A 57671-nucleotide genomic window follows, 5' to 3' on the forward strand; every position below is an offset into this window, starting at 1 on the left:
TTGAGGCGTTCTTTGCCTCCTGGGAAGAAGCGAAGCCACCTCACATTCTAGCCACTGTAGCTGGATTACAACAAAAAAGAAAAAGGCCTCGCTTTTTATCAAAGCGAAGCCACTCTTTTCTTACTTACGCTTTTTCTTTTTCTTCTTGAATCCTGGTACATTTTCAAAGAAGCCTTTTTTCTTCTTACCATTACCGTTACCATCTTTTTTCCCTGGCTGACTAGCGGATGTGGATGCTGATGGAGATGCTGATCCTTTTCCTTTTCCTTGTCCACCACGATCAAACTTTCTTCCTGTGCCGCGCTCGCCACCGCGCTCATTAGTGCGCTCGCTACGTCCACCGCGTTTCTTTCTGCCTGTTCTTGGCTGTTCAATCACAACTGGACGATCTTTGAACTTACGACGAGGTGTGCCTTTCATACCAACGATTTCAAAGTCGATTGCGCGCTCGTCTTTATTTACGTTAATAACACGAATTGTAATTTCGTCACCGATGCGGAATACGTTACCTGTACGTTCTCCAATCATCGCAAAATGTTTTTCGTCATAACGATAGTAATCATCTGTTAAATAGCTAACGTGTACAAGACCTTCAATTGTATTTGGAAGCTCTACGAATAAACCGAAGTTTGTTACAGAGCTAATCATACCGTCATACTCTTCGCCAATCTTATCAACCATATACTCTGCTTTTTTCATTTCATCTGTTTCACGCTCTGCTTCAACAGCACGACGTTCCATATTAGAAGAGTGCTCTGCAATCTCAGGTAAGTTTTCACGCCATTTCGCTTGCGTTTCGTTGTCTACTTTACCATTAATGACGTATTCACGAATCAACCTATGAACAATCGTATCTGGATAACGACGAATTGGTGATGTGAAATGCGTGTAGAACTCAGTTGATAAACCGAAATGTCCTAAGCTCTCCGAATCATAACGTGCTTGCTTCATAGAACGAAGCATAACTGTTGAAATGACTACTTCTTCCGGCTGACCTTGAACCATTTCAAGAATTTGTTGCAACGCACGAGGATGTATTTCATTCGCACGTCCTTTTACTGCATATCCGAAGTTTGTTACAAACTCGAAGAAACGCTCAAGCTTATCTTCTTTCGGATCTTCATGGACACGGTACATAAACGGTACGTTCATCCAGTGGAAGTGCTCTGCTACTGTTTCGTTCGCAACAAGCATAAACTCTTCAATTAACTTCTCTGATACAGAACGATCACGCATTACAACATCAGTCGGTTTTCCTTCTTCATCTACTAGTACTTTCGCTTCTTTAAAGTCAAAGTCAATCGCACCGCGGCGCATACGTTTTTCACGTAAAATTTGTGCTAACTGCCCCATTTCTTTAAACATCGGTACTAGCGGCTCGTAGCGTTCAATTAGTGCTTCGTCTTCATCTTCTAAAATGCTTCTTACGTCAGCATACGTCATACGCTCTGTCGTTTTAATTACACTTTGGAAAATCTCATGTTTTACAACATCACCTAGATTGTTGATTTCCATTTCACAAGATAGTGTCAGACGGTCTACTTTCGGATTTAATGAACAAATACCGTTTGATAAACGATGCGGAATCATCGGAATTACACGGTCTACAAGATATACACTCGTTGCTCTCTCCGCTGCTTCAACATCAATTGGAGAACCTTCTTGAACGTAATGACTTACATCCGCAATATGAACGCCAAGCTTATGGTTACCGTTCTCAAGCTTCGTTACTGTAACAGCGTCATCTAAGTCTTTCGCATCCGCACCATCAATTGTAACAATCATTTGATCACGTAAATCACGGCGATCTTTTATATCTTCTTCTGAAATCGTTTCTGGTACACTGTTTGCATGTTCCATCACTTCTTCAGGGAACGCTAAAGGTAAATGGTGTTTATGAATGACAGATAAAATATCTACTCCTGGGTCATTTTTATGACCTAGAATTTGAATAACTTCACCTTCTGCGCTTAAACGGTTCTCTGGGTAGCCCGTAATTTTCACAACTACTTTATGGCCTTCTACAGCACCCATAGATGCACTTTTCAAGATAAAAATGTCACTTGTCCAGCGTTTATTATCAGGTATAACAAATCCAAAGTTCTTTGACTCTGTATATGTACCAACTAGTTCCTTCGTTCCACGCTCTAAAATACGAACAATCGCGCCTTCTTGGCGTGATCCACTTGATTGCGCGCTAACACGTGCTAATACTGTATCACCATGAAGTGCACCATTTAATTCTGTAGGCGGGATGAAAAGATCATCATCTCCTGTTTTCTTCTCTTCTGGAACAACGAACGCAAAACCACGTGCATGCCCAATTAATTTACCGCGTACTAAATTCATTTTTTCTGGAAGACCGTAGCGGTTACTACGTGTGCGGATAACAAGCCCCTTCTCTTCCATCATTACAAGTGCCTTTACGAAATCTTTAAAGCCCTCAGAGCCTTCGATTCCAAATGCCGATTCTAATTCTTGTATCGTTAACGGTTTATACGCTTCTTCCCTCATAAATAATAACAACTTATCAATATGTTCTTGCATGATTTCTTCCAAGCAGAAATACCTCCTTTAAACCCTTATATTATTTAGTGTATCCGAAAGATGGGGGATGTATAAAGTGAAACTTTAATCATCTCCCAATGATTTTTTACAGCTTTCATAAAGTGTAACTTTAATCAGTGGAGTTTTGTCCCTCCCCACTGATTATTAGCCCACACCAATTGGGATAATAAATTCCCTTATGAAAAAAAGAGGCAACTAGATCTTACCAATCTAGTTGCTCCAAGAAGTTATATACATCCTCATGTAGCACATCACGTTCTTTATCAAGTGTAATGACATGCGTAGAGTCTTCATACCATTTAATGTCTTTTAACGTAGATTCTACACCGTTATAAATAATGTTAGCACTATCTGTATTAATCATCTCATCATGACGTGCTTGTACAACGAATGTTGGAGCATAAATCATATCAACATTATTGCGTACATCACGAATCAACTCCTGTAATGCTTTTAATGTATTCATTGGTGTCTGTTTAAATTCAAACATTTCCTGCTCAATTCGTTCTGGTGATTTTTGCTCACGCTTTTTATATTCGCGGGCATATGCCAATATACCTTGGTACATAATTTCTTCACTTTTAATGTACATCGGTGCACACATTGGTACAACACCTAAAATCGGTAATGTATAAGCAAGTTTTAATGAGAATACTCCGCCTAATGATAATCCAACCGCAGCTATTTTCTCGTAACCTTGATCTTTTAAATGCTGGTAGGCATTCATTACATCTTTCCACCAGTCTTCAGGGCCTGTATGAACAAGCTCTTCTGGTGGTACGCCGTGTCCTTTATAAATTGGCGCATGACAAGTATAGCCTTTCTTCTCTAAGAAACGCCCTAGCATGCGTACGTCAGCTGAGTTCCCTGTGAATCCATGTAATAACAAAACAGCGCGGTCTCCACCTTCAAATGTAAATGGTTTTGGAGATGCTAATTTCATCATGTACTTCTCCTCTTTCTCTTCTGTAATCTAGTCGTATTCTTTCTATTCTTAGTGTACCATATTTATAATTCTATAATCTAATTAGAAACTTTTTTCGAATAACAAATTAAAAAAAGAAGAACCATTAGCATAATCGGCTAACGCTTCTTCTTTTTAATTCTATAAATTTAAGTACGTAACACCAATTGTTAGTACGAAGAATAATACAGCTAAGACAACTGTAATACGGTTTAATACCGCTTCAATTCCACGTGCTTTTTGCTTACCAAACAATTGCTCTGCACCACCTGAAATAGCGCCTGAAAGGCCTGAGCTATTACTAGACTGCATAAGTACCATAACAATCATTAAAATCGATACAATAATAAGTAAAACTGATAATAACGTATGCACTTGGCGTACCTCCTACAAAGATTCAGTTAGTTTAAATGTTAGCATAAATCCTATAGAAAAGCGAGAGCTATAGAGTCACTCTCGCTTTTCTTCTATTACATAAACACCATTGCGAATAACGGTCCGAGCAAACATGTCAAAATTGCTGTTAATGTCATTGTTACCGATCCAATAACACCTTCATGCTCATTATTTTTCATCGCTCTCATAACACCCATAATATGAGAAGCACATCCAAAGCCAATCCCTTTACCAACTGAGTTTGTAACGCGGCTCCATTTTAATAAAATTGGTCCCGTAATCGTTCCAGTAATCCCTGCGATAACGACGAAGGCTGCTGTTAAGGACGGGACACCACCAACTTGTTCCGATACACTCATCGCAACTGGCATTGTCACTGATTTTGGTAAAGAAGATAAAATTAAGCTTTTATCTGTTCCCATAAGTGTGGCGATAGCGAAATCACTTGCAATAGCAACTGTTGTACCTACTAATACACCACCAGCAATTGGTACAACATATTTTTGCAGAACATGACGTTGTTTATAAAGCGGGATTGCAAATGCTACAACACCTGGTCCGAGTAGCTTCGCAATCCAGCCACCACCACTTTCCATATAATTTTGATATGGTATATCAAGCACTATAAATAAGAAAGCCATTAATCCTGTTGCAACAAGCATTGGAATGGTAAATGGCGTTGGAAATAATTTGTAGATTTTTTTAGATAATTGATATAATAGCACCGTAAAAAGAACCCAACCAATTCCGATTAATATTTTGCTCATTGTGTCTCTTTTTCCTTTCTATTCGCAAGATATTGTCCTGTATGTCCTGCGACAATAATAATTAAAAACGTACTCGCTACAACTGTAATGAAAAGAGAAATTCCTTTACTCATAAAAAAAGCACCGTAATTCATTAAGCCAAGCGTTGGCGGAATTAATAAAAACGGCATAATAGCAACGAGTGTTTCTGCTCCTAAATCAAACCATTTCACTGGAAGTACTTTTAGGCTAAGTAAAACAAGTAGAAGGAACATCCCAATCAAACTTCCTGGAATCGGAATATTCAACATTTCTTGCACCCAATTTCCAACCATATACAATACATAAAGAGCAGCAATTTGGACAAGAATCTTTGTAAGTTTCATGTTCATCATCCCTCATGTTTATACGATCTTCTGTTAATATCCTTATCATAGTATAAATTGTAAAAACCTGCAATTTATCAAATCAACAACGAAAATCCACTATATTATACGCTTACACCCTTGATATGACTGCGTTTCCACATGTAATTTACGTCAAAAACATTGACCTAATATACAAAGTTTATATTTTCTGAATTTTGATTGTTATTATTTCAATAAAATAAAGTGAAACTTTAATCAGAGGGGGGGTGTCCATCCCCCTCTGATTATTAGCCTTCGCCAATCGGGCTTTTACGGGCAGTTAATGCGGGATAAAACCCTTCACTCCATTTTCATTCTGCCTTCTCTCTAGCACACATATATATAAAGATAGGTGGTGAACATATGTCTAAAAAAGTTCTCATTTTTTGTGATCCTGGAATCGACGATACGATAGCCCTCCTCCTCGCATTCTTTATCGATGAAATTGACATCGTTGGGATTGTCGCTGATTACGGCAATGTTCCAAAAGAAATGGCCGTACAAAATGCTCATTTTCTTAAACAAAAATCAAGAAATAGAGATATAAAAATATTTGGTGGTTCAGAACGTCCTCTCAATGGATGTCCACCCGCTTTTTTTACCGATGTTCACGGTAAAGAAGGATTAGGACCAATCATTCCAAATGAAAAGTTACAAAACGGAGAAATGGAGAATTTCTTTAAAGTTATCCCTCTTATCGAGCAGTATAAAGACGAACTAATCATTGTAAGTTTAGGGCGACTCACTTCCCTAGCTATTTTATTTATTTTATATAAAAACTTAATGCAGCAAATTAAATCTTATTATGTAATGGGTGGTTCCTTTTTGCACCCAGGTAATGTAACTCCCGTATCAGAAGCGAATTTTTATGGTGATCCAATCGCGGCTAACATTGTATTACAATCCGCATCCAACATGTACATATACCCGTTAAATGTAACGCAGTATTCCATCGTTACACCTGACATGGCTGAATATATTGAGGCGAAAGGAAAGGCTTCTCTCGTCAAACCTCTATTCGATCATTACTACTATGGATATTACGAAAAAATTTTACCTCAATTAAAAGGCTGCCCTTTTCATGACACGCTACCGATATTAGCTTTACTTGATAATTCTATGTTTACCTACTACAAATCACCAATTACCGTCATGACCGAATCTTACGCTCAAGGAGCAAGCATCGGTGATTTCCGCTCTTTAGTAGGATCAAGCCCATTCATCAATCGGCCCTCACAGCAAATTGCTATAGATTTTGATTACAATCTCTTTTTTAAATATTTCATGTCATTCATGACAGATGAACAATTTTAACATAAAAAAACAGACCGTGATTTCTCACGGTCTGTCGTTATTTTCTACAATTATCGTTTGATATTGTAGAAAGATTGTAAACCAGCATAAACAGCGATTTCGCCTAGCTCGTCTTCGATACGTAATAATTGGTTGTACTTAGCAATACGGTCAGTACGGCTCATAGAACCAGTTTTGATTTGGCCAGCGTTAGTTGCAACTGCGATGTCAGCGATTGTAGCATCTTCAGTTTCACCAGAACGGTGAGATACAACTGCTGTGTAACCAGCACGTTTAGCCATTTCGATTGCTTCGAAAGTCTCAGTTAAAGTACCGATTTGGTTAACTTTAATTAAGATTGAGTTAGAGATACCTTTTTCGATACCTTCAGCAAGTTTTTGAGTGTTAGTTACGAATAAATCGTCACCAACTAATTGTACTTTATCACCGATACGCTCAGTTAATAATTTGTGACCATCCCAGTCGTTTTCGTCTAAACCATCTTCAATAGAGATGATTGGGAAGTCTTTGCAAAGCTCTTCGTAGAAATCAACCATTTCTGCAGAAGTTAAGCCAGTACGGCCTTCGCCTGCAAGGTCATATTTACCAGTTTCTTTGTTGTAGAACTCAGAAGAAGCAACGTCCATTCCTAAGAATACGTTCTCGCCAGCTTTGTAACCAGCTTTTTCGATAGCTTCGATGATTACTTCTAATGCTTCACGGTTAGAACCAAGGTTTGGAGCGAATCCACCTTCGTCACCTACTGCAGTGTTAAGACCTTTGTCATGTAATACAGCTTTAAGTGCATGGAATACTTCAGCACCCATACGGATTGATTCTTTGAATGTTGGAGCACCAACTGGTAAGATCATGAACTCTTGGAAATCAACGTTGTTATCAGCGTGAGAACCACCGTTGATGATGTTCATCATTGGAGTTGGTAATTGTTTTGCATTGAATCCACCAAGGTAACGGTATAATGGAAGACCTACGAAGTCAGCTGCTGCGTGAGCTACTGCCATAGATACACCAAGGATAGCGTTAGCGCCTAGTTTACCTTTGTTTGGAGTACCATCTAATTCGATCATAGCACGGTCGATACCAGCTTGATCAGTTACGTCGAAACCAACGATTTCTGGAGCGATTGCTTCGTTAACGTTGTTTACTGCGTTCATAACACCTTTACCAAGGTAACGAGATTTGTCACCGTCACGTAATTCTACTGCTTCGTGCTCACCAGTAGATGCACCACTTGGTACGATAGCGCGTCCGAATGCGCCGCTTTCTGTGTAAACTTCTACTTCTACAGTTGGGTTACCACGAGAGTCAAGGACTTCGCGAGCATAAACATCAATAATTGTTGACATAATAAATTCTCTCCTTTTTATATAAGCAAATTATTTAATAATTGTTTTACCTGTCATTTCTTTCGGTTGTTCCACATTTAAAAGTGTAAGCATTGTTGGAGCGATATCTCCTAAAATACCACCTTCACGAAGCTCTACATCATTTTTTGTAACGATGAAAGGAACCGGGTTAGTTGTATGAGCTGTCATAGGACCGCCTTCAGCAGTTAACTCCTGATCGGCATTACCATGGTCAGCAGTAATAAGTGCTACACCATCTTTTGCAAGAATCGCTTCTACAACTTTTCCTAAACATTCGTCAGTTGCTTCTACTGCTTTAATTGTTGGTTCCATCATCCCAGAATGGCCAACCATATCACAGTTTGCAAAGTTAAGAATGATAACATCATGTTTATCATTTTCGATGTCATTTACTAAAGCGTCCGTTACTTCATAAATGCTCATTTCAGGTTTCAAGTCATATGTTGCAACCTTCGGTGAGTTAATTAAAATACGCTCTTCTCCCGGGAATTCAGCCTCACGACCACCGCTAAAGAAGAATGTAACGTGCGGATACTTTTCAGTTTCCGCGATGCGAAGTTGCTTTAATCCCGCTTGCGCAACAACTTCACCTAATGTGTTATCAAGGTTCATTGGCTTGAATGCCACGTAACCATCTACAGTTTCACTAAAATGTGTCATACAAACGAACTCAGGAATGTGAGGTACTTTTTCACCACGATCGAACTCACGGAAGTCTTCGTTTGTAAATACACGAGCAATTTGAATTGCACGGTCTGGACGGAAGTTATAGAAGATAACTGCATCATCATTATTGATTGTTGCAACTGGCGTGTCATCTTCGTTAACAATTACAGACGGCAATACGAATTCATCATGAATACCATTTGCATAAGAGTCTTCTACACACTCTTCTGCTGATTTATAAGTAGGGCCTTCACCATTCACCATAGCACGGTAACATTTTTCTACGCGATCCCAACGCTTGTCACGGTCCATGGAGTAATAACGACCAGAGATAGTCGCGAATTGTCCTACTCCTGTTTCTTTAATTACTTCATTTGTTGCATCGATATAACCTTTTGCTGTTTGTGGTCCAACATCGCGGCCATCTAAGAATGCATGGATATATACTTTCTCCACGCCTTCTTTTGCTGCTAAGCGAAGAAGAGCAAACATATGGTTCATGTGACTATGCACACCACCATCAGAAAGTAAACCGAATAAATGAAGAGCAGTACCTTTTTCTTTCACGCTTTTAATTGCATTTTGGAAAGTTTCGTTCTGATCGAACTCACCTTCACGAATTGCAACGTTTACGCGTGTTAAGCTTTGATATACGATGCGGCCAGCACCGATATTTAAGTGACCAACCTCTGAGTTACCCATTTGACCTGCTGGAAGACCTACTTCCTCACCACAAGCTGTAAGCGTTGTGTGAGGGAATTTGTTCCAGTAACCATCAAAATTAGGTTTCTTAGCTTGTGCTACAGCATTCCCGTAAGTTTCTTCACGTAGTCCGAAACCATCAAGAATGATTAAAGCTGTTGGCTTTCTCATTTTACCGCCCCCAGAAGACCTAAGAACGAAGCAGGCTCTAAGCTAGCACCGCCAACTAAAGCGCCGTCGATGTCAGATTGTGCCATATACTCTTTAATGTTTTCTGGTTTTACGCTACCGCCGTATTGAATACGAACAGCTTCTGCAGCTTCTGGAGAAACTGCTTCTGCAACAACTTTACGGATGTGCGCACATACTTCATTTGCATCTGCAGAAGAAGAAGATTTACCTGTACCGATAGCCCAGATTGGCTCATAAGCGATAACAGTTACTTTAACTTGCTCTTCTGTTAAACCTGCAAGTGCTTTTGTCACTTGACCTGCTACTAGATCAAATGTTTTTCCGCTTTCGCGCTCTTCTAAAGTCTCACCACAACAAACGATTGGTGTTAAACCATGTTCAAATGCTGCAAGAGTCTTTTTGTTTACTGATTCGTCTGTTTCAGCAAACATTTCACGACGCTCAGAGTGGCCAAGTACTACGTAGCCTACTTTTAAGTCGCTAAGTGCTACTGGGCTAATTTCGCCAGTGAACGCACCATTTTTTTCGAAGTGCATGTTTTGTGCACCTACTTGTAAGTCAGTTCCTTCAGCCTTTGCTACAAGACGCTCTAGGAATAGAGCTGGAGAGCAAACTACTGCATCAACAGCTGAAGCTGCTGGGATTTGACCTTTAACTTCCTCTACGAAGCTAACTGCTTCAGATAGAGTTTTATTCATTTTCCAGTTACCTGCGATAATTGGTTTACGCATGCTTTGCACCGTCCTTTTTCTTTGGCTGCTACTTATTTGTCGTTAAGACAAACTACACCTGGAAGCTCTTTGCCTTCCATGAATTCTAATGACGCACCGCCGCCAGTAGAAATGTGGCTCATTTTATCAGCCATACCGAATTTTTCAACAGCTGCTGCAGAGTCACCACCGCCGATAACAGAGTATGTATCTTCTGCATCTGCTAATGCTTGCCCTACTGCTTTTGTACCTTCTGCGAATGGAGTCATTTCGAATACACCCATTGGTCCATTCCATACAACAAGCTTAGAGTTTTTAATTACATCTGCATAAATTTCACGTGTTTTAGGACCGATGTCCACGCCTTCCCATGTAGAAGGGATAGAGTCGATACCAACGATTTGAGTTGTTGCAGTTTCAGAGAATTCCTCTGTGATGACAACATCAACTGGCATATAGAAGTTTACGCCTTTTTCTTTTGCAAGTTGCATAAATTCTTTAGCTAGTTCAATTTTGTCGTTTTCACATAGAGATAGACCAATTTCATGACCTAAAGCTTTAACGAATGTGTAAGCAAGTCCGCCACCGATGATTAAGTTATCTACTTTGTCTAATAGATGACGAATTACACCGATTTTATCTTTTACTTTCGCACCACCGATGATAGCTGTGAATGGACGTTCTGGGTTAGAAAGTGCTTTACCTAATACATCTAACTCTTTTTCCATTAATAATCCAGATACTGCTGGTAGGTAGTCTGCGATACCTGCTGTAGAAGCATGAGCACGGTGAGCTGCACCGAATGCATCGTTTACGAAGATATCAGCAAGAGCTGCAAATTCTTTCGCAAGTTCTGCATCGTTCTTTTCTTCGCCCGCATAGAAACGTACGTTTTCAAGAACTACTACGTCGCCTTCGTTCATTGCTGCAACCATTTCTTGTGCAACTGGTCCGAATGCTTCGTCCGCTTTTTTAACATCTTTACCAAGAAGCTCGCCTAAACGTGCTGCTACTGGAGTAAGACGTAATTCTTCTACTGCTTGACCTTTTGGACGGCCTAAATGACTTGCTAAAATTACTTTCGCACCTTGCTCTACTAAATATTGAATTGTAGGAAGAGCTGCACGGATACGAGTTTCATCTGTAATTTTGCCTTCTTTCATAGGTACGTTGAAATCAACGCGGCAAAATACACGCTTACCTTTTAAATCTACGTCACGAATTGATTTTTTGTTCATTGGATTTCCCTCCGACTACTAGTTAGGATTGACAAAACCCATTCAAAAGCTTATCACATTTGCTTCTAAAACGAAAGAAGAGAGAGAGGGAACAAACCCTCTCCCTCGTTTTGTCATTGATTGCTTATATACTTAAGAATTAAAGACCTTTAGAAGTCATGTATGCAGCTAGGTCTACTACGCGGTTAGAGTAACCAGTTTCGTTATCGTACCAAGAAAGTACTTTAACCATGTTACCTTCCATTACCATTGTAGATAATGCATCGATTGTAGAAGAAGCTGTACATCCGTTATAGTCGATAGATACTAATGGCTCTTCGCTGTATCCAAGGATACCTTTTAATTCGCCTTCAGAAGCTGCTTTGAATGCTGCGTTTACATCTTCAACTGTTACTTCTTTGTCAAGTTCAACAACTAAGTCAACAAGAGAAACGTTAGCAGTTGGAACACGTACAGCGCCGCCGTTTAATTTACCTTTAAGTTCTGGTAATACTAATGCTACAGCTTTAGCAGCACCAGTAGATGTTGGGATCATGTTTTCAGCCGCTGCACGAGCACGACGTAAATCTTTGTGTGGTAAGTCTAAGATTTGTTGGTCGTTAGTGTAAGAGTGAATTGTTGTCATCATTCCGCGTTTTACGCCGAATTTTTCGTTTAATACTTTAGCGAATGGAGCTAGACAGTTTGTAGTACAAGAAGCATTAGATACTACGTTGTGGTTAGCTGCATCGTATTCTTCGTGGTTAACACCCATAACTACAGTGATATCTTCGTCAGAAGCTGGAGCTGAGATGATAACTTTCTTAACTGATCCACCTAAGTGTTTCTCAGCGTCTGATTTTTTAGTGAAACGGCCAGTAGATTCTACTACTACTTCTACTCCGTAGTCGTTCCATGGTAATTGAGCTGGGTCACGCTCAGCGATAACTTTAATTTCTTTACCGTTAACAATGATGCTGTTTTCGTTAGCAGATACTTCTGCATTTAAAGTTCCGTGAACTGTATCATATTTTAAAAGGTGAGCTAATGTTTTAGCATCTGTTAAGTCGTTGATTGCTACTACTTCTACCTCAGAGTTGTTAAGAGCTGCGCGGAATACGTTACGTCCGATACGTCCAAATCCATTAATACCAATTTTAGTCATTTAAATTTCCTCCTTGGGGGATTATATTAAAGGGTATTACCCTTTGTTAATTGTTTTGCTGCACCTTCATCTGTAATTAGAATTGAAGTGTGCCCTTGCTTTATTACAGCCTGTATTGCTTTTGCTTTTGAAGAACCTCCAGCGACTGCGACAACGTGAGATACATGTTGTAAATCTTCAAGTTGCATACCAACTGTTCTTACTTTATGAACAACATTTCCTTGTTCATTAAAGTAGTAACCGAAAGCTTCGCCAACTGCTTCGCTTGCCTGAATCTTTAACCAATCTGCTTCTGAAGTATTTCTGCGACGTGCCATTATTAACGCATCACCAATTCCATGAATGACGATATTGGAAGATCGAATCAACTCAAGAACTTCTTTCACGGAGGGCTCTATTACAATAGACGCATATGCTTCGCTACTAACGTGATCTGGAACATACAATAAGCGATAATTACTCATCGTATTTTGTGCCATTTTGGCGCAAATGGTATTGGCTTCTAACTCGACACCTTCTCCAATTCCACCACGTGCTGGGACAAATAGCATATGTAAATCTTTGCAATCAAGTTGCATCATGTCCGCAGCAGCAGCTAGCGTAGTTCCCCCAGCCACAGCAACGATATTATTCACTGTCAGACGGTCTTTTATACAAGTCACACAAGCACGGCCCATCTCCAGTTTGACCCAAGGTGATTCATCACTATCACCAGGGACAACGAAAACTTCATCCAAGTCTAATGTTTCCTTAAGTTGTTTTTCTAAAACCTTTAACCCGGAAATTTCTTTCATAAAGTCTTCCAAAGCAAGAACTAAAGCTGTTCCTTCTTCTGTCAAAGTCATTCCAGAAGAAGCGACGTGAACTAAGTTTTGTTCTTTCAAAACTTGAACTTCACTTCGCAATACTCGTTCTGTCATACCGAGACTTGCAGATAAGTTTCTTCTTCCAATCGGCTGCATAAGCCTAATGTACTGAAGCACTTGCATTCTCGTTTGCATAACAGGTAGCAGATCAGGTAATAATTTTTTTGTGTTCTGAATCCATGAGCGCATATCTTTTCTCCTCACTACATCGGTTCATTTTCCTTTGTGGTCACTTTGTGTCCCGTAGTGACATTTTGTGTCCCACTTAGGTTAAAAAAATAATCCCTGCTACGTGTATTATTGTAACAGGAGATAGAAACTTATTCAACTCTTAACTGCATTGTTTATATAGTTTATTATGACACCTTTGTGAATGTTACCATATTCTACTTGTCTTCCGCCTATTTCTACAACAGGAATCATTAGATGGTATTTCTCTAAAAGGTCATTATCTTCATATATATCTATTTCCTCAATTTGAAAAGAATATTCACATTGTACTTCCTTTAAAATTTGTTTCGCCTTCACGCAAAGACCACAATCTTTTTTTGTATATAGTACAACCTTCATCTTCTTCACCTATCCAATTGTTTTTCTTAGAGACGAAGCAGGAATATGCATTTGTTCTCTATATTTCGCAACCGTTCTGCGAGAAATAACGATTTCATACTCTTCTTCTAATAATTTTGAAATCTTTTGATCCGAAAGTGGCTTTTTCTTATTTTCTGCTCCAACAAGCGTTTGAATGAATTGTTTCACACGCTTTGTAGAAACCGCCTCATCTTCCGTCGTAGAAATAGAATTACTAAAGAACGATTTCATCTCAAATAAACCATGCGGCGTTTGCACATATTTATTACGCGTTGCACGACTAATTGTAGACTCATGCACACCCAACTCTTCCGCCACCTCTTTTAAAGCAAGTGGTTTTAAATACTCTGGACCTTTCCAGAAGAAATCATGCTGTTTTTCCATAATAATATTCATCACTTGTAAGAGTGTTTGTTTTCTCTGTTTCAAACTGCGCATAATCCATTGCACATGCTGATACTTCTCCGATACGTAAGAAGCCACTTCACTTTCACTATTATTTAGTAACGCACTATACTCAGAGTGAATTTCAATTCTTGGCATATTTCTCTCATTCATCTGTAAAACGAGATGATCACCATCTTTTTTCACCGCCATATCAGGCACGATATAAAGTGGTTTATCAGAAGAAAATGCAAGACCTGGTTTCGGCTGTAATGATGTAATACAGTTCACCGCATCCTGTAATTCCTCGTTGGTACACTTCAACACCTGAACGAGCTTTCGCCAATCTTTCTTAACGAAATAATTAAAATGATCATCTATAATTTCTTCCGCTAAACCATTTCTTCTTTGTAAGCGCTTCAATTGAATTGATAGACATTCCTGAATATTACGCGCACCTACCCCTGCTGGCTCTAACGATTGAACAAGCTCCACGGAACGGTCCACTACATCGATTGGCGCAGAAAGAAGCTCTGATAACTCTTCATTTGTTTCTTGTAAATAGCCATTTCCATCCATGTTCATAATAATGAAAGAAGCTGCTTTTCGCTCTTCTTCATCTATTTTATAATACTGTAGTTGATTTAATAAATGTTGCTGAATCGTTGTAGAATCCACACTGTAGATTTCCATTTGATTCTCGACTTGTTTGCCGGTACTTTTACTTGTGTTAGAGCTCTTTTTCTTCTCCCTCTCGAAACCACCTAACTCAATAAGGGGATTCTCTAACGATTGCTCATATAAAAACTCCGATAATTCTTGTACATTATACTGGAGCATTGTAATCGCTTGCCTTAACTCTTGTGTCATTGCCAAACGTAAGCTTTGTTCTTGTAAAAGACTTGCCTTCAAACTAATCTCCCCCTTGTTTCTATTGTACAATAAGTTTGGTAAAAGGAGAATCCTCACGCAGACACCCATTCCAAAATATTATTAATTTATATGTATTAATGAGATTTACAACTTACAACCGAAATTTGAATAATATTGAAAGAAAATAATAACACGTAAAAGTTATTACCACATACTAATAGTAAATCTTATAACTAGATATAACAAGAGGGAAATAAAAAAGTCCTAACCTACAAAACGTAAGTTAGGACTTTTTGACGCGCCCAGAGGGATTCGAACCCCCGGCAGACGTGGTACCGGAAACCACCGCTCTATCCGACTGAGCTATGGGCGCATGATTATTACGATAATATCAACGGTTTGCCTCCGTCTTCTTCCGATTTGTTCTTACCGAAAGTTAAACGTAGGATACGAACACCAACACGTAGACGTTCGCTTCTTTACATATGGATATTATATCCTGACGCTAACCTAATGCGCAAGCATAAAAATCTCGTCTACACTAGCTTTAGCACGCAGTTTTCCTTCTTTCGTTCCCCCTCTTAATCTAATTAAATCGCAATAGAACGCATATAGGCGCATAACCTGTTCATCACATTAAATTTAATCGACTGGAATTGCACCTCTCGGTATCGTACTTTCCGCATATAGTCTACAAAAAGAAAGACAGGCGAAGTGATTCCCGCCCATTTCCGCACTATTTTATATATTTTGATCGCAGTCTTAATATATCTTCCTCTTCACGAATGCCTGCTGATCCCTTCCTCACATTTTTTACGACAGTCCAATTTGGGTTAGTTTCATCACCGATGTTCTGTATTGTAAAGTTGCCGTCACCATATTTTCGTTGACCTTCTGCCAATTTCTCCGTTAAATCACTCTCTTTTGCTTTCGCCATCTTTGCGCCATCTCCCTTTTTTATACAACCTTCTTAAACTGTCCAACCAATCACACGTCCAGTCAATTGGAGATCCTCGCTTTCCGCTTCGATTAATTGTAACACACTGTCGGGGGTAAGTTCCGATAGCGGCTGCCCAATCGCATTAGAAACGTTATTTTCTTTGAATGTGAATGATGCGATTCCATTCGTTACCAATCTATATCGTTTACGCATAAAAAAGTGACTAGAGCCGAAGCCCTAGCCGATCATTTTCGATTATTTCGTTTTAGCTAACGCCTTAACGACTTCTTCTTCCTTGACCGTTTCGTCGCCTAAGATATATAGAGTGCCGTCATTCTCGGTATCGCACTTTTCGCATATATCCTACAAAAAGAAAGACAGGCGAGAAATTCCCGCCAATCTCCGCCAAACCTATCTCCCTCTTGATTGCTCTAAACTTCGCTGCCACTTCGCCATTATCCTACGATGTTTCGTGCCATCGCCCTGCCGTGGATTACGATCGGCGCCGCCTTCTTCATTTCCGCATTTCCCGTGGGCTGACTATGCCTAGACATTACCATGCCCGATCGTGACTGCGTTGTCTCTTTTGTCGCTGCTGCCCTTTCCTTCGCGCTGATCTTCGCCATCTTATCGCATCCTTTTCGTTATAGTAGCGATCATTTGACCGCTCAAAAGAGTTTCGCCAACCTATAGCCAACGATCAAATATATCTTCCTCCTTTATTCCTGCCGATCCCTTTGCCACCAGTTGGTGTACGATCTTCCAATTCGGATCATCTTCGCTGCCTTCGTTAACTAAAATAAAGTTGTTTCCGTACTTGCTGCGAGCCTCGCCGATCAGCTCCGATAAATTACGAGCAAGTTGCCCTCTCGTCCTAGATGCGTCAATCTCGCACATTCTCCTAGTAACGACGTTCGGATTTTCCTGTTTAATTTTCGTCTCGTTATCGTACCCGCTTTCTTTTCTCCATGATGTGGTATGTGCCATTTCTTCGCCATCTCCTTTTTGTCATTTTATAACGAGGCGTAGCGAAGCCCGTAGACCTCGCCGCCCCGATTTTCCGCATCCTCTTATTGGATAAGCGCGCCTTTCATGTCGGCGTGTTCCATCTGTACTTGTAGAATGCGATCGCGATGCACGTTCTTATATGTTTCCGTGTCGTTCGCGTATTCGACTAGGTCTTTCGAGAACTCGCCAAACGCCACCTCAAACTTCGCAGTATTTACGAATGCACCATTTTCGATAGATTCGATCGTTTGTAATACTTCGAATGCTTCGCCCGCTCCTTCGACCTGAGTAGCACGAACTAATTTATTATGCGTATTTCCTAGCTCTTGGCGAACCTTGTGCGATGCCTCTACGTTTCCGCCTGCGCTTTGTAATACCGCTTGTCCTAAAGTAAAGAACTCGTCTTGAATGGATCGCGCTAACGTCGGATGATCCGCAGCTTGTACCATTTGTTCTAAGAATTCTACCGCTCGTGTCGGGTTGGCTGCGAATAATACGCGACCTTTTAACTCTTTCAGTTTTGCATTAAAGATCGTTTCTTTATTCTTATCGACCTTCGACGGCTCTTTGTATAGATCTCTTTCCGCTGCTCCTTCTCTAAGTCCACGCGGCGCATAAAACTTAACATCTCTTCCTTCACCCGAAGCGTAATAACCAGTAAGTTTATAGTCTCCAGCTACCTCTCCAACTGTGGATAGTCGGCCAGACTCTTTCGCTTTTACATATACAAAGTCTTCTTTCACAAGCGGATTATATCTATCAGTCACCCCATTATGAGAAAAGCTTGCTACACCAATAACTAATATAAAAATTCCAATTAAACCTAATAATAATTTCTTCATTTTTCTCTCCTTAACATATCCTTTTAACTTGCTTTGCGTTCTTTATTCTAGGAGAAAAAGGTTTTTTCCACTATCGCTTATCCTTACATATTCATTACAAAATTGGAACCTACACATGTAGCACACCTAAATTTTCCAATCATAAATTCACCTCAACTCACAAATTATAATCTTTGAATTGATATTCCAAAGGGGGCTTCATTCAATGACTGTAATTACAAAACTTAAGCAAACTGTTTCAGGATTAAAAAGTGCACAAGCTAGCTTAGAGGGATTCGCTCTTGATACGGATAACCAACAAGCAAAGCAACTTTTCCAAACAGCTGCGCAGCAAACACAAACAATTATTGATTCTTTAAATCCACGTGTTGAAGAAGTCCAGCAAGAAGAACCACAATACACACAGCAATAACCGAAAGTACCATTTCATCTAATGGTACACAATGTGAGAAAAAGGATGATATGCAATCATCCTTTTTCTCTCACATTACATAATGCAATAGAAATGGAATGATTATAATGCGAAAACTTGGAATCATAACCGCGTTATTTATGCTCCTATTCGGTTCACTTACCGGATGTGATAATAGCCCGTTAGATAAAAAGGTAAAAAAAGAAGAAGCAAAACGAACGAAAGAAGACAAGGGCCCTAAGTTAACAAAAATGAGTACAGAATCCTTTAATCAATCTATATCGCAAGAAGCTAAGAAAAAAGCTCTCACTATGGAGGGAATTATAGAAGCTACCGCCGTTAATACAAATTTAGATCTTTACATAGCCGTCAAGCCTGAACATCACGAAAGATTTGGTTTAAAACCTTTACGAAGTAAATTAAAAAAGAAGCTAAGTGATGAAAACCCTACTTTCGATATTCGTGTAAGTACAGACAAAAAGATCTTTATGCTCATAGAAGAACTTGAAAACAAAATTAAGAAAAAGAAAGTAAGTAAAGATGGCATCAAAAAACAATTAAAACTCATTCAATCAGAAATGGGATCCAATATTTAAGCTTTCTAAAAGAGAAGGAAGGATTCAAATGTCTAGTAAAGATAAAAACTTAACACCTGTACAACAAGAATATAAAAAATTCGAACAACAGCGCGAACCGAAGCGTCCCGTCTTAAAAAATTGTATTAAAGCTTTTTTCGTCGGGGGATTAATTTGTCTAATAGGCCAACTGATTTCCACTTTTTACATTACCTATTTTGATTTCACTGAACGCTCTGCCGGGAATCCTACCGTTGCAACTCTTATTTTTATCTCCATGCTACTGACTGGATTTGGCGTCTACGATCGTCTTGGGCAATTTGCTGGTGCTGGTACCGCAGTACCTGTTACTGGATTTGGTAACTCCGTTATTGCTGCATGTATTGAACATCGTACAGAAGGATTCGTTCTCGGCGTTGGGGGTAACATGTTTAAACTAGCAGGATCGGTCATCTTATTTGGCGTATTTTCAGCTTTCGTCATCGCTCTTATTAAAACGATTCTCTTTCAATGGGGAGGGCTGTAAATGTTACAAGGACACCGAACATGGGTATTCGAAAACAAACCAGTTATCATTTCAACAGGTGTAGTCGGCGGCCCATTTGAGGCAAATGGAAAGATCCCTGAAGACTTTGATACCCTGCATGAAGATTTATGGCTCGGACAAGATTCCTATGAAAAAGCACATAAAATTTTGTTTGAAGAGGCTTGTAGCCGCGCTACAGAAAAAGCCAGACTTAGGAAAGATGATATTCAATTCGTACTCGCCGGAGATTTAATTAATCAAATTACTCCTACAAGCTTTGCTTGCCGTACACTTGGCACTCCTTATCTCGGATTATTTGGTGCTTGCTCTACTTCTATGGAAGGTTTAGCACTCGGTGCAAGTATCGTAAATGCAAAAGGCGCAAAATATTTATTAACCGGAGCTTCAAGCCATAACGCTGCCGTGGAAAAACAATTTCGTTATCCAACTGAATATGGTGGTCAAAAACCTCCTACGGCCCAGTGGACAGTAACCGGTGCAGGTGCAGCAATTTTAAGTGATACAGGAAATGGTCCAAGAGTAACTTCCGCCACAATTGGGCGAGTTGTTGACATGGGTTTAACAGATCCGTTTAATATGGGCGGCGCGATGGCCCCAGCTGCTGTCGATACGATTGAAGCCCATTTACGCGAACGACAAATCGACGCCTCTTATTACGACTTAATCGTAACAGGTGACCTTGGACATGTAGGACGCGAAATCGCTTACGACCTACTACATAAACACGGTACAAAAGTAAAGAGCGAACAATTCCAAGATTGCGGAATCATCATTTATAGAGAAGGTCAACCTGTCATAGCTGGCGGAAGTGGTCCTGGATGTTCTGCAACAGTCGTATACGGTCACTTATTAAACCGAATGAAAAGAGGAGAATTCAAAAAAATACTTGTCGTTGCGACAGGCGCTTTACTATCTCCACTTACATTCCAACAAGAAGAAACGATTCCGTGTATCGCCCACGCCGTTTCGATTGAATTTGGAGGTGCAACGCAATGATTTTTTTCTGGGCTTTTGTAATCGGTGGACTTATATGTGTAATCGGACAACTTATGTTTGATGTCGGCAAGCTAACACCAGCTCATACAATGGCAACACTCGTTGTTGCTGGAGCTATATTAGACGGATTCAATTTGTATGAACCATTAATTGATTTCGCCGGAGCTGGGGCAACTGTACCTATTACAAGTTTCGGAAATGCCCTCGTTCACGGTGCGATGGAAGAAGCTGCAAAACATGGAATCGTCGGCGTAATTACTGGTATGTTTAAAGTAACGAGCGCAGGTGTATCAGCAGCAATTATTTTCGGCTTCATCGGAGCATTACTATTTAAACCGAAAGGATAAGAGGTGTTTACATGACTGTTATCGCTAGCGTAAAAACTTGCCTTGCCAGTGTAAGAGGGGCTCAAGCAAGTTTAAGCTCCCTTTCATTAAATTCACAAGACGAAGAATCAAAACGCGTATTTCATGAATGTATGTTAGAAATGGACAGCGTCATCGCTGATTTAAAGGATAGAATTTCAGTATTAGAACGTGAAGAACCTCAATATAAAGGGTTTTAAGTAGACTGGAGGAAATGACTATGTCTCACCTGCCCGAATGGACACTCGTTATTCTTCGCTCTGTATTCATATTAATCATTTTATTCGCTATTACGAAATGGTTAGGGAAAAGACAAATCTCTCAGCTCTCCTTTTTTGAATACATAGCCGGAATGACAATCGGTGACATCGCTGCCCAAGTATCTACAGGGCTCGATTCAAAATTTTTCCACGGCGTCTTTGCGATACTCATTTTCGCTGTGGTACCTTTTTTCACAGGAATCCTCTCCTTAAAGAACAAAACAGCTCGGGACTTCTTTGAAGGGAAATCTACCGTATTAATAAAAGATGGAAAAATACTCGAAGATAACTTAAAGAAAGAAAAATATACAAGTGACGAATTACTTGAACTACTCCGAGGAAAAGATGCGTTCAGCGTAGCTGATGTTGAATTTGCAGTACTAGAACCGAGCGGTGAATTAAATGTATTATTAAAGAAAGATCGCCAACCACTTACAGCAAAAGACGTAGGCTTAAAAGTACCAAACGAGAAGGAACCACAAACTGTTATTATGGATGGAAATGTACTAGATGAACCTTTGTCATCAAGCGGGCATAACCGAGCTTGGCTACATTCAGAATTAGAAAAACTCGGCGTTGTCATTGAAAATGTCTTTCTCGGTCAAGTTGACTCATACGGACAACTTACTATCGACATTTATAATGACAAACTCCAAATGCCTTCTCCTCAAAACAAACCTTTATTATTAGCATCTTTAAAAAAATGTCATGCTGATCTTGAGCTATTTTCTTTAGAAACAAAGTCGAAATCAGCTAGCGAAATGTATAGTAAAAACGCGAAACAAGTCGAAACAATTTTAAATAAAGTAACCTATCTTTTAAAAGAATAAATACCGAAAGAACGCTTCAGTAAAAAGGCGTTCTTTTGCCTTTTCCACACCTTTAATCACGTTTAAATTTATGTAATTCGGTTATGATGTTGAAGATACATAAGCAGGGAATTTTAAAAACATAGCGAATAAATCATGATACAACTACATATTTTTTTGATTTAAAGTGGTTTCGTTTGACCTTTATTGACCATAATTGTATTATAAACTAAGAAAGCTTTAAAAGGAGGAAATAACAGATGAATTTAATTCCTACAGTAATTGAACAAACAAATCGTGGAGAACGCGCTTACGATATTTACTCTCGACTATTAAAGGACCGCATCATTATGCTTGGTAGCGCAATTGATGACAACGTAGCAAACTCAATCGTTTCCCAGCTTTTATTCTTGGAATCTCAAGATCCAGAAAAAGATATTCACATCTATATCAACAGCCCTGGTGGTTCTATCACAGCTGGTATGGCAATTTACGATACAATGCAGTTTATTAAACCACAAGTATCAACAATCTGTATCGGTATGGCTGCATCTATGGGTGCATTCTTACTTGCAGCAGGTGAAAAAGGAAAACGTTTCGCTCTTCCTAACAGTGAAGTAATGATTCACCAACCACTTGGTGGTGCACAAGGTCAAGCGACTGAAATCGAAATCGCTGCAAAACGCATCCTATTCTTACGCGAAAAATTAAACCAAATTCTTGCTGACCGCACAGGTCAACCACTTGAAGTTCTACAACGCGACACAGACCGCGACAACTTCATGACAGCAGAAAGAGCTCTAGAATACGGTTTAATCGATAAGATCTTTACAAATCGTTAATAACTAAAAGCAGAGGCGGCTCGTTCAGCTCTGACTGGCTAAGGTTCTTTCGCATAAAAGGCGCTTTTTGCCTTCTTATGCGGAAGGTTCTTAGACACGAAGAGCTTGCCGCCGGAGCTGGATACATTTAAAGCGGAAGCGGCTCGTTCAGAATCGCAGGGCGATGGAGCCCCTGATTCCGAGGCGCTTTTTGCCTCGAATGAAGGGGTGAAACGACCGGAGATTTTAGCCGCTAGAGCTAGATATAACTAAAAGCGGAAGCGCCCTGTCAACAGGGCGCTTTTTTTATTATGTACAAGGGCAGCGCATACCCCACTTAGTATCCAATCAAATATATCGGCGTTTCGACAAGCGTGAACCAGCTACATACCCACCTATCATTCGTTACCCCACACCAACCATGCTGCCCACAAACAGAAAAACAAAAAAGCTATCGCACATGCGCGATAGCCATTTTATTGTACATATGCAGCTAATGCTTCCAAAGCCTCTTCTGCATCTGAACCTTCTGTTGTGATTGTAATCATGCTACCAGTTCCGATTGCTAAGCTCATAATCCCCATTATGCTCTTTGCATTAACTGTCTTTCCATCTTTCTCAATGAAAATATCAGAATGAAAGCGATTTGCCTCTTGTACAAACAACGCAGCCGGACGTGCTTGTAAGCCGTTTTTTAATGCAACTTTAACCACTTTTTGAACCACAGCTCCATTTCCCCTTTAACCTCTTATTTTTTTGCTACTGTTTCCCCCGCGCGTAATTTCTCTGCAATTTCATCGATTTTACGCAAACGATGATTAATACCCGATTTACTAATTTTCCCCCCGGATACCATCTCACCTAACTCTTTCAATGTTACATCTTGATAATCTCTTCGTAACTGTGCAATTTCTCTTAATTTATCTGGCAAAATATCAAGCCCAATCGTCTCATCAATATAGCGGATGTTCTCAATTTGCCTTAGCGCTGCACCAATTGTTTTATTTAAATTAGCTGTTTCGCAGTTAACTAAACGATTTACTGAATTACGCATATCGCGAACAATTCGAATATCTTCAAATCTTAAAAGTGCATTATGAGCACCTATAATATTTAAAAACTCTGTAATTTTCTCAGCTTCTTTCAAATACGTAATGTACCCTTTTCTTCTTTCCAACGTCTTACTATTTAAATCAAATCCGTTCATCAGTTCACATATAGAATCATTATGTTCCTTATATAACGAAAAGATTTCTAAATGATAAGATGATGTTTCTGGGTTATTTACCGAACCACCTGCTAAAAATGCACCGCGTAAATACGATCGTTTACAACATTTCTTCTCGATTAATTCCTGCGATATATTTCGAATCAATGAGAAATCATCTCGAATAATATGAAGATCTACTAATATATCGCGAGACTTCTCAACAAGCCGCACTATATATACATTATTTTTCTTCAATCGCATTTTTTTACGAACAAGTAATTCTACCGTCACATCATATCCTTTTTTCAAAAGCGTATAAATCCTTCTTGCAATTGCTGCATTTTCCGTTTGAATATCGATAGATAGGCGACGGTTTGAAAAAGAAAGCGATCCGTTCATTCGAAGCAACGCCGATAATTCTGATTTCTCACAGCATTCCTTCATTTCAAGGTTGGTCAACTCTTTCTTTGTTTCTGATGCAAATGACACAGTCAACACCTCCTTATACTATTACTTTGGAACAAAAATCTTGTCCTATATGAATGAGGAGCGTTACCTCAAGCGAGGCAACGCACATTTATAACAATGAATATAAAATAGAAGCTAACTTTAATGTATCATGTCTTACAACACGCTCATCATATTTCGCTAATCGCTCTTGAATGATTTCGATATTATGTTCAGCAAAACGATCTGTATCCAGTGCAACTGGTTCCGACATTTCTTCCTCATATAACTTACGTAATTCACGAGGAATATCACGATTATTTACAATCGCAGTGTCGATAAACGGTTTACCTAAATGATCATGTAACGCCTGCACATGGTCAAACGCAGTATAGCCCATCGTTTCACCCGCTTGTGTCATAACATTACATACATATACCTTCTTCGCTTTTGCAGCAAGAACAGCGTCCCCAATTTTGTTAACAACTAAATTCGGTAATATACTCGTGTACAGACTTCCTGGACCGAAAACAAGCAAATCAGCTCGTTTAATTTCCATCAACGTTTCATATAACGGCTCTACATCTTCTGGAGTTAAAAAGACACGATTAATCTTCTTCCCGAAATAAGGGATCTTTGATTCACCTGTTACAATTTCTCCATCTTCTAGTTCTGCATGAAGTACCGCACTTTGATTCGCTGCTGGCAATACACGTCCTCTAACATTTAATACTTTACTCGTTTCCGTAATCGCGTGGTAAAAGTCTCCTGTAATCGAGGTCATACCTGCCAATAGTAAATTTCCTAACGCATGACCTTTCAGTCCGTCTCCTGTTGTGAAACGATGTTGAAATAAAGCTTCCACCAGTGGTTCTACATCCGATAACGCAACAAGTACGTTACGAATGTCACCTGGGGGTGGAATTTCTAGTTCATCACGTAATCTACCTGAACTGCCACCATCATCAGCGATTGTAACAACTGCTGTAATATCAACAGGATATTGCTTTAATCCTCGTAATAAAACAGAGAGTCCAGTACCGCCTCCCATGATGACAATTTTTGGTTTTCTCTCTTTTTTCATCCCTTAATGGCCCTTTCTCTTCTCCACATCACGATGAGATACATGAACGCTATACTCTGGTTTCAAATGTTTCCCAAGGTATTCTGTAAGCGTAACAGAACGATGTTGTCCACCTGTACATCCAATTGCAATTACAAGTTGACTCTTGCCTTCTCTTTTATAATGAGGCAGCATGAAAGTGATAAGGTCCGTCAATTTCTCTAAAAACTTATGTGTTTCATTAAATTTCAACACATAAGACGAAACTTCTTCATCTAGTCCTGTTAACGGCTTCATATGTGGAATATAATATGGATTTGGTAAAAAACGAACATCAAATACTAAATCAGCATCAATTGGAATTCCGTACTTAAATCCAAACGACATAACATTTACACGGAATGCTTGCTCAGTTTCTGTTGAGAATAAGTGAACAATTTTCTCTCGTAATTCTTTCGGTTTCAAATCAGATGTATCAAGCACAATATTCGCTCGCGCCTTCATATCAGTTAATAGACCACGCTCAGCTTCAATTCCCTTTAACGGCAAGCCAGTTGGCGCAAGTGGATGCGAACGTCTCGTTTCTTTATAACGAGTTACAAGTGTGCTATCTTTCGCATCTAAAAATAAAATATGAGGAATAATCCATGTACGTTCTGATAAATCATCAAGTGCTCCCCATAAATATTCAAAAAACTCTCGGCCACGTAAATCAATACCGAGCGCTACTTTATTCATTTTACCTTTTGAATCTGCCATAAGTTCAATAAATTTCGGCAATAACATCGGTGGTAAATTATCTACACAAAAATATCCTAAATCTTCAAAACTTTGTAACGCTACCGTTTTTCCAGCTCCAGACATCCCTGTAATAATTACCATTTTTATATCATTATTCTCTGTCATCGTATCCTCTCCTTGAAGGTTTAACTCGGATCTAATCGATATGAAAGCAACTCAAAATCTGGGGTATATACAAATGTACCGTAGATTATACCATTCCCTTTAATTAAATAATCAATAATGTGATAATCTCCTGGTGCCATTGCTAAATCATCAATTTTATCAAATGTATGCCAACCAATGATGCCTTCTTCGCTCTCTAATTTGTTTTCTCCTGCAAAATCTGTTGCTAAAAAGGAGAACATCATCCATTCAGAAACAACTTTATCACCTTCTTGGATGACAAAGGTGAAGACCCCTTTTAACGCTGGGTTCTTTAAATAAATACCTGTTTCTTCACGATACTCGCGAACAACGGAATCTCTTACCGTCTCACCACGTTCCATTTTCCCGCCCGGTGCAACCCACCAATTCCGGCGAGGTTTTTGGAGTAAGAGTACTTCATTATCTCTAATTAACACACAGTTTGTCACTCTTTGCATGTTTCTTCACCTCAGCTACTTGCAGCAAAATTTCTCACTGCATACTCATTTCATTATACTATCAAAAACAGTTTGCTACAACGAAGGTGCCAGTCCCCTTTCGCTAAGCAATTGTAAAAAATCTTTCTATAACAAGCAATCAAAATACCTTACTTCCCATGAACAGTACATAAAAATCCCCTTAACGATTTTTATCGTTAAGGGGATTAAAACACTTATTTCTTACCGAAATAAGTAACAACCGCAAATCCTAAAATAAAAGTAATAATTGAACTTACAATTGAAATGCCACCGGTCGGAATGCCAGGGAACACAATGACAATCGACCCGATAACGAGCCCAATAATTGCCGCAAATGTCATACTTTTATAACGATCTAACAAATAACTAATTCCTTTACTACTTACAACAAATCCGGCCATCACGCCGGCACCGATAACCAGGATTAACGGTAAATTGAGTGTAGTTAAAGCGTTAATTGCTGTTGGATACACACCAATAATTAATAAAATAAACGATCCACTAATTCCAGGAAGAAGCATAGCCATACTAGCCATCCATCCTGCGAAAAATAAACCAATTGCATTTAAAATTGTCAACGTCGTAATCGGATCAGCTGCCTTATCTGGTTTAAAGAATGCTGTTATTGCAACAAGAATTGCTGCAATTATTAACAGGACGATATGGCTGCCTTTAAACGTTGCCTTTGCATCAGCTTCTCTCATTAACATCGGTAATATACTAATAATTAAACCGAGGAAGAAAAATTGAGTCGGTTCGTAATGATTTGCTAATAAATATTTAATAACGTGACTTAACGTTAGAAAAGCTGCCGCTACACCAGCTGCAAGTGGGATTAAAAACGCTAAATGTTTTTTCCATTCGCGACTAAAGAATCCGCTAATTGCTGCGAGCAATTGTTCATAAATCCCTAACACAACAGCGATTGTTCCGCCGCTCACACCAGGAATTAAATCACTAACGCCCATACAAAATCCACGATATATATTACGCCATTCCATACTGAATAAATTCCTCATTTCTTATAGTGATTTTTTCCGTAAAATCCAGTATATCAATAAGAAAGCTTATAATCCTAATTGTTTTTGACAAAACTTTGACATTTTCACAAAAAAAGAAAGCTCCTATCGGTAGCTTTCTTCTCAAAAGGTATATTACCCCTTATTTTTCTGTTACAGTTTTTAATTCTTCTACTAACTCTTCTATATAATGCTGTGCACTCTGCGCTGCAATACTACCATCACCTGTTGCAGTTACAATTTGACGAAGCATTTTTTCACGAACATCACCAGCTGCGAAAATACCAGGAACTTTCGTTTCCATACGCTCGTTCGTTTCAACATAACCATTTTCATTTGTAATACCTAGCTCAACAAACGGTTTTGATAGTGGTAACATACCGATGTATATGAAAACGCCGTCAGTTTTAACTTCTTGTTCTTCTCCGCTGTTTACATCTACAAGTGTTACGCTTCCTACTTTACCATTTGCGTCGTTAATTTCTTTTATAGTGTGATTCCAAATGAAATCTACTTTCTCATTTTGGAAAGCACGATCTTGTAAAATTTTCTGTGCACGAAGCGTGTCACGACGGTGAACGATTGTTACTTTTGATGCGAAGCGTGTTAAGAACACACCCTCTTCAACAGCAGAATCTCCGCCGCCAATAACAACAAGTTCTTTCCCTTTAAAGAATGCACCATCACATACTGCACAATACGATACACCGCGGCCGCCAAGTTCTGTTTCACCTGGCACACCAATTTTTTTATACTCTGCACCGCTTGCAACGATAATTGCACGTGCTTTATATTCTTTTTTACCAGCAATAATTGTTTTGTACTCTTTACCATCGATGATTGCTTTCACATCACCGTATGCATATTCAGCACCAAATTTCTTCGCATGCTCAAACATTTTATTTGATAAGTCTGGTCCTAAAATAGACTCATAACCTGGATAGTTCTCTACATCTTCTGTATTTGCCATTTGTCCACCTGGAATACCACGCTCAAGCATCAGTGTGCTTAAATTCGCACGAGATGTATATACCGCAGCTGTCATACCAGCTGGTCCTGCACCAATAATAATGACATCATAAATTTTTTCTTCTGACACACTATTCACTCCCATTCATTCATACACATTAAGTTACCCTCATTATACTGTTAGCATCATTTTTTTCCCAATGATTTGCCTATCCTACGTGTGCGTGCGCTTAACAGCCTGCACATACTTTCGTACAGTCGCTACAGATACATTATATACATCACCAAGCTCTGCCTGTGTCATCTTATTTCTTTGTTCGCCGCGCACAATGTATTCAATTGCCGCTGACCAACCGTACACATTTGTAAAAGTCGCTCCAGATGTATATAAACGTATGAACGTACAAAACCAAAAATTTAAACACTCTTCGATTAATTCATCGTCTTTTTTCGTATAATTGTATAATGCATCCGCGATTCGTACGCACTGTTCAAATTGCTGTAAATCAGCTGGGATGCTTTTATGACTATTAAGTAAAAAGAAATATTTTGCAAGTTGCGATACGATTGGAACACCATTTTTCGCTTGCGTTACATCAAAGAAGAATCCAATCTTCTCTGGTGTTGACAATTCATTCATTAAATATAAAGCTAGCATTTTCTCTTCTAGCGTCGTACTTTGCTGAAATGATTTTCGTAACTCTTCAAATAAAAGATTTTGTCCTTCATCTGCTAAATTCAGTGCATTCCACGGTTCTTTTCCTTTTTTATCAGGATGCAATTCTACAACATGTTGCCACATTTTTTCAGCTACTTGCTGTTCCTTCACCATATACGCAGAGTATGCAAACCAGTAATAAAAACTAACGTCTCCTTCGTACCCTTGACGCTTTAATACTTTGAACCATTTATATGCAGGTTCAAAATGACCAATTGTTGCAAGCGTTGTTCCAAGTTTCAAACGATGCTCAAATGAAATTGGATATACCGAAACTAACTGCCCTGCTAATGACTCTACTTGCTTATGCTCTCCAATTGAATATAGAAAAATAAGCGTATTACAAAGCGCATGCATATTACCAGGACTTTTCTCTAAAATCATTTCTGTTAACTTAAGCGCTTGATCTACATTACCTGATTGAAAATGTGCAATCGCTAAATTATTATGGCCCGACCAAAATTCTGGATATTCTTTCGTAACAACTTCTAGTGTAGCAATCGCCTCTTCTAATTGTCCGTTACGAATGTATCGGTTCGCTTCTTCTTGCATAACAATTAGCTCATCTTCATCCTCAATCTCTTCCGCACCCATTGCTTCTTCTTCCATAATCTCAAGCAATTCTAATGTATCTTCTACGAATTCTTTCTCTTCCGCAACTTCTAAATATCGCTCTGCATACTTCTTCGCCTGTTGAAACAAGCCCATATATGCATAATTATTTGAAATAAAATAATAGCATTGCTCAAGTTCCGGATTGGATCTAACAAGCTTTAGAAATATCTGATTCGACTCTTGATATTCACCAGATTCAGATAATGCTATTGCTAGTTGGCATAAAATAAACGGCTCCTTCTCGCTTTGTGACGCTCTTCGAAAATATTTAATTGCATCTTGCAATTTTTGCCCTTTATAAGCCCTCATCCCTTTTTTATAAAAGAAGTCCGCTAACTGATTAAAAGAGATAACTTGTCCGTTCTCCTTATATATTCTTTGATTTTTCCCCATATATCCTCCAGTTTTTTGTTTTCTTCGTTCACACGTTCTTCTATCTATAAGTATAAACGATTCCGTAAAAAACAAAACAGTATATTATAATCAATTATTTCCTTTTTATTCATAAAAAGAGAAGAGAAATGTTACATTTTTAACATCAACCTTCTCTAGTGGCCATTTCCTCTTTCGTATAAATAATACGCATCGGATTTCCGCCTACGAAAGCGCCGCCTGGTACATCTTTATGGACAAGTGTGCCTGCAGAAACGATAGCACCATCTCCAATTGTCACACCAGGTAAAATTGTCGTATTCGCTCCAATCATAACTTCATTCCCTATGACGATTTCTCCGAGTCGATACTCACGAATTAAATATTCATGTGCTAAAAGCGTTGTATTATAGCCGATAATTGAATTGTCTCCCACAGTAATCTTTTCTGGAAACATAATATCTGGCATTACCATAAGTGCAAACGACGTTTTCTTTCCTACTTCCATCCGTAAAAACGTGCGATATAACCAATTCTTCACGGATAAAAATGGCGTGTAACGTGCGATTTGGATGATAATAAAGTTTTTCATTACCTTCCAAAAAGAAACTGTTTTATACACATTCCACAATGAATTTTCTCCTGAAACAGGATAGCGCGTTGTCCGTCGCACTGAACTCTCTCCTCTACTTATATAAAGTGACACTTTAACCAGCAGAAATCTTACTACCCGTTAATACGGGACAAAATCGGTAGTAAATCACTCATTTTATCTAGCACATAATCTGGTTTATACGCTTCTAAATATGCTCTACCTTTCAATGTCCATGAAACCGCTACTGTTTTCGTACCTGCATTTTGTCCACCGACGATATCATGATGATTATCACCAACCATCAATGTTTCTTCTGGCTTTGCATCTAATAATTTCAATGCTTTTTGAAGTGGTTCTGGATGTGGTTTCACATGTTCCACATCATCAATCGTCACGACAACATCAAAAAACTGATCAAGTTTTGAAAGCTTTAATCCCATTTCAACCGTCTGTCTCGCTTTCGTTGTAACGATGCCGATTTTATAACCTTGCTTCTTCAATTCTTGAACCGTTTCATATACAGTTTCATATTCTTCCACTAATTCATCATGATGCTCATGATTAAATTGGCGATAACATGTAATCATCTCTTCAACCTTGCTTGCATCAATCTTACTAAAAGTGTCATGCAAAGATGGACCGATAAATGGCAATACATCTTCACGCTTATACTGATTAGAATAATAGTGATTTAACGTATGTAAAAAAGAAGAGATAATAAGTTCATTTGTATTAATTAACGTTCCATCTAAATCAAATAACACTGTATTTATTTTCATCGTCCTTAATCCTTTCATTACCTGAATATGAAAGAAGCAGCATCTTATATAAGATGCTACTTTTCTCTAATTTTCTAAATATCTTTTATCAGCTTGCCCCATTTTTCGTCTCACAATAATGAAAATGATAGAAATAACAACAATTCCAATAGACATTACTTGTGCAATACGAAGTGGTCCTAACATTAAACTATCTGTACGCAAACCTTCTACGAAGAAGCGTCCCACTGAATACCAAATTAAATATGTGAAGAATAATTCACCACGGCGTAAATTCACTTTTCGTAACGCGAGTAGTAAAATAACACCTGCAAAGTTCCATAATGATTCATATAAAAACGTTGGGTGATAATACACACCATCAATGTACATTTGATTAATAATGAAATCTGGTAAATGAAGACCTTCTAAAAACTGTCTCGTTACTTCATCACCATGCGCCTCTTGGTTCATAAAGTTTCCCCATCGGCCAATTGCTTGTCCTAATAAAATACTCGGCGCAGCAATATCCGCTAACTTCCAGAATGAAAGCCCGCGTCGTTTCGCAAAAAGGATTCCTGTAATAACAGCCCCGATTAAACCACCATGAATCGCCAAACCACCTTGACGAATATTAATAATTTGACTCGGATTTTGCGAATAATATTCCCATTCAAAAATGACATAATACATTCTCGCAAAAAGAATCGCAATTGGTACTGCAATTAATACAAGATCAATAAATGTATCTTTGTGAATACCAAGCCTTTCTCCCTCGCGAGTTGCTAGCCAAAGACCTAATAGCACACCTGTACCGATAATAACCCCATACCAATAAACAGGGAACGGTCCAAGTTGGACTGCTACACGGTCAAGCTGTGGTACAGAACCTAACAGCATATATATGACCTCCCTCTCCAGAGTCTACTCTTGATTTCCTAACTCAATCGCACTCATTAATCGTTCAGAGAACTGCTGTGCCGCATTGACTCCCATACGTTTTAATCTGAAGTTCATCGCTGCTACTTCAATAATAACAGCCAAGTTTCGACCAGGACGAACTGGAAGTGTAATCTTCGTAAGTTCTGTATCAATAATCTTCATCTTCTCTTCATCAAGACCTAAGCGATCATAATTTTTCTTTTGATCCCAAATTTCAAGATTAATAACAAGCGTAATACGTTTATAATTTCGTACTGCCCCTGCACCGAATAACGTCATTACGTTAATGATACCTAGACCACGAATTTCTAATAAATGCTCAATTAAATCAGGTGAGCTTCCTACTAATGTGTCTTCATCTTCTTGACGAATTTCTACGCTATCATCCGCAACAAGGCGGTGACCACGCTTTACAAGTTCAAGTGCTGTCTCACTTTTCCCGACACCACTTTGACCTGTAATTAAAACACCAACGCCATAAATATCTACTAACACACCATGAACAGCTGTTGTTGGCGCTAACTTACCTTCTAAGTAGTTTGTTAAACGACTTGATAATCTCGTCGTCGTTTGAGCAGAACGTAATAAAGGCACGCCTGATTTACGTGATGCTTGTAATAACTCATCCGGTACATCTTGATTACGAGTTACAATAATACAAGGCGTCTCTTCAGTACAAAGCGCTTTCATTCTCTCTTGCTTTTGCTCTGTCGTTAACGTATCAAAGAACGTAAGCTCCGTTTTTCCAAGAAGCTGCACACGATCAGCTGGATAATATGTAAAAAATCCTGCCATTTCAATTCCAGGTCGTGATAAATCACTCGTATCAATCGGACGATGGATCCCTTCTTCACCACTTACTAACTCCAATTGAAATTGTTCAATTAAATCTTTTGTCCTTACTTTCGGCATATGTATAAACCTCCACTCCGCTGCGGGTTCAGTCTCATTTGATGTAAAATTCCATTCTATCGGATATTGTACCATTTTTTTCTGGGAACAAGAAACATGGTTTCTAATAAATAGAAAAAAACATTTCATATGAATCATGAAATGTTTTTCTTTTTGTCATTTTCTCTTTTTTTCATGTAATGGTTCAACAATTACTTTTTCAATTATCATATTAAAAATCGAAATACAAATTGCCGCAACAATCGCTACACCAAATCCAGATATATTAAAGGCGTCCCCTAATAATGAATCCGTCATCTTTAACGTAATCGCATTAATAACAATTAAGAAGAAACCGAAAGTTACAAGAGTAATTGGTAGCGTAATTAAAATTAAAAGCGGCTTTACAAATACGTTTAAAATCGCCAATATAATACTCGCAATAATTGCAGTTTGTATATTTGCTATGTAAAATGCGTCTGGTGCAACCCCTTTTAAAAGTCCGGACACAGCAATTAACACAACGCTATTTACAAGAAGTGATACAATCCATCTCATTTCGTTACACATCCTTTTAACATATATATTTCATCATACGCTAATAGATAATAAACGCAAGTATCATACAAATACTTATACCAACTTATTCTATTCTTTACGCTTGTATACCTACTAACACTCTTACCAGTTTTCCTTTGCAAAATAAAAACCGAGTGTACTTCCCACTCGGTTTTCATAAATAAACTTATTGCGATAATTCTACTTCTTTTATCTTCTCTTTCATTCTTGCTTTATCACGATTTAAAATCTCTTTTAAATACTTACCTGTATACGAGCGTTCTTCTTTTACTACCTGCTCTGGCGTTCCTGAAGCAACGATTTGTCCGCCTTTGTCTCCGCCTTCTGGTCCAAGGTCAATAATATAATCAGCTGTTTTAATAACATCTAAATTATGCTCAATTACAAGTACCGTCTCGCCACTCTCAACAAGACGTTGCAACACTTCTAGAAGACGTGCAATATCATGTGCATGTAAGCCAGTCGTTGGCTCATCTAAAATGTATAACGTACGCCCTGTAGAACGACGATGTAATTCAGAAGCTAATTTCACACGCTGCGCCTCACCACCTGATAACGTCGTAGCTGGTTGTCCTAATTTCATATAACCAAGCCCTACATCTACAAGCGTTTGAAGTTTACGCTTAATTTTCGGGATATTAGCAAAGAACTCTACCCCATCTTCAATTGTCATCCCTAACACTTCAGAAATATTCTTATCTTTATATTTCACTTCTAACGTTTCACGATTATAACGTTTACCGTGACAAACTTCACACGGAACATACACGTCTGGTAAGAAATGCATTTCAATTTTAATAATTCCATCACCGCGGCACGCTTCACAACGGCCACCCTTTACGTTAAAGCTGAAACGTCCTTTTTGATATCCACGTACTTTCGCTTCATTCGTTTGCGCAAATACATCACGAATATCATCAAATACACCCGTATATGTTGCTGGATTGGAACGCGGTGTACGCCCGATTGGTGATTGATCAATATCAATAACTTTATCTAACTGCTCAAGACCTTTAATTTCTTTATGAGCCCCTGGCTTCGCTTTCGCCTTATATAGCTTTTGAGCTAACGATTTGTATAGCACTTCATTAATTATCGTACTTTTTCCAGAGCCAGATACGCCTGTTACTGCTACAAATGTTCCTAGAGGGAATGACATCTTCGCATTCTTTAAGTTATTTTCTTTCGCACCGATAATCTCCACTTTACGTCCGTCACCTTTACGTCTCTCAAGTGGTACCGGAATAAACTCTTTACCGCTTAAATATTTCCCTGTTAATGAATTCTCGTCTTGCATAACTTCAGCTGGTGTACCCGCTGATACAACTTGACCACCATGAATACCTGCACCAGGTCCGATATCAAGTAAATAATCAGCAGCCATCATCGTATCTTCATCATGCTCAACAACGATTAACGTATTTCCTAAGTCACGCATTTCCTGCAATGTACGAATAAGACGATCATTATCACGCTGATGCAAACCGATAGAAGGCTCATCAAGAATGTAAAGTACACCAGTAAGGCGCGAACCAATTTGTGTCGCTAAACGAATACGCTGCGCCTCACCACCTGATAAAGTTCCTGCGGCACGACTTAACGTTAAATAATCTAAACCGACGTTCACTAAGAACCCAACGCGCTCCTGAATTTCTCTTAAAATTAAATGAGCAATTTTCTGTTGTTTCTCAGTTAGCTCAACAGTTGAGAAGAATTCCTGTACTTCTTGAACAGAATATTTCGTTACATCGGCAATCGTTTTATCACCAACGAAAACAGCTAAACTCTCAGGCTTTAAGCGTCCGCCTTTACACTTCGGACAAGCTTGCTCTGCCATATATTTCTCCATTTGCTCACGAACATAATCCGAACTCGTCTCACGATAACGACGCTCGATATTCGGAATAACACCTTCAAATAAAATCTCATTTTCTTTCACTTGACCAAATTCATTCACATAGCGGAAATAAACCTTCTCTTCCCCGCTTCCGTACAACACTTTATCAAATAAATCTTTCGGTATATCTTTCACCGGCATATCCATATCAACGCCATAGTGATTACATATGGATTGTAAAAGTTGTGGGTAATATTGTGAACTTGTCGGTTCCCACGGAGCAATCGCATGTTCATTTAATGATAAATCCCAGTTCGGAATAACAAGCTCTAAATCTACCTCTAACTTTGAGCCAAGTCCATCACAAGAAGGACATGCGCCGAACGGACTATTGAACGAGAACATACGCGGCTCTAATTCTCCGATTGAAAAACCACAATGTGGACAAGCATGATGTTCACTAAACAGAAGTTCTTCCTCTCCCATTACATCGATTAAAACTCGGCCCCCGCCAAGCTTTAAAGCACTTTCGAGTGAATCTGCAAGTCGGCTTGCAATTCCTTCTTTCACAACAATACGGTCAATAACAACTTCAATTGAATGCTTCTTATTTTTTTCTAAAGTAATCTCTTCAGATACATCCAGCATCTCTCCATTAACGCGCACACGAACATAACCTTGCTTCTTAATATCTTCTAATACTTTCACATGCGTACCTTTACGCCCTGACACGATAGGCGCTAGCACTTGCAACTTCGTACGTTCAGGATATTCAAGAACACGGTCTACCATCTGTTCCACTGTTTGTGATGTAATTTCAATTCCATGATTCGGACAAATCGGCGTACCAATTCGCGCGAATAATAAACGTAAATAATCATAAATCTCTGTTACCGTTCCAACCGTTGAACGAGGATTACGACTCGTCGTTTTTTGATCAATTGAAATCGCTGGAGATAAACCTTCAATCGTATCAACATCCGGCTTATCCATTTGCCCTAAAAACTGGCGTGCATACGCGGATAAAGATTCCACGTATCTACGCTGCCCTTCTGCATAAATCGTATCGAATGCTAACGATGATTTCCCTGAACCAGACAATCCCGTCACAACAACAAGTTGATTTCTCGGAATGGTTACGTCAATATTTTTTAAATTATGCGCTCTAGCACCTTTTACAACAATAAAATCTTTACTCACTCTTTTCACCCTTCCGCTTTTAATTCTAGTAGTAAATCTCTTAATTCAGCTGCACGCTCGAAATCTAACGCTTTTGCTGCTTCCTTCATCTCTGCTTCCATCTTCGCAATTGTATTTTCACGTTCTTTTTTCGTCATCTTCTTAGCTGGTGATGCTTCATATGTTTCCGTATCCTCAGCTGCTGTTGTCGCACGAATAGCGTCACGTACTCCTTTTTGAATCGTCTTCGGCGTAATACCATGCTCTTTATTGTAAGCTTCTTGCAACTGGCGACGACGCTGCGTTTCTTCAATCGCAATTCCCATTGATCTCGTTATGCGATCTGCGTACATAATAACGCGTCCATTTTCATTACGTGCCGCACGACCAATTGTTTGAATTAATGAACGCTCTGAACGTAGGAATCCTTCCTTATCAGCATCTAAAATAGCTACAAGTGATACTTCCGGAATATCTAATCCTTCTCGTAATAAGTTAATACCGACAAGTACATCAAACTTACCAAGGCGAAGGTCACGAATAATTTCAATACGTTCTAACGTTTTAATTTCAGAGTGAAGATAGTTCACTTTAATTCCTACATCTTTTAAGTAATCTGTTAAATCCTCTGACATTTTTTTCGTTAAAGTTGTAATTAATACACGTTCATTTTTCGCAATCCGGTCATGGATTTCTCCTAATAAATCATCTATTTGTCCTTCAATTGGTCGTATATCAATTGGTGGATCTAAAAGCCCTGTTGGACGAATAATTTGTTCTACTACTTCCGGTGAATGCTCTAACTCGTACGGTCCTGGCGTTGCCGAAACGTAAATAACTTGATTCGTTTTCTCTTCAAACTCATCAAACGTGAGCGGTCTATTATCTAAAGCTGATGGCAGACGGAATCCATGCTCCACAAGCACTTGCTTACGTGCTTGGTCCCCGTTATACATCGCTCTTACTTGCGGAACCGATACGTGCGACTCATCCATAACAATTAAGAAATCCTCTGGAAAATAGTCCAAAAGTGTATATGGTGTTGAACCTGCTGGACGAAGTGTTAAATGACGGGAATAGTTTTCAATCCCTGAACAAAAACCCATCTCACGCATCATTTCTAAATCATAACGTGTTCGCTGTTCTATACGCTGCGCTTCTAACAATTTACCATTATCATTTAATTCTTTTAAACGCGCTTCTAATTCTTTTTCTATATTTTCAATAGCGACCTTCAGCTTTTCTTCACGTGTAACGAAGTGAGATGCCGGGAAGATTGCTACATGATCACGTTCTGCTAATACTTCACCCGTTAATGCATTTACTTCTCGAATACGATCAATTTCATCCCCGAAAAATTCAATTCGAATACAATGCTCATCAAGTGATGCCGGGAAGATTTCAACTACATCTCCGCGCACACGGAATGTACCACGCTTGAAATCAATATCATTACGGCCATACTGTACATCAACAAGTTCACGAAGCAATTGATTGCGGTCCTTTTCCATACCAACCCGAAGTGAGACAACTAACTCGCGGTATTCTTCTGGAGAACCTAAACCGTATATGCACGACACACTCGCAACGATAATAACATCATCTCGTTCAAATAAGGAAGACGTTGCCGAGTGGCGTAATTTATCAATTTCATCGTTAATTTGCGCATCTTTTTCAATAAACGTATCCGTATGTGGCACGTACGCTTCCGGCTGATAATAATCGTAATAACTAACAAAATACTCCACAGAATTGTTAGGAAAGAAATCTTTCAGCTCACTATATAACTGTCCTGCTAACGTTTTATTATGAGCCATTACAAGCGTTGGCTTCTGCACCTCTTTAATGACATTTGAAATCGTAAATGTCTTACCCGTTCCTGTCGCTCCAAGCAACACTTGCTTTTTCTTTCCACTATTAATTCCCTCTACAAGCTTCTCTATCGCTCCCGGCTGATCACCTTGCGGGGAATACTCTGAGATAATTTCAAATTGATGTTCCAAGTGAAATCCGACCTCCTCATAAAAAATCTGTATTATTATTTTACCACGAATGCTCATAAAAAACCTAAAAAAACGAACAGATATTCGGTAAAATTTTCGACAATATATACATAAAAAAGGAAGGAGTACATACTTCCTTCCTCTCTCTAATTTATTTTAATGGCTCATCTAACAAATCATATCCATTTCGTCCGTCTTCATTCATACAATCTATCAACCTATACCTTATATCCACTTCACGAACTTCTTTGACTATTCTTTTACAACTATCAGACTGAACACCTTTATTATCACCTGCTAATTCATCTCGTCTATTATCTAAAATATGACGTATCTCTTTTCCACTATGTTCTAACGTTTGAAAGATCGGATCGCCTTCATGTGTATAATTTACAATCCTTATTTCATCAACTTTTCCTTGTTCAACGTTCAAAACAAACTTTTCAAATTTGTATAGATTAGAAATCCCTGTCCTTTTCGCAATGATATCATCCTTCTCATCAACTGTACTGCTAGATTGTGAACATGCTACTAAACTGAAGAAGAAAACACATATGAAACTCGCTCTTTTTCCTATTGTCATCCTCTCCTATTCAAACTATTTGTATACACAATTAAAAAGTTCTATACTCTCTTTCACCGAACCTTTTATCAAGAAAAAACTACTCTCATCTTATGAAAGTAGTATCTCTTTTCCCTTTCTCCTTCTTCGGAAAAATAACATATGAAAATGAAATTGCAGTATCCGCTAAAAGAATAATAGCCCACACTTGGCTCACACGACTTGCAGCTTTATTTAAAACGATTCCTGACTCTAACCAATTGCCCCATTGTTCAAATGGAATAAATCCATACGCGAAGAAAAAGAATATATGAACACCAACGAATAAAACAAGATGTAATACCCAATTTTTCATTTCCTGCTTTGCATAGGCCATACCTGTTAATTCTACCTGTTCTTCAATAATAGGCGCTGGTTCATTCCTCCATTTCGCAACTAATTTTTGTACAAATATATCAAGCTTCTTCAAATCCTTTTTCCCGTAGAAGACCGCATATAATAAAATAATGACAGTAATGATCTGAAAGTTAGAGAACTTTCCTGTTTGATAATAATCGACTACCCCTAATGTTAAAATAAACACTTCATTTACGAGTAGCACAATCCCCATAATAAAACTCGCCTTTTTCAAACGGAACCCATAACGAAGTAAAAAGAATCCGATAGCCGATAACCAAAATACAATCTCTGCCCCAATTAAAAAATACCAACGATATTCTGCGAGTATACTCATTTATCCCTCTCCCTTTCGTCATATATACGAAAAGCCTCATCCATATATAATAGAAGCTCTTCCTCAATTGGATACATACTCATTTTCTGTGAATCATCCTTCGATTTTCTAACTTCCCATAGCTTATCTAAAAACGATTCATCACCATTTGCCATCTCTAAACACTTCTGCATTAATTTCTTCGTTGCCTCTTGTACCTCATCACTTGCCGCTTCCTTACCGTCTTTCATAAAATTACGTAATTGCTTTAATAAATCTATCCACTCTAACACATTCGGATCTTCCTCACTCATATTTGGCAAATTGTGAAGCAACTTTTGTTCTTCCTTAGAAAAAACTTCATTTTGGAATATTTCACGTATGCGAGGCGACTGTTTCGAAAGCTGAATGAGTTCAAACATAACTTTCCAATCCAGTTCTCCCTCCACATCTACCGAATAAACAACGGCTTGTAAAACACGCTCCATTCGATTGAATTTCTTTTGTTCCTCCTGTACAAATCTAAGTTGCTTTTCAAGTGAGTCTTTTAAATTAAGTTCACCTTTTACTAACATATTCGTAATCTCTTTTAATGAAAAACCCATTTCTTTTAAAAATAAAATTTGCTGCAAACGAACAACATCTCTCTCGCTATATAACCGATGTCCCCCATCAGTTTTTCCACTCGGCTTTAATAAATCGATTTGATCATAATAACGTAACGTCCTTACTGTAACCCCTGTTTCCCTCGTTAGTTCTTGAATTGAAATCAACTCCATCACCTCTTCTCCTTCATTATAAAAGGTGACGTAACGTAACTTTCAAGTAGTTTGTAAAAAAAATACAAAAAGCTATTTATACCTTTTGTATAAACAGCTTTTATGGAAGTAACCCCTTTTGTATAGCACGTCCACAAGATAAAATAATTGCCCCAACAACAACACTTGTTGCTGTTTTATGGTAATCCGCTAACATTAATAAATAGTATGATAAACCTACAGCACCAATCATAATACATACACTTGGCCCTGGATTGCGCGAGAAGTTTTGCATCCCCCACAAAAGTGCAAATATAGCCGTAGCGACACATAACACCGATAATCCCATCCCAGTTCCCCTTTTTCTATTTATTTCTTGTTGCTAACACACTCGTCGATGCCATACTCATTAGTAAACCAAAAATAGCAATATATAATAACTCATTTACATGTACTACTTGCCTATCTAAATACTTATTTACACAAAGATACATAATGAACAAAAAAACGCAGCTTGTAATACAAATCGTAAAATATGACTTCATCTTACTTACAACTCTCTCATCAACCGATGGTACTCCCTCTTCTTTCAAGTGCTTTTGCTCTCTATATTCCGAAATTCCATATAAAATAACTAACGCCACATTCGATATAAACATTGCTTCCCATGAAATACTTAAAATCATTAAACTCACATTCAAGATCAAACTTGCTAACGATAAACTACCGATAAACTTTATAACATCATGCTTATTCATACACGATCAGCTTCTTTACTATTTCTATATTTCCATTTCGGCCAATAGTTCACAAAGAAATAAACAAACTGCCCTAGTACAAATAAAAAAAACGGCATGCCAGCACTTCTGTAAACAATTAAATTATACAAACTCCATATCGCTAAACTAATTACTAAAAATACTCCTACATATTTAAACGCTTTATTCGACTGAAATCTCTCAAACTCGTCTTGCATTTTTCATTACTCCTATCGCTATGCTCGTTTTCCCGCCATTACTCCTATGATGAGACTACCAGCAAATAAGAAACTACATACAATAAATATTTCTGGAATCGGTATAACAGCCCTTCCTATTCCTTTGCTCGCAACAATATAAACTATAAGTAAAATAAACGCGAATATAAATGAGACATTTACATACTTTTTTACATTTTCATTTACTCGCTCATCTATATCTGGAAGTTCTTCTTTTTTGTACTTACGCTTTTTGTAATTCGTATACAATATCAGAAATACAATTGCTAAAACGTTACTAACTACGAGCGGTAAAATTGGTATAGCTGGATTCATAATACGAACTACAATGTCTCCCAAAAATAATCCAAAAGTCGCAACGATAAATAACTTTTTAGTATCGTTCATTTTCTCTCCCCTTACTCCAGCGTAAATATTTCCTCTACCTTCATTCCAAAATATTTGGCGATTTTTAGGGATAACTCTAGACTCGGGTTATAGTGGTGGTTCTCAATCGCCACGATTGTCTGCCGCGTCACTTGCATCGCCTTTGCCATTTCAATTTGCGTTATATGATGTTGTTTTCGTAATTCCTTAATTTTATTTTTCACACCCATAGGCTCCACCTTCGAAAGTAAAGATATCTTTACTTTAATTATAAATATTTTCCAGTCATAAGTGAAGATATCTTTACAAATTTTAGAAAAACATTCCACTGAACGCCTTCTCTAACAAAGTACGATAGTAATTAAGTTTATATCAGCGATTCTCCGAATATATCGGCGCAACTTAATTTATATCAGCGATTCTCCAAATATATCAGCGCAACTCAATTTATATCGGCGATTTTTTAAATATATCGACTTACCGACAAATACCGACATCAGTAGCACTATAAGCATAAGAAAAAGCTGTCCCCAAATACCTTTGAGAACAGCCTCTTCCTCCTACTACATGAATCCTAATGCCCATACAAGAATATATCCAAGAACCGATAGACAAACCGAGCCAATCAGCCCTGCGACGAATGCCCTACTTCCTAATTTGCGGAACGTTTTAAACTCTACATTTAAACCTAGCCCTGCCATCGCCATTGCAATAAGCATGTACGCAATTACTACAATGTATCCGGCAACAACTTCTGGGATAATTCCAAGCGAATGCACCGCACTCATTGCTAAAAATCCGAAGATGAACCAAGGAATTGGAAGGTCGCGCCACGATTTTTTTTCCTTGCTTCCCTCGCTCTTACCAAACCATAATCCAATTAAAATCGCTACTGGCACAAGCATCGCTACGCGCGTTAATTTCACAATAACTGCGATGTCTACAGCGGTGCTACCGCCTGGCGCCGCAGCCGCAATTACGTGAGCAATTTCATGCAGCGTCGCTCCCGAGAATACACCGTAACCGTACGGAGATAAGCCAAGCACTGGGTATAATAGCGTATAAATAAGTGTAAATATTGTACCTAAAATTGCAATAATCGCTGCCCCAACTGCCGTTTCTTCATCCTTCGCTTTCACTTGCGGTGCAATTGCGACGACCGCAGCGGCACCACAAATCGCCGTTCCGCATGCCGTTAAAATTCCAAGTTTCTTTTCTACTTTAAATACTTTCGTTAGTCCATATACAACGAAAATTGTAAATGTAATAACAACCGCTGCGATGACCAATACTTTCGGCCCCGCCTTCGCAATATCAACAAGATTTAACCGCATTCCAAGTAAGATAATCCCAAAGCGAAGCAACTTCTTACTCGCAAAGTTCGTTCCCGCTATCGCTTCTTGAGGAATCCCGATTGCCGCGCGCCAAACCATTCCGATTAGAATAGCGATTACTAATTGTCCCATAATATTTAAAAATGGAAGCTCTGCTAAATATTTCGCGGCAATTGCGATTAATAACGTAATCCCAATACCTTGTGAAAATCCAAAGCCCTTCTTCTTTTGTATAACAAGTGTTTGTTCCACTTTGTACCACCCCAATAATCGTATTGGAACATGCATGTTCTTTCTAGTTACATTATAAGAGAGTTTTTATAATAAGTTTAATATCAATATTGAATCCCTATCATCAGAAATACTTATGATAAAATAAAAGCAAAAATAAAGGGGCCTAACAAATGAACGTCGACATTTTAAAAATCTTTGTTACTGTCGTTGAACAAAAACATTTTTCGCGTGCTGCGGAACTATTAAACCTTTCACAACCCGGCGTTAGTATGCACATTCGCAACTTGGAAAATGAATTTGGGACTACACTTATTCAGAGATCCCCCAAGCACGTCCAAGTTACAGAAGCTGGAAACATATTATACATACATGCAAAGCAAATGCTTTCACTTTATGAAGATGCAAAACAAGAAATTAACGAACTACATAACGTCGTAACAGGGACGCTCCGCATTGGCGCTAGCTTTACAATTGGCGAATACTTACTTCCGAAAATACTTGCGCGCTTTGCCAATGAAAATCCGCACGTCGAAGTTCATACATTTATCTCAAATACGGAAGAAGTTTTGCAAAGCCTTCGCTCTAATCAAATTGATATCGGCTTAGTGGAAGGCCAAGTCGTATACGCTGACGTAGATGTTGAAACTTTTATGCAAGATGAAATGAAACTCGTCGTCCCGCCAAACCATCCATTGCTCCATATCAAGGGGATTAACGAAAATACATTGCAAGACCAAGTCTGGGTATTAAGGGAGAGCGGCTCTGGCACACGTGCCTATAGCGATCGCTTTATACACCAACATCATTTAAAAATGAAACGCTTCTTTACATTTAGCAGTATTCAAAGCGTGAAGGAAGCCGTTGCAGCCGGTCTTGGCATCGCTATCCTGTCAGATTGGACTGTTCGAAAAGAACTGTTGGCACAAGAAATATTCCACATCCCTGTTCCGAACGAAGAGCTAATCCGTCCATTCTCCATCGTGCGCGGCAAATATTTTATCCCGTCTAAAGCTATTCAAGTCTTTTTAAAACACGTAGATTCTTTTGCGAAAAAACAAAGTTGACCTTCACATTAGTGTGAAGGTTTACAATACATGTAAAAGGAGTGAAACGCATTGCGAATTGGGGAGTTATCAAAAGAAACTGGGGTTAGCGAAAGGGCACTAAGACATTATGAAGAAAAGGGATTACTCCCTTCGAAACGCCTAGCAAATGGCTACCGTGATTTTGATGAAAGTGCAATCGAAAAAGTAGAGCTGATTCAAATGTACTTGCAAATCGGCTTAAATTTAGAAGAAACAGAACGAATGCTACGTTGCCTCGAAATCGAGCCAAATCTCTACGAAAATCCGTGTAGTAGTATCCTTGCACTTTACGAAGACAAACTTGATGAGGTAACAAGGCAAATCTCATTACTTTCCAACATTCAAACGAATTTACAAAAACACGTTTCACTCCTAAAACAAGAAAATGAAAAGGGATGATTACATGTTTGTTATACATGGCAGTTCAAGACAAAACGGAAATACGGAAGCTTTAACACATATGGTGATTGATGGGATTGAAACAGAACAAATTTACTTGCGTGATCATATTGTCCATCCAATCATAGATCAGCGACATGATGTAGAAGGATTTCAACCTGTAAATGATGACTATCAACAATTAATTGAGCGCATGCTAGAGCACGACACGATTATCTTCGCTACACCGCTATACTGGTACGGAATGAGCGGCCACATGAAGAACTTCGTTGATCGCTGGTCACAAAGCTTGCGTGATAAATCTCTTCATTTCAAAGAAAAAATGAAAGGCAAAAAAATGTACGTTGTCATCGTTGGCGGAGACAGTCCAAAACTGAAAGCATTGCCGCTTATCGCCCAGTTTCAATATATCTTTGATTTTGTTGGTTCATCATTTGGAGGGTATATTATTGGGGATGCGAATGGACTAGATGAAATCAAGAACGATGCTGAGGCGCTGGCAAAAGCACAATTGTATAATAATAAATTCAAAAATAGCACACAGAAATAAGTTTGACAAATCCATTTGTATGCGCATACAATAAAAATAATATTATGAAAGGAAGGTACTTTGACCAATGAAGTTCTAATTCTCTTATTTATTTCATCCATCACAAATAGTGAACAAAAATGATGAAAACTAGCAGAGGATTAGTCTGTCCATTTGTCGATACTTTCTTTCAAGACGATCATGTAAAAAATCGTTTATTTATGTACGATTTTTACATTGAAGGGCGACGTTTATCCTCTCTAGTGAAACTAGGGAGGTTTTTTTATGACTATTTTAATCGCACGTAATATCGAAAAGAGCTTTGGTGATCGCACCATATTTACGTTACCATCACTAGAAATTCAAGCAAACGATCGTATAGGAATTGTCGGAGCCAACGGAGCTGGAAAATCTACGTTATTACAAATATTAAGTAAAGAAATAGAAGCTGACAAAGGCACAGTAACTCATCATAGTTCTATCGCCATCATTCCACAGCTTAGCGAGGGGATACCGGAAACCGCTTCTTCCCTAGCTAAAGGCAAATGGAATATTTCAAACGTCGCAAATTCAATGAGCGGCGGTGAACGAATGCGCCTAAAGATCGCCCATGCCCTCGAACAAGATGCAGGCATTCTATTTGCTGATGAGCCAACAAGTCACTTAGATATGTTTGGTACAGAGCAATTAGAAAAGGCACTTTTATCTTATAACGGTGCACTTGTTTTAATATCGCATGATCGTGATCTTTTAGATGCCATATGTACAAAAATCATCGAAGTTGAAGACGGTACTATTCAAGAGTACAAAGGGAATTATTCAAACTATCGAAAGCAAAAAGAACGTGAGCGAATACAAAAGCAAGCAGAATATGATCAATATATACAAGAAAAAAATCGGTTAGAACAGTCAATTTCACAAAGAAAGCAACGTGCTTCTAGCATGACAAAAATCCCAACACGGTTCAGTTCATCTGAATCTAAACTTTATAAGTGCAGCGGGGCTCATGGGCAAGAAAATGTTAGTAAAGTAGCGAAAGCACTAGAAACACGCCTTGAAAAATTGGAAAAGAAAGAAAAACCGAAGGACTTTTCTCAAGCTCAGTTTGACGTACAATACCACACACCAATTCATAGTAAAGCAGTTGTTCAGTTTAATAAAACAACGAAGAAAATAGGGGATCGCACACTATTTAAAAATATGAATGGAACAATTGTCCCTGGGGCAAAGCTTGCTATTTTAGGGGCAAACGGAAGCGGGAAAACAACTTTGTTCAAAATGCTTCTCGCGAACGAGCGTGGCATTCAGCTTTCGAAAAGTTGTAAAATTGGATACTTTGAACAAACATTATCTATTTTAAAAACAGATAAAACAATTTTAGAAAACGTTCTAGAAGAAACAAACTATAAAGAATCGTTCGTTCGAACAATACTTGCAAGGCTCCTATTCCGCCGTGAAGATGTTCATAAACCTGTGTACGTCTTAAGTGGTGGAGAACGCATGAAGGTTGCACTCGCAAAAGTATTTTTAGGAAACTATAATATGCTTCTGCTCGACGAACCGACAAACTATTTAGACTTGGCAACGCAAGAAGAATTAGAAAGCATGTTACAAGAGTATCCCGGCACTATACTTTTCATTAGCCATGACCGTGCCTTTATTCGTTCTGTTGCAAACCATATTCTACAAGTAGATGAGAGCGAACCACGAATATTCCATGGCAATTACGAGCAATACATCAAAAGAACCACCCAAGCTTCCGTAAACGTTACTGAACAAGAATTATTGCGATTACAAACAAAATTAACAGAAGTCATCAGCCGGATTTCTATACCCAATCATCACGATGACATCACATTTCTTGAACAAGAATATGAAAAATTATTAGTTCAAATTCAGCGGTGTAAAGAAGCGCTCTAATGTCTTCCCTATATATCGACGGGACCTTCCACATTTCCCAAGAAATATCGCGGCTTCGACATAAAGATAATATTAGACACCACAATAACAAAAAGCCGTGCACCAGCACGGCTTTTCACTTTATCTTGCTATTTGTGGGCAGTAAATGCTCGATTGGTGAAGGCTGATAACCAGTGGGGATGCCTCCCACTGATTAAAGTTTCACTTTATATACGGACAGCAGTCCCGCTCACCGCAACCATTAGCATCCCTTCACGAACTACTTCGTAATCCACGTCGATACCAACGATGGCATTCGCATTTTTTTGTCTTGCGAGAGTTTTCATCTCTTCCATTGCAATGTCGCGCGCTTCTTTTAATTTGCTTTCATAAGCACCTGCACGACCGCCGACAACGTCACGGACAGAGGCAAAAAGGTCACGAACGATATTCGCACCCATAATCGCTTCTCCATTCACGATATCGATATACTCAATAATTTCTCTTCCTTGAATTGTAGACGTTGTTGTTACAATCATACTTTAGAGCCCCCCATATGAGATTTCTACCCACTTATGGTGCACTAATTCAGCAGAAATTATATTTAGGAACTAAACTGCGCTTCATATAACCTGCTATATCCTCCGCCTTGCTCAATTAGTTCCTCATGTGAACCTTGTTCTGCAATACCTTCTTTATTTACAACGACGATACGATCTGCATTTTTAATAGTTGCAAGCCTGTGAGCGATAACTAATGTTGTACGGCCGACAGATAGTTCAGCAAGTGATTTTTGGATAGCAAGTTCTGTCTCTGTGTCTAGCGCAGAAGTTGCTTCATCTAAAATTAAAATTGGCGGGTTCTTCAAGAACATACGGGCAATTGCTAAACGCTGCTTTTGTCCTCCTGAAAGTTTCACACCACGCTCACCAATAACTGTCTCTAAACCGTCTGGTTGCAAGTAAATTAAGTCCTCCAACTGGGCACGTTTTACCGCCTGCCAAATTTCAGCTTCTGAAGCTTTTAAGTTTCCGTAAGCGATATTTTCACGAATTGTTCCTGAGAATAAGAAAACATCTTGCTGCACAATTCCGATTTGCTTACGAAGTGACGATAACGTCATCTCTTTCGTGTCAATGCCATCAATTTGAATCGATCCGGATGAGTGTTCATAAAAACGCGGTAACAAACTACATAGTGTTGTTTTCCCTGCCCCTGATGGCCCAACGAAAGCAACTGTTTCACCTGCATGTATTTTCAAATTAATATCTTTTAAAATCGGCTCTTTATTTTCATATCCGAACGTGATGTTATTGTATTGAATATCGCCGTGTACATGTTTAACTTCGATTGCATCTTTAGAATCTACAATATCCGGCTCTGTTTCCAGAAGTTCTACATATCTTTTAAAACCAGCGATTCCTTTCGGATAACTTTCAATAACCGCATTAATTTTTTCAATTGGGCGGAAGAAAATATTCGTTAATAAAACGAATCCAATAAATCCACCGTACGTTAATTCACCTTGCAGTACGAACCATGTACCACATATTAATACAAAGAGTGTTACAAGGCGCATGAGCATATAACTAATCGATGAATTTAACGCCATAATTTTATACGCCATTAATTTTGTTGTACGGAAACGAGCATTGTTTACAGCAAATTGCTCTTTCTCAAACTTTTCATTTCCGAATGCTTGTACAACGCGGATACCACCAACATTGTTCTCGATACATGCATTGAAATCAGCAACGTCTGAGAATAAACGTCTAAACGTACCTGTCATTTTTTTATTGAAGTAAAGTGCCAACCATAATAAGAATGGAATTACGAAGAATGTTAGAAGTGCTAACTTCCAGTTAATCATCATCATAAATGAAAATGCTCCGACTAAAGTCATAATGGCAATGAATAAATCTTCTGGTCCATGGTGAGCAATTTCCCCAATTTCCATTAAATCGTTTGTAAGACGTGAAATTAAATGACCTGTTTTATTATTATCAAAAAATCTGAATGATAGCTTTTGAATGTGATCAAATAATTTCTGTCTCATATCAGTTTCAATGTTAATACCAAGCATATGTCCCCAATATGTAACAACGTATTGCAAACCTGCATTTAACACATAAACTACGAACAAACCGAAACAAGCCCATAAAATAAGCGTCCAGTTTTGCCCTGGCAATAACTTATCAATAAATTGATTTACGATAAGCGGGAAGCCAAGTTCGAGTAATCCTGCGATAACCGCGCAAGAAAAGTCGAGTATAAATAAACCTTTGTACGGTTTATAGTAAGAAAAAAATTTACGTAGCATATTTTTCCTCCCTTTTCCAAATTAAAAGACTCCCTAAATGATAACCATTATCAAATAATTATTCAAGTTATCCGTCTATGAAACTAAAAAAACCTTCATCTGTGTTTGATGAAGGTTTCCATTTTATTTTACATCGCTTCCGAATCCCACTCATGCTCTTGCTGGACAAACACAACGCCTAATTCATGATGTCCTCCGGCGTATAATGCTGTTTGAGCAAGACGAAGCTCACCATTTGTATCTACTACTTCTAATTTACAAAATGCTCCTGTCGTCTTCGTTTGAAGCGCGTCATAAAAATCTTCGGTACTTCTTGGAATGATTCCATTTACTTTCGTAATAACTTCTCCAGGCTTTAAATTCATTTCCGCCCCAATTGTATTCGGAATTGTATCTAACACAACAAGTCCATCATTACGTGCGGCAAAGTATGCTGGTCTTTTCTCGTCTGCAATTTTCTCTTGCATCGAGATTGTAAAGCGCCCAAGCATTGCGACTCCCATCGCGATAATTGCGAGTACGTGCCACCAGTAACTTGCGACACCTAAAACGAGTACGAGTCCTGCTAATCCATAAACACGTCTTCCTGTAAATAATAAAGCTTCCGTCGGCTCATAACTTCTAATCTTTCTCATAAATCCAATTAAAAATGGAACAAGGAATAAAGAATATGTAGTCGAACCTATTGAAACGACAGGCCACCAAGAAATGAATCCTGTCACCGCGTCTCCTGGTATAAGAATAAATACTGGCACAAGCCATAAACGATTTGATTCATGTAGTCCAATTCTCAAACCACGCTTACCCTTTTTAATTTTCGGCGTAGAATATCGCACTGCATTTTTAGAGATTAATAACCCCTCTACAACGAGCATAACGCCTAGTAAAATAGCAAGGGATACAATCGTATCCTCTTCACCTTCTCCAAGCTGTAAGAAGGAAACTGGCATCTTAGACGATAACAACACGAGTGCAATAGCGATTCCGAAAGTATAAGCTACAGATAAATATCGATACATAGCAGTTAATCCAAATAATAACGTCCAAAGTAAAATTGCCCATAAACTCGCTTTTGAAACAACAAGCCCGAGTCCAATCGTAATAATAGATACGATTAATCCGTACCCAATACCTGCAAATAGAGTTGTTCGTAGTTCAAACCAAATATCATATACTTTAAAAGAAAAATCTTTTCGTTCTCGTAATATACGTAAGTATCCAACGAAGATACTACTAATTAAAAATACATAGACAGCAGGGTGTAAGAAAAAACGTCCAACTGCTCGTAGTATTTCAAAAAGCCATGCCTCCACGAATTCATTCACCACCATTTATATCATTTTTTCTTTTTATCTTATCATAACTAAAGAAATGTTTGTTTAACACATAAAAAATACAGGCATCAAAGTGCCTGTATTCTTTCTTATTTCGCTATTAATTTCAATGCCGTCTGTAATTGTAAATCATTTTCTCCAGAACGGATTTTTTCAATAATTTTAGTTTGAAGCGCTTCAGCTGTCTTTTTATCGAGTTGTCCTGTTGCTTCCATCTCATTCGCATTTTGGAATGCTTTTAGTGCTGATTCTGTCTCTTTGCTAAAGTATCCATCTTCACGTCCTGGTACATATCCTAAGCTCTTAAGCATTTCTTGCGCATGTTTTACTTGTACATCATTTGAATTGTATGAAAGTGTCTTTTCAATTTGAATTGGTGTCGCATGATAATAAGCTGGTTGCTTCACTTCTACAGTTGGCGCGATTCCTTTTTTATGAATCCAATTGCCATCTGGTGTTAACCATTTAAACATTGTTAATTTAATATTGCTACCATCTTTAAATGGAACAGCTTGTTGGACAGTACCTTTACCAAACGTTTTTTCACCAATTAAATCGTATCCTTCTCCCTCTTTTAGCGCACCCGCTAAAATCTCTGAAGCAGAAGCACTTCCATTATCAATTAATACTGAAATTGGATATGACTTTCTTTCTTTCAGTTCCGTAGAGAATTTCTTCTTCTCACCATTTCGCTGTTCTACTTGTAGCATTGGCTTTTTATCTGTCATGATGTCTCCTAGTATGTCTTCTACACTATTTAAATAGCCACCAGGATTGCCACGTACGTCAATAACTAAGCCTGCTATATGTTTCTTCTCTAACTCTTTTAACTGATCCTTAAATTCTTTCGCAGTATTTTCAGCGAAAGAAGTAATTTGCATATAACCGATGTCTTTTCCGCTCTCTTGCTTTACTGAACTAAATACAGTGAAAATCGGAATCTTTTCACGCTTAATTTTAAATTCTATCGGATCAGCCACTCCTGCGCGCTTAATTTCAATTGCAACAGTCGTTCCTTTTTTACCACGAATTTTTAATACTGCTTCTTCACGTGATAAATCTTTCACACTATTTCCATCTACAGATAAAATTTGGTCATTCGGTTTAATTCCTATTTTTTCTGCTGGTGAACCTTTAATTGGCGATACGATAATAAGCTTACCGTCCGTCTTGTTTACTTCAGCTCCAATCCCTTCAAGTTCAGGATCTAGTGACTGACTAAACTGTTTTGCCGTTTCTTTATCCATATACGTGGAATAAGGGTCCTTCAGCGTAGACAACATTCCTTGTATCGCACCTTCGACTAACTTGTCGTCTTTCACGTCTTCCACATAACGTGAATCAATTAGTGCATACGCCTCATTAATCTTTGCCAAATTCCCTTGCGCTATGCCAGCATTACCATTCGATACTGTTTGCGTTACATACGCTGGGTTTATCCCAAACCAGTACATACCACCAAACATCCCGCCAGCACCAATTAAAAATGCAACAACCATTCCAATAATTGCAACTCTACGTTTCAATGCGGAATTCCCCTTTCCAGAACACACAGGTGGTGTAGCAAAAGGCATCACACGATGTGTGATGCCTTTACCTATTTCTACTATATGATAAGCTTGTACGAATTATGTTTGCAACTTTTTATACTTTTAAGAAGCGACGAATTGACATTACACTTCCCCACATACCGATTAATGCACCGATTAACACTAATAAACCAGCTAATTGGAATACGAATGGGTTGTATGGTAGAAGCTCGAAAATTGTTCCGCCAAGTTTTTCATTAAACACACCTTGCAATGAATTATATATAACTAAAATTAGGCCAATTGGAATAATTGATCCTAATACTCCTAGGAATAATCCCTCTAACAAGAACGGCCAACGAATAAACCAGTTTGTTGCACCAACAAGTTTCATAATTTCAATCTCAGTACTACGAGCATAAATTGTAATTTTAATTGTGTTAGAGATTAAGAACATCGCTGTGAATAGAAGACCAGCAATTAACGCAATCCCGATGTTACGACCAGTTTTTACAGTATCAAATAATTTTTCAACTTGACCTTTACCGTATTGAACATTACTTACAAACTGCATTTTCTCAATCTTTTTCGCAATCGCCGCTGTATCTGTTGGTTCTTTCGCCTTTACAACAAATACATCTTTCAGTGGATTATCTTGCTCAAATAACTCGAACGTTTTTCCACTATCGCCTAAGCTTTTAATTAAACGTTTCAACTCTTCTTCTTTAGAAGAATATTTAATAGAATCTACTTTCGCAATTTTACTCATATCTTCTTCTAATTTCTTTTGATCAGCTTCTTTTGCTGCCGGATCAATATGCACACGAATTTCTACATCTTGCTCTACTTTCGTCGCAAAATGGTTCATATTCATAATCGCTGCCAAAAAGACACCTACAAGTAATAACGTAACTGTTACTGCACTTACAGAAGCAAATGTCATCCATCCGTTACGGGATAGATTTTTCACACCTTCTCGCAAATGTCGACTAAGGGTTTTAGCCTTCATATCCGTATCCTCCCTCAATCTCGTCTCGAACAATTCTTCCGCCTTCAATTGCAATTACACGATGACGAATTGTATTTACGATATCTGCGTTATGTGTCGCCATAACAATCGTTGTACCACGCTCATTAATACGTTTAAAAATGCTCATAATATCAAGCGCTGTTTCAATATCTAAGTTACCTGTTGGCTCATCAGCAATTACAACCTTTGGTCTATTTACAATCGCTCTTGCAATCGCCACACGTTGTTGCTCTCCGCCTGAAAGTTCGCTTGGAAGTGCATCTGCACGATCATCTAGACCTACAAGACCTAACACTTCTGTAACACGTTCACGAATCGCATCTGGTTCTTCTTCAATTACTTCTAAAGCAAACGCAACATTCTCATATACCGTTAACTTAGGTAGCAATTTAAAATCTTGGAAAATTACGCCTAATTGACGACGGAAATATGGAACATCTCTTTCTGCTAATGTTTCAATTACAAGTCCATTTACATTAATTGATCCTGTAGATGGCTTCTCTTCACGATACATCATTTTAATAAATGTAGATTTTCCGGCTCCACTCGGTCCAACTACGTATACGAATTCACCTTGTTTAATGTTAACTGTGAGACCAGCAATGGCTTTCATACCATTTGGGTACTCCTTATAAACATTCGTCATTTTTATCATTATTTATCACCCAATACTTAATGATTTTTTTCGAAATACTTTTCTGTACATTTGAAAATAAAAGAAAAACCTCTATTTTCGCTCGACCGTTCTTGTTGAAGGTAGCTTCCATACATGCTTTTTATTAGCAACGCTACTCTATGTAATATATTTCATCAAAATTCTACAAACCCCATTGTAACATCAATCGGTTTCCAATTCGGATACAGTTTTGTTACAGTTATGTTACATCCTAAAAAAAGATAAACGAGCTCATGTAATTACTTAACTCGAAGCACTTTTCGGTCAAGTTATACAATCAGCTCGTTTATTAATTACGTTTCTTATTTATGCTCCGCTAACCATTCAGCTACTTTTTTTGCGTCTTCACCTTGAATAAGTCCAGGTGACATTGAGCCGCGACCTTTTTTAATAATTTCTTCGATATCTGCAGCGTCATACTTACTGCCTACTTTTCTTAAATCAGGTCCAGTTGCTCCTGCTAAATCTTTCGCGTGACAACCAGCACAACTTCTTTGGAAAATTTGTTCTGCACTATCTGTACTTGCAGACTGATTCGAAGACTTACTCTCTTCTTTATTTCCACATGCTCCTAAAGCAAAAACGACTGATGTCCCCAGCGTAATAGCCAACAATTTCTTTTTCACTTCTATCGCTCCCCATTGTTGATATTCTTTTTATTCATAACTAGGCAATAGTTTTCATAACACATTCAATATTCATTATAAGCATTATCTTTATATAGAAAAACTAAGGTATATTTCATATTTTTTACAAATATAGTGAGAAGCCTAATAAAATAAGCTTTCATAAATTGTTTCAATTCTGTGAACACCTTAAAAAGTTCTATAAAGAGCCTTTTTCTCCAAACCAAAACTGAAAATCCCTATATAAAGCACTACTCTATTACCGCTCTGTTTTACTATTCTCTACTTTTTACAAAACAATATACGGCATTGTATTCTACATATAATCTCATCAAAAAGAGAAGTTGTCGCCTCCAACTTCTCTTCCTCTTTATTTCATCAATATAAATAAGATAAGCCTCTTTATATCCTCTTGGACCTCAACATGTGCCAACAATTCTGTTGGCTTTTTCTCTTATTAAATACGAGAACGTAAATACGCATCAATAAACGGATTAATTTCCCCATCCATAACTGCTTGTACGTTACCAATTTCTGTATTTGTACGATGGTCTTTCACAAGAGAGTACGGATGGAATACGTAAGAACGGATTTGGCTGCCCCATCCAATTTCTTTTTGCTCTCCGCGGATCTCATCTAATTGTGCTTGTTGTTCTTCTAATTTCTTTTGATATAATTTCGCTTTCAGCATTTTCATCGCATGTTCACGGTTTTTAATTTGAGAACGCTCTGACTGACATGTTACAACCGTGTTTGTTGGTAGATGCGTTATACGAACTGCTGAATCTGTCGTATTAACGTGCTGTCCGCCTGCACCACTTGCGCGATACGTATCTATTTTCAAATCTTCTGTACGCACTTCAATTTCAACTTCATCATTGAATTCAGGTACAACTTCACAAGATACGAACGATGTATGACGACGACCTGAAGAATCGAACGGTGAAATGCGTACAAGACGATGTACACCTTTCTCCGCTTTCAAGTAACCGTAAGCGTTATGACCTTTAATTAATAATGTAACACTCTTAATACCAGCTTCATCGCCCGGTAAGTAGTCAACTGTTTCTACTTTAAATCCACGTTTTTCAGCCCAGCGTGTGTACATACGTAATAACATAGAACCCCAGTCTTGTGACTCTGTTCCACCTGCACCTGGGTGTAATTCTAAAATAGCGTTATTTTTATCATAAGGATCGCTTAATAGTAACTGAAGCTCGTACTCATTCATTTCTTGAATTAAAGTTTTCACTTCAGATTCTAATTCTTCATGTAAATCTTCATCATACTCTTCTTTAAGTAGGTCATGCGTCATTTCTAAGTTTTCGAACGTCTCATCCAACTGACGGAACCTTCCAACCATATCTTTCAGCGCATTCGCTTCATTAATTACAGCTTGTGCGCCTTGTTGGTCATCCCAAAATCCAGCGCCCATCATCGTTTCTTCTAATTCTGCAATTTGTTTTTCCTTAGTAGGGAGGTCAAAGAGACCCCCTAAAAGCCGCTAATCTCTTAGCCATTTTTTCTAATTCTTGCCTAATTTCTACTAATTCCATTTCCTTCACCTCTATGTAATTGCTGTTACTTTCATATGAAAACAAGGGAAACTCTCTCCGCTTATTACGGAGAGAGTTTAAACCTTTTCATTATACATTTTTGATGTAAAAGTTTGCAAAGCAGCCTGAACTACAGTTCCCTATTACTGCCCAATGCCACAACAGTTTTTATATTTCTTGCCACTACCGCATTTACATAAATCGTTGCGTCCCATTTGGTCACCTTTTACAACCGGTTTTTTCTTCGCGTCCTCGCCATCGCTTGATGGATGAACAGCTTCACCTTGAACAACTTCTTGACGCTCTAAGTTTTGCTCAATTTCAGCTTTCATAATGTAACGAGAGATTTCCTCTTCAATAGAAGCGATCATCGACTCGAACATTGCGAATCCTTCCATTTGGTATTCACGAAGTGGATC

Annotated in this window: 63 protein-coding genes and 1 tRNA gene (1 of these 64 cut by a window edge); 13 read left to right on the forward strand and 51 right to left on the reverse strand. The window is 38.4% G+C overall.

Translation table 11 applies throughout. From position 1 onward, the window contains the following. Positions 1-120: 120 nt before the first annotated feature. The 5 genes from rnr to ACFWDE_RS02645 all read right to left on the reverse strand — a co-directional run bounded on the left by rnr (position 121) and on the right by ACFWDE_RS02645 (position 5069). Positions 121-2547 (reverse strand): ribonuclease R, encoded by a 2427-nt coding sequence (gene rnr, locus ACFWDE_RS02625; RefSeq protein WP_377889969.1) that lies wholly within the window; start codon positions 2545-2547, stop codon positions 121-123. A 223-nt stretch (positions 2548-2770) separates the two neighbouring features. Beyond that, positions 2771-3511 (reverse strand): alpha/beta hydrolase, encoded by a 741-nt coding sequence (locus ACFWDE_RS02630; RefSeq protein WP_162836430.1) that lies wholly within the window; start codon positions 3509-3511, stop codon positions 2771-2773. Between the two features lie 162 nt (positions 3512-3673). Continuing rightward, the gene (gene secG, locus ACFWDE_RS02635; protein WP_002144925.1) at positions 3674-3907 is read right to left on the reverse strand and encodes a preprotein translocase subunit SecG; all 234 of its coding nucleotides are present in this window, start codon (positions 3905-3907) and stop codon (positions 3674-3676) included. Positions 3908-4002: 95 nt separating this feature from the next. After that, entirely contained in the window at positions 4003-4695 is a 693-nt protein-coding gene (locus tag ACFWDE_RS02640) for an LrgB family protein (protein ID WP_377889838.1), read from the reverse strand. Beyond that, complete coding sequence (locus tag ACFWDE_RS02645) at positions 4692-5069, reverse strand: CidA/LrgA family holin-like protein (protein ID WP_179117541.1); 378 nt, start codon at positions 5067-5069, stop codon at positions 4692-4694. The genes ACFWDE_RS02640 and ACFWDE_RS02645 overlap by 4 nt, the downstream gene beginning before the upstream one ends. Positions 5070-5444: 375 nt before the next feature. Between ACFWDE_RS02645 and ACFWDE_RS02650 the strand changes: the two genes are divergently transcribed. Beyond that, the gene (locus ACFWDE_RS02650) at positions 5445-6395 is read left to right on the forward strand and encodes a nucleoside hydrolase (RefSeq protein WP_377889841.1); all 951 of its coding nucleotides are present in this window, start codon (positions 5445-5447) and stop codon (positions 6393-6395) included. A 50-nt stretch (positions 6396-6445) separates the two neighbouring features. On the opposite strand, the gene eno is transcribed toward ACFWDE_RS02650, so the two are convergent. From eno to ACFWDE_RS02715, 13 genes are all read right to left on the reverse strand, one after another. Then, positions 6446-7741 carry a phosphopyruvate hydratase gene (eno, locus tag ACFWDE_RS02655; protein ID WP_002112796.1) on the reverse strand — a complete coding sequence of 432 codons (1296 nt, stop codon included), beginning with the start codon at positions 7739-7741 and terminating at the stop codon, positions 6446-6448. A gap of 30 nt (positions 7742-7771) precedes the next feature. Next, entirely contained in the window at positions 7772-9301 is a 1530-nt protein-coding gene (gpmI, locus tag ACFWDE_RS02660; RefSeq protein WP_002089542.1) for a 2,3-bisphosphoglycerate-independent phosphoglycerate mutase, read from the reverse strand. After that, complete coding sequence (gene tpiA, locus ACFWDE_RS02665; RefSeq protein WP_002016069.1) at positions 9298-10053, reverse strand: triose-phosphate isomerase; 756 nt, start codon at positions 10051-10053, stop codon at positions 9298-9300. The genes gpmI and tpiA overlap by 4 nt, the downstream gene beginning before the upstream one ends. A gap of 32 nt (positions 10054-10085) precedes the next feature. Then, complete coding sequence (locus tag ACFWDE_RS02670; protein WP_002112800.1) at positions 10086-11270, reverse strand: phosphoglycerate kinase; 1185 nt, start codon at positions 11268-11270, stop codon at positions 10086-10088. A gap of 139 nt (positions 11271-11409) precedes the next feature. Beyond that, on the reverse strand, positions 11410-12414 hold the full coding sequence (gap, locus tag ACFWDE_RS02675; RefSeq protein ID WP_377889845.1) for a type I glyceraldehyde-3-phosphate dehydrogenase: 1005 nt from the start codon (positions 12412-12414) through the stop codon (positions 11410-11412). 26 nt (positions 12415-12440) lie between these two features. Then, on the reverse strand, positions 12441-13469 hold the full coding sequence (gene cggR / locus ACFWDE_RS02680) for a gapA transcriptional regulator CggR (RefSeq protein WP_377889847.1): 1029 nt from the start codon (positions 13467-13469) through the stop codon (positions 12441-12443). 135 nt (positions 13470-13604) lie between these two features. Then, positions 13605-13850: a glutaredoxin family protein gene (locus tag ACFWDE_RS02685; RefSeq protein WP_002144911.1), complete on the reverse strand. Its 246-nt coding sequence runs from the start codon at positions 13848-13850 to the stop codon at positions 13605-13607. Between the two features lie 9 nt (positions 13851-13859). After that, on the reverse strand, positions 13860-15167 hold the full coding sequence (rpoN, locus tag ACFWDE_RS02690; RefSeq protein WP_377889850.1) for an RNA polymerase factor sigma-54: 1308 nt from the start codon (positions 15165-15167) through the stop codon (positions 13860-13862). 258 nt (positions 15168-15425) lie between these two features. Continuing rightward, a tRNA-Arg gene (locus tag ACFWDE_RS02695) sits at positions 15426-15501 on the reverse strand. A 363-nt stretch (positions 15502-15864) separates the two neighbouring features. After that, positions 15865-16065, reverse strand: coding sequence for a hypothetical protein (locus ACFWDE_RS02700; protein WP_001029589.1), 201 nt, complete (start codon positions 16063-16065; stop codon positions 15865-15867). Between the two features lie 33 nt (positions 16066-16098). Next, positions 16099-16281 carry a hypothetical protein gene (locus ACFWDE_RS02705; RefSeq protein ID WP_377889978.1) on the reverse strand — a complete coding sequence of 61 codons (183 nt, stop codon included), beginning with the start codon at positions 16279-16281 and terminating at the stop codon, positions 16099-16101. Positions 16282-16755: 474 nt separating this feature from the next. Then, entirely contained in the window at positions 16756-17055 is a 300-nt protein-coding gene (locus tag ACFWDE_RS02710; protein ID WP_016096555.1) for a hypothetical protein, read from the reverse strand. Positions 17056-17138: 83 nt separating this feature from the next. Further along, positions 17139-17918 carry a YxeA family protein gene (locus ACFWDE_RS02715; protein WP_377889853.1) on the reverse strand — a complete coding sequence of 260 codons (780 nt, stop codon included), beginning with the start codon at positions 17916-17918 and terminating at the stop codon, positions 17139-17141. 205 nt (positions 17919-18123) lie between these two features. Between ACFWDE_RS02715 and ACFWDE_RS02720 the strand changes: the two genes are divergently transcribed. The 8 genes from ACFWDE_RS02720 (at position 18124) to clpP (ending at position 22724) form a co-directional block, all read left to right on the forward strand. Beyond that, on the forward strand, positions 18124-18330 hold the full coding sequence (locus tag ACFWDE_RS02720; RefSeq protein ID WP_000216167.1) for a DUF1657 domain-containing protein: 207 nt from the start codon (positions 18124-18126) through the stop codon (positions 18328-18330). A 107-nt stretch (positions 18331-18437) separates the two neighbouring features. Beyond that, on the forward strand, positions 18438-18926 hold the full coding sequence (locus tag ACFWDE_RS02725) for a YhcN/YlaJ family sporulation lipoprotein (RefSeq protein WP_377889855.1): 489 nt from the start codon (positions 18438-18440) through the stop codon (positions 18924-18926). Between the two features lie 28 nt (positions 18927-18954). Next, a complete protein-coding gene (spoVAC, locus tag ACFWDE_RS02730; protein ID WP_002034730.1) occupies positions 18955-19431 on the forward strand; it encodes a stage V sporulation protein AC in 477 nt (158 codons plus the stop codon). Continuing rightward, entirely contained in the window at positions 19432-20448 is a 1017-nt protein-coding gene (gene spoVAD / locus ACFWDE_RS02735; protein WP_377889857.1) for a stage V sporulation protein AD, read from the forward strand. It begins immediately after the preceding gene. Continuing rightward, complete coding sequence (gene spoVAE, locus ACFWDE_RS02740) at positions 20445-20795, forward strand: stage V sporulation protein AE (RefSeq protein ID WP_000575919.1); 351 nt, start codon at positions 20445-20447, stop codon at positions 20793-20795. The genes spoVAD and spoVAE overlap by 4 nt, the downstream gene beginning before the upstream one ends. 11 nt (positions 20796-20806) lie before the next feature. Then, positions 20807-21013, forward strand: coding sequence for a DUF1657 domain-containing protein (locus ACFWDE_RS02745; protein ID WP_000215909.1), 207 nt, complete (start codon positions 20807-20809; stop codon positions 21011-21013). A 20-nt stretch (positions 21014-21033) separates the two neighbouring features. After that, positions 21034-21903 (forward strand): DUF421 domain-containing protein, encoded by an 870-nt coding sequence (locus ACFWDE_RS02750; RefSeq protein ID WP_002144904.1) that lies wholly within the window; start codon positions 21034-21036, stop codon positions 21901-21903. 239 nt (positions 21904-22142) lie between these two features. After that, entirely contained in the window at positions 22143-22724 is a 582-nt protein-coding gene (gene clpP / locus ACFWDE_RS02755; protein WP_001049156.1) for an ATP-dependent Clp endopeptidase proteolytic subunit ClpP, read from the forward strand. A 455-nt stretch (positions 22725-23179) separates the two neighbouring features. Here clpP and ACFWDE_RS02760 read toward each other — a convergent pair whose 3' ends face one another. The 24 genes from ACFWDE_RS02760 to ACFWDE_RS02875 form a co-directional block, all read right to left on the reverse strand. Then, positions 23180-23428, reverse strand: a complete 249-nt coding sequence (locus ACFWDE_RS02760; protein WP_002144903.1) for an HPr family phosphocarrier protein — start codon at positions 23426-23428, stop codon at positions 23180-23182. Between the two features lie 23 nt (positions 23429-23451). Then, positions 23452-24402 (reverse strand): DNA-binding protein WhiA, encoded by a 951-nt coding sequence (gene whiA / locus ACFWDE_RS02765; RefSeq protein ID WP_377889861.1) that lies wholly within the window; start codon positions 24400-24402, stop codon positions 23452-23454. 88 nt (positions 24403-24490) lie between these two features. Beyond that, positions 24491-25444: a gluconeogenesis factor YvcK family protein gene (locus ACFWDE_RS02770; protein ID WP_002144901.1), complete on the reverse strand. Its 954-nt coding sequence runs from the start codon at positions 25442-25444 to the stop codon at positions 24491-24493. 3 nt (positions 25445-25447) lie between these two features. After that, the gene (gene rapZ, locus ACFWDE_RS02775) at positions 25448-26329 is read right to left on the reverse strand and encodes an RNase adapter RapZ (protein ID WP_002016084.1); all 882 of its coding nucleotides are present in this window, start codon (positions 26327-26329) and stop codon (positions 25448-25450) included. A gap of 20 nt (positions 26330-26349) precedes the next feature. Beyond that, positions 26350-26808 (reverse strand): NUDIX hydrolase, encoded by a 459-nt coding sequence (locus tag ACFWDE_RS02780; protein ID WP_001190080.1) that lies wholly within the window; start codon positions 26806-26808, stop codon positions 26350-26352. Between the two features lie 215 nt (positions 26809-27023). After that, on the reverse strand, positions 27024-27830 hold the full coding sequence (locus tag ACFWDE_RS02785; protein WP_002144898.1) for a DUF368 domain-containing protein: 807 nt from the start codon (positions 27828-27830) through the stop codon (positions 27024-27026). A gap of 160 nt (positions 27831-27990) precedes the next feature. Beyond that, entirely contained in the window at positions 27991-28947 is a 957-nt protein-coding gene (trxB, locus tag ACFWDE_RS02790) for a thioredoxin-disulfide reductase (protein WP_002089563.1), read from the reverse strand. 84 nt (positions 28948-29031) lie between these two features. Continuing rightward, positions 29032-30543 carry a tetratricopeptide repeat protein gene (locus ACFWDE_RS02795; RefSeq protein ID WP_002144897.1) on the reverse strand — a complete coding sequence of 504 codons (1512 nt, stop codon included), beginning with the start codon at positions 30541-30543 and terminating at the stop codon, positions 29032-29034. A gap of 145 nt (positions 30544-30688) precedes the next feature. Next, the gene (locus tag ACFWDE_RS02800; RefSeq protein ID WP_002139159.1) at positions 30689-31195 is read right to left on the reverse strand and encodes an acyltransferase; all 507 of its coding nucleotides are present in this window, start codon (positions 31193-31195) and stop codon (positions 30689-30691) included. A 53-nt stretch (positions 31196-31248) separates the two neighbouring features. After that, positions 31249-31896, reverse strand: a complete 648-nt coding sequence (gene ppaX / locus ACFWDE_RS02805; RefSeq protein ID WP_002089567.1) for a pyrophosphatase PpaX — start codon at positions 31894-31896, stop codon at positions 31249-31251. A gap of 66 nt (positions 31897-31962) precedes the next feature. Continuing rightward, positions 31963-32775, reverse strand: coding sequence for a prolipoprotein diacylglyceryl transferase (gene lgt, locus ACFWDE_RS02810; protein WP_002144893.1), 813 nt, complete (start codon positions 32773-32775; stop codon positions 31963-31965). Between the two features lie 24 nt (positions 32776-32799). Further along, positions 32800-33729: an HPr(Ser) kinase/phosphatase gene (hprK, locus tag ACFWDE_RS02815; protein ID WP_219920833.1), complete on the reverse strand. Its 930-nt coding sequence runs from the start codon at positions 33727-33729 to the stop codon at positions 32800-32802. A 156-nt stretch (positions 33730-33885) separates the two neighbouring features. Further along, positions 33886-34266 carry a phage holin family protein gene (locus ACFWDE_RS02820; protein ID WP_002089574.1) on the reverse strand — a complete coding sequence of 127 codons (381 nt, stop codon included), beginning with the start codon at positions 34264-34266 and terminating at the stop codon, positions 33886-33888. Between the two features lie 187 nt (positions 34267-34453). After that, entirely contained in the window at positions 34454-37324 is a 2871-nt protein-coding gene (gene uvrA, locus ACFWDE_RS02825; protein WP_377889868.1) for an excinuclease ABC subunit UvrA, read from the reverse strand. Positions 37325-37329: 5 nt separating this feature from the next. Then, on the reverse strand, positions 37330-39306 hold the full coding sequence (uvrB, locus tag ACFWDE_RS02830; protein WP_377889870.1) for an excinuclease ABC subunit B: 1977 nt from the start codon (positions 39304-39306) through the stop codon (positions 37330-37332). A 151-nt stretch (positions 39307-39457) separates the two neighbouring features. Next, the gene (locus ACFWDE_RS02835) at positions 39458-39889 is read right to left on the reverse strand and encodes a DUF4362 domain-containing protein (protein WP_377889872.1); all 432 of its coding nucleotides are present in this window, start codon (positions 39887-39889) and stop codon (positions 39458-39460) included. Between the two features lie 85 nt (positions 39890-39974). Then, complete coding sequence (locus ACFWDE_RS02840) at positions 39975-40601, reverse strand: hypothetical protein (RefSeq protein WP_002144886.1); 627 nt, start codon at positions 40599-40601, stop codon at positions 39975-39977. Next, positions 40598-41359: a MerR family transcriptional regulator gene (locus ACFWDE_RS02845; RefSeq protein ID WP_377889875.1), complete on the reverse strand. Its 762-nt coding sequence runs from the start codon at positions 41357-41359 to the stop codon at positions 40598-40600. The genes ACFWDE_RS02840 and ACFWDE_RS02845 overlap by 4 nt, the downstream gene beginning before the upstream one ends. Before the next feature lie 100 nt (positions 41360-41459). Beyond that, positions 41460-41687 (reverse strand): hypothetical protein, encoded by a 228-nt coding sequence (locus ACFWDE_RS02850; RefSeq protein WP_377889877.1) that lies wholly within the window; start codon positions 41685-41687, stop codon positions 41460-41462. 16 nt (positions 41688-41703) lie between these two features. Next, positions 41704-42096 (reverse strand): ATPase, encoded by a 393-nt coding sequence (locus ACFWDE_RS02855; RefSeq protein ID WP_377889879.1) that lies wholly within the window; start codon positions 42094-42096, stop codon positions 41704-41706. Next, a complete protein-coding gene (locus ACFWDE_RS02860) occupies positions 42093-42314 on the reverse strand; it encodes a hypothetical protein (protein WP_377889881.1) in 222 nt (73 codons plus the stop codon). Before ACFWDE_RS02860 ends, ACFWDE_RS02855 begins: the two co-directional genes overlap by 4 nt. A gap of 18 nt (positions 42315-42332) precedes the next feature. Further along, positions 42333-42722 carry a hypothetical protein gene (locus ACFWDE_RS02865; RefSeq protein WP_377889883.1) on the reverse strand — a complete coding sequence of 130 codons (390 nt, stop codon included), beginning with the start codon at positions 42720-42722 and terminating at the stop codon, positions 42333-42335. A gap of 11 nt (positions 42723-42733) precedes the next feature. Beyond that, positions 42734-42931 (reverse strand): helix-turn-helix transcriptional regulator, encoded by a 198-nt coding sequence (locus tag ACFWDE_RS02870; protein ID WP_002016109.1) that lies wholly within the window; start codon positions 42929-42931, stop codon positions 42734-42736. A gap of 333 nt (positions 42932-43264) precedes the next feature. Next, positions 43265-44287 carry a YeiH family protein gene (locus ACFWDE_RS02875; protein WP_377889885.1) on the reverse strand — a complete coding sequence of 341 codons (1023 nt, stop codon included), beginning with the start codon at positions 44285-44287 and terminating at the stop codon, positions 43265-43267. Positions 44288-44439: 152 nt separating this feature from the next. On the opposite strand from ACFWDE_RS02875, the gene ACFWDE_RS02880 reads away from it, so the two are divergent. The 4 genes from ACFWDE_RS02880 to abc-f all read left to right on the forward strand — a co-directional run bounded on the left by ACFWDE_RS02880 (position 44440) and on the right by abc-f (position 48202). Further along, positions 44440-45333, forward strand: a complete 894-nt coding sequence (locus ACFWDE_RS02880; protein WP_002144877.1) for a LysR family transcriptional regulator — start codon at positions 44440-44442, stop codon at positions 45331-45333. Between the two features lie 51 nt (positions 45334-45384). Next, a complete protein-coding gene (locus tag ACFWDE_RS02885) occupies positions 45385-45753 on the forward strand; it encodes a MerR family transcriptional regulator (RefSeq protein WP_377889888.1) in 369 nt (122 codons plus the stop codon). A 4-nt stretch (positions 45754-45757) separates the two neighbouring features. Then, on the forward strand, positions 45758-46303 hold the full coding sequence (locus ACFWDE_RS02890; protein ID WP_377889890.1) for a flavodoxin family protein: 546 nt from the start codon (positions 45758-45760) through the stop codon (positions 46301-46303). Between the two features lie 264 nt (positions 46304-46567). Next, a complete protein-coding gene (gene abc-f / locus ACFWDE_RS02895; protein WP_377889892.1) occupies positions 46568-48202 on the forward strand; it encodes a ribosomal protection-like ABC-F family protein in 1635 nt (544 codons plus the stop codon). Between the two features lie 206 nt (positions 48203-48408). Here the strand turns inward: abc-f and ACFWDE_RS02900 are convergent, their stop codons facing one another. The 9 genes from ACFWDE_RS02900 to secA form a co-directional block, all read right to left on the reverse strand. Further along, the gene (locus ACFWDE_RS02900) at positions 48409-48720 is read right to left on the reverse strand and encodes a heavy metal-binding domain-containing protein (RefSeq protein WP_219920847.1); all 312 of its coding nucleotides are present in this window, start codon (positions 48718-48720) and stop codon (positions 48409-48411) included. 65 nt (positions 48721-48785) lie between these two features. Next, positions 48786-50501 (reverse strand): ABC transporter ATP-binding protein, encoded by a 1716-nt coding sequence (locus ACFWDE_RS02905; protein WP_377889894.1) that lies wholly within the window; start codon positions 50499-50501, stop codon positions 48786-48788. Positions 50502-50629: 128 nt separating this feature from the next. Continuing rightward, positions 50630-51814 carry a PDZ domain-containing protein gene (locus tag ACFWDE_RS02910; protein WP_377889896.1) on the reverse strand — a complete coding sequence of 395 codons (1185 nt, stop codon included), beginning with the start codon at positions 51812-51814 and terminating at the stop codon, positions 50630-50632. A 110-nt stretch (positions 51815-51924) separates the two neighbouring features. Continuing rightward, positions 51925-53361: a S41 family peptidase gene (locus ACFWDE_RS02915; protein WP_483861741.1), complete on the reverse strand. Its 1437-nt coding sequence runs from the start codon at positions 53359-53361 to the stop codon at positions 51925-51927. A 118-nt stretch (positions 53362-53479) separates the two neighbouring features. Further along, the gene (gene ftsX, locus ACFWDE_RS02920; protein ID WP_002112857.1) at positions 53480-54373 is read right to left on the reverse strand and encodes a permease-like cell division protein FtsX; all 894 of its coding nucleotides are present in this window, start codon (positions 54371-54373) and stop codon (positions 53480-53482) included. Then, a complete protein-coding gene (gene ftsE, locus ACFWDE_RS02925) occupies positions 54363-55049 on the reverse strand; it encodes a cell division ATP-binding protein FtsE (protein ID WP_377889899.1) in 687 nt (228 codons plus the stop codon). The genes ftsX and ftsE overlap by 11 nt, the downstream gene beginning before the upstream one ends. Positions 55050-55372: 323 nt before the next feature. Beyond that, entirely contained in the window at positions 55373-55696 is a 324-nt protein-coding gene (gene cccB, locus ACFWDE_RS02930) for a cytochrome c551 (protein ID WP_002034763.1), read from the reverse strand. A gap of 457 nt (positions 55697-56153) precedes the next feature. After that, a protein-coding gene (gene prfB / locus ACFWDE_RS02935) for a peptide chain release factor 2 (RefSeq protein WP_113733794.1) occupies positions 56154-57252 on the reverse strand; the annotation gives its coding sequence in 2 pieces (ribosomal slippage) (positions 56154-57179 and positions 57181-57252; 1098 coding nt in all). Positions 57253-57395: 143 nt separating this feature from the next. Beyond that, on the reverse strand, positions 57396-57671 hold the final stretch of the coding sequence (gene secA, locus ACFWDE_RS02940; protein WP_377889902.1) for a preprotein translocase subunit SecA. The gene runs 2232 nt beyond the window's last position; 276 of the gene's 2508 nt are visible here — the last part of the coding sequence; its start codon lies off the right edge, out of view; it ends in the stop codon at positions 57396-57398.

This window comes from Bacillus sp. NPDC060175 (assembly GCF_042728695.1).
Lineage (GTDB): Bacteria > Bacillota > Bacilli > Bacillales > Bacillaceae_G > Bacillus_A.

Coding starts and splice junctions, on each gene's coding strand:
- rnr (WP_377889969.1), bottom strand. CDS start 2,547: ATGCAAGAACATATTGATAAGTTGTTATTATTTATGAGGGAAGAAGCG.
- ACFWDE_RS02630 (WP_162836430.1), bottom strand. CDS start 3,511: ATGAAATTAGCATCTCCAAAACCATTTACATTTGAAGGTGGAGACCGC.
- ACFWDE_RS02640 (WP_377889838.1), bottom strand. CDS start 4,695: ATGAGCAAAATATTAATCGGAATTGGTTGGGTTCTTTTTACGGTGCTA.
- ACFWDE_RS02645 (WP_179117541.1), bottom strand. CDS start 5,069: ATGATGAACATGAAACTTACAAAGATTCTTGTCCAAATTGCTGCTCTT.
- ACFWDE_RS02650 (WP_377889841.1), top strand. CDS start 5,445: ATGTCTAAAAAAGTTCTCATTTTTTGTGATCCTGGAATCGACGATACG.
- eno (WP_002112796.1), bottom strand. CDS start 7,741: ATGTCAACAATTATTGATGTTTATGCTCGCGAAGTCCTTGACTCTCGT.
- gpmI (WP_002089542.1), bottom strand. CDS start 9,301: ATGAGAAAGCCAACAGCTTTAATCATTCTTGATGGTTTCGGACTACGT.
- tpiA (WP_002016069.1), bottom strand. CDS start 10,053: ATGCGTAAACCAATTATCGCAGGTAACTGGAAAATGAATAAAACTCTA.
- ACFWDE_RS02670 (WP_002112800.1), bottom strand. CDS start 11,270: ATGAACAAAAAATCAATTCGTGACGTAGATTTAAAAGGTAAGCGTGTA.
- gap (WP_377889845.1), bottom strand. CDS start 12,414: ATGACTAAAATTGGTATTAATGGATTTGGACGTATCGGACGTAACGTA.
- cggR (WP_377889847.1), bottom strand. CDS start 13,469: ATGCGCTCATGGATTCAGAACACAAAAAAATTATTACCTGATCTGCTA.
- ACFWDE_RS02685 (WP_002144911.1), bottom strand. CDS start 13,850: ATGAAGGTTGTACTATATACAAAAAAAGATTGTGGTCTTTGCGTGAAG.
- ACFWDE_RS02700 (WP_001029589.1), bottom strand. CDS start 16,065: ATGGCGAAAGCAAAAGAGAGTGATTTAACGGAGAAATTGGCAGAAGGT.
- ACFWDE_RS02705 (WP_377889978.1), bottom strand. CDS start 16,281: ATGCGTAAACGATATAGATTGGTAACGAATGGAATCGCATCATTCACA.
- ACFWDE_RS02710 (WP_016096555.1), bottom strand. CDS start 17,055: ATGGCACATACCACATCATGGAGAAAAGAAAGCGGGTACGATAACGAG.
- ACFWDE_RS02715 (WP_377889853.1), bottom strand. CDS start 17,918: ATGAAGAAATTATTATTAGGTTTAATTGGAATTTTTATATTAGTTATT.
- ACFWDE_RS02720 (WP_000216167.1), top strand. CDS start 18,124: ATGACTGTAATTACAAAACTTAAGCAAACTGTTTCAGGATTAAAAAGT.
- ACFWDE_RS02725 (WP_377889855.1), top strand. CDS start 18,438: ATGCGAAAACTTGGAATCATAACCGCGTTATTTATGCTCCTATTCGGT.
- spoVAC (WP_002034730.1), top strand. CDS start 18,955: ATGTCTAGTAAAGATAAAAACTTAACACCTGTACAACAAGAATATAAA.
- spoVAD (WP_377889857.1), top strand. CDS start 19,432: ATGTTACAAGGACACCGAACATGGGTATTCGAAAACAAACCAGTTATC.
- spoVAE (WP_000575919.1), top strand. CDS start 20,445: ATGATTTTTTTCTGGGCTTTTGTAATCGGTGGACTTATATGTGTAATC.
- ACFWDE_RS02745 (WP_000215909.1), top strand. CDS start 20,807: ATGACTGTTATCGCTAGCGTAAAAACTTGCCTTGCCAGTGTAAGAGGG.
- ACFWDE_RS02750 (WP_002144904.1), top strand. CDS start 21,034: ATGTCTCACCTGCCCGAATGGACACTCGTTATTCTTCGCTCTGTATTC.
- clpP (WP_001049156.1), top strand. CDS start 22,143: ATGAATTTAATTCCTACAGTAATTGAACAAACAAATCGTGGAGAACGC.
- ACFWDE_RS02770 (WP_002144901.1), bottom strand. CDS start 25,444: ATGAAAAAAGAGAGAAAACCAAAAATTGTCATCATGGGAGGCGGTACT.
- rapZ (WP_002016084.1), bottom strand. CDS start 26,329: ATGACAGAGAATAATGATATAAAAATGGTAATTATTACAGGGATGTCT.
- ACFWDE_RS02780 (WP_001190080.1), bottom strand. CDS start 26,808: ATGCAAAGAGTGACAAACTGTGTGTTAATTAGAGATAATGAAGTACTC.
- ACFWDE_RS02785 (WP_002144898.1), bottom strand. CDS start 27,830: ATGGAATGGCGTAATATATATCGTGGATTTTGTATGGGCGTTAGTGAT.
- ACFWDE_RS02795 (WP_002144897.1), bottom strand. CDS start 30,543: ATGGGGAAAAATCAAAGAATATATAAGGAGAACGGACAAGTTATCTCT.
- ppaX (WP_002089567.1), bottom strand. CDS start 31,896: ATGAAAATAAATACAGTGTTATTTGATTTAGATGGAACGTTAATTAAT.
- lgt (WP_002144893.1), bottom strand. CDS start 32,775: ATGCTGTTAGGTTCTGTACCACAGCTTGACCGTGTAGCAGTCCAACTT.
- hprK (WP_219920833.1), bottom strand. CDS start 33,729: ATGCCGAAAGTAAGGACAAAAGATTTAATTGAACAATTTCAATTGGAG.
- ACFWDE_RS02820 (WP_002089574.1), bottom strand. CDS start 34,266: ATGAGATGGATTGTATCACTTCTTGTAAATAGCGTTGTGTTAATTGCT.
- ACFWDE_RS02835 (WP_377889872.1), bottom strand. CDS start 39,889: ATGACAATAGGAAAAAGAGCGAGTTTCATATGTGTTTTCTTCTTCAGT.
- ACFWDE_RS02840 (WP_002144886.1), bottom strand. CDS start 40,601: ATGAGTATACTCGCAGAATATCGTTGGTATTTTTTAATTGGGGCAGAG.
- ACFWDE_RS02845 (WP_377889875.1), bottom strand. CDS start 41,359: ATGGAGTTGATTTCAATTCAAGAACTAACGAGGGAAACAGGGGTTACA.
- ACFWDE_RS02850 (WP_377889877.1), bottom strand. CDS start 41,687: ATGGGATTATCGGTGTTATGTGTCGCTACGGCTATATTTGCACTTTTG.
- ACFWDE_RS02855 (WP_377889879.1), bottom strand. CDS start 42,096: ATGAATAAGCATGATGTTATAAAGTTTATCGGTAGTTTATCGTTAGCA.
- ACFWDE_RS02860 (WP_377889881.1), bottom strand. CDS start 42,314: ATGCAAGACGAGTTTGAGAGATTTCAGTCGAATAAAGCGTTTAAATAT.
- ACFWDE_RS02865 (WP_377889883.1), bottom strand. CDS start 42,722: ATGAACGATACTAAAAAGTTATTTATCGTTGCGACTTTTGGATTATTT.
- ACFWDE_RS02870 (WP_002016109.1), bottom strand. CDS start 42,931: ATGGGTGTGAAAAATAAAATTAAGGAATTACGAAAACAACATCATATA.
- ACFWDE_RS02880 (WP_002144877.1), top strand. CDS start 44,440: ATGAACGTCGACATTTTAAAAATCTTTGTTACTGTCGTTGAACAAAAA.
- ACFWDE_RS02890 (WP_377889890.1), top strand. CDS start 45,758: ATGTTTGTTATACATGGCAGTTCAAGACAAAACGGAAATACGGAAGCT.
- abc-f (WP_377889892.1), top strand. CDS start 46,568: ATGACTATTTTAATCGCACGTAATATCGAAAAGAGCTTTGGTGATCGC.
- ACFWDE_RS02900 (WP_219920847.1), bottom strand. CDS start 48,720: ATGATTGTAACAACAACGTCTACAATTCAAGGAAGAGAAATTATTGAG.
- ACFWDE_RS02905 (WP_377889894.1), bottom strand. CDS start 50,501: ATGCTACGTAAATTTTTTTCTTACTATAAACCGTACAAAGGTTTATTT.
- ftsX (WP_002112857.1), bottom strand. CDS start 54,373: ATGAAGGCTAAAACCCTTAGTCGACATTTGCGAGAAGGTGTGAAAAAT.
- ftsE (WP_377889899.1), bottom strand. CDS start 55,049: ATGATAAAAATGACGAATGTTTATAAGGAGTACCCAAATGGTATGAAA.